The following is a 57671-nucleotide window of genomic DNA, read 5'->3' on the forward strand; positions in this document are numbered from 1 at the left end:
CAGGCGGCGACGATTTGCACTTTGCGCAGCCGTGGTTGCTGACGCTCCAGCGTCGCGCGTTCGGCCGTCGGGTTGCCATCCGCCCACCAGCAGTACAGTTCGGCGTGCGGCAGCGGCAAGGTCTCGACCTGCCGCGACAGCGCCTTCAAGCGCGTGCTGACCATGAACGTCTGCGCCAACTCATCGGCCCCCAGCAATGCGTAACCGCTGGCCTGCTCGCCTTCGGTGTCGATCACTGTGCGAATGATCCGCGCGACTGCGTCCTGATCGCCCGAGGTTTCGACACTCAACGCCTGAGCAATCACGTCGCTGTCCATGCTCAACGTTGCCCCCAGGAACTCGCGCAGGTCCGCGCGCCACTCATCTGCACGGGCGGCAGCGTTGGCCTGGGTCGGCACAAAGCTGTCCACCAGACCGACGAACGCCACACGCTGGCCCTGTTGTTCAAGCAGGTCGCCAACCATCAACGCCAGCGCCCCGCCCAACGACCAGCCCAGCAAATGGTACGGGCCTTGCAGTTGTTTGCGACGGATCGCTTCGACGTAGTCCGCCGCCATTTGCCGCAGCGAAGTGTCGTGCCACTGACGGTCGAGCAGCATGCGGCATTGCACACCGTACACCGTGCGCAGACCTTCCAGTCGACGGGCCAAAGGCTCGTAGTCGAACACCGTGCCGAACCCCGCGTGCAGGCAGAACAGCGCCGGTTGATCGTCCACTGGCTGGTTCAACAGCAGCAGCGGTTCAGGGCTCTGTTTGAGCGGTTGCTCATCGACGCCGGACAACCCGGCGATGGTCGGTTTGGCCATCATGTCGCGCAGTTTGAGCTGGAAGCCCGGCTCATTCAGCGCTCGCACTTTCGAGATCACCTTGAGGGTGCGCAGTGAGTCGCCGCCCAACTCAAAGAAATTGTCGGTGATGCCGACTTTGTCGACGCCCAGCACTTGCTGCCAGATCTCGGCCAGCGCCCACTCCAGCGACGTACGCGGGGCCACGTAATCGCGCCCCTCGAAGGTCGGGTCGGGCAAGGCCTTGCGGTCGAGTTTGCCGTTCGGTGTCAGCGGGAAACGCGGCAACACCACGACCTGCGTCGGAACCATGTAATCCGGCAGGCTTTCACGCAAGGCCGCCTGGCAACGCGGGCCCAGACCGTCGTCCTCGGCAGCGACCACATAACCCACCAGTTGCGGACCCTGGCCACTGTCACGCACCACCACAAGGGCGTCGTTTACTCCGACCTGCTCACGCAGACGAGCTTCGATTTCACCCAGTTCGATGCGGAAGCCGCGCACTTTGACCTGATGGTCGATGCGTCCCACGTAATCGAATACGCCGTCCTCGCGGCGGCGCACCAGGTCGCCGGTGCGGTACAAGCGACCGCCGTCGCGGCTGAACGGGTCGGCGACGAAACGCTCGGCGGTTTGCCACGGGTGACGGTGGTAGCCACGCGCCACGCCACGACCGCCGATGTACAGTTCGCCGACCATGCCCACCGGCAACGGATTGAGGTCCATGTCCAACACATGCAGGCTGCGGGTGCCGACGCGGCAGCCAATCGGCGCATACATCGCCTCGCAGTGGCCGTCGGCAGCGATTTTCCACAGCAGCGGCGTGACCACGGTTTCCGTCGGGCCGTAACCGTTCACCAGGTATTGCGGTTTGAGCGTGTGCTTGACCCGTTCGAACGTGGCGTCCGGCACCGCATCGCCACCGAAGCAATAGATGCGCACCGGCGGTGGATCGCCGCCCTGCAACTCGGCGTGTTCGGCCAGTTGCAGCAAGTACGCCGGCGGGAAGCAGGCGACGGTGATGCGCTGACGGTGCAACACCGCCAGCGTCTGCTCGGCGGTCCACAAGGCGTTGTCGCGCACCACCAGGGTCGAGCCGCTGATCAGTGCGGTGATCCAGCGTTCATGGGCACCGTCGAAGGCGAACGACATGAAATGCAGTTCGCGATTGCCAGGGTCCATTTCATACAGCTCGGCAATCGCCTGCACGTGCATGCTCAACGGCCCGTGAGCCACAGCGACGCTCTTCGGTTTGCCGGTCGAGCCCGAGGTGTAAATCAGGTACGCCAGTTGCTCGGCGTGTACGTTGTTTTGCGGCGCCAACACCTCGACGTCGAGGTTCAAGCGATCCACGGCGACCATCGGCGTGCCCGGATTGAGCTGCGCCGTGTCACGCAAACGCTCCTGGGTCAGCAGCAAACGCATGTCGCTGTCGGCCATCATGTAGCGCAGGCGCTCCTGCGGATATTGCGGGTCCAGCGGCACGTACGCGGCGCCGCACTTCATCACCGCCAGCAGCGACACCACCAGCTCCAGCGAACGCTCCATGAACACGCCGACCACGTCTTCGGCCTGCACGCCCTGCTCCAGCAAGTGGACCGCAAGTGCGTCGGAACGACGATCCAGTTCGGCATAACTCAAGTGTTCGGCATCGCGGTCGGCGTAGCTGAGCATCAGCGCGGTGTGATCCGGTTGCAGACGTGCGCGCTCACGGATCAGCTCGTGCACCGGCCGTTCGTGGTCGTCGGCCAGCGTCGGCAGCTCGCCGTCCAGTTGCCGGCCTTGGTCCAGCGTCAGCAAACCGATCTCGCCCACGGCGCGCCCGGCGTTGTCGCACAGACGCTGCATCAGGCTTTCCATGTGGCTGCGCAGCACTTCGACGGTGGCCAGGTCGAACTGATCAAGCGGGTGCATGTACTCGATGCGCAGCCCTTCATCGAGGCTGACCATCAAGTCCATGGCGAAGCTGGTCAGGCCGAAATCGGAGACGTCTTCGAAACGCAGGGAATCACCGTTCCACTCGCGCAACGTGCGGTCCACCGGCTGGTTTTCGAAAACGATGATGCTGTCGAACAGCGACTGCCCGCCCTGCCCGGCCCAGCGTTGAATGTCGCTGAGCGGGGTTTGCTGGAAGTCGCGGATGTCGAGGTTGTAGGCCTGGATCTCGCGCAGCCAGTCGCCGACGCTCGTCTCGGTCGGCACGCTGTTGACCACCGGCAAGGTGTTGATGAACAGCCCGAGCATGTTCTCCGAACCGTTGAGGGTTTCCGGTCGGCCCGACACCGTGGCGCCGAACGTCACCGTGCGCTGGCCGGTATAACGCTGCAACAACAGCAGCCACGCGGCTTGCACCAGGGTGTTGAGCGTGACTTGCTGTTGCTGGGCAAACGCCTGCAAACGCGCGGTTTGCTGAGCATTCAGGTGCGTATAGATCGCGTGATAACCCGCTTGCGGCGCCTTCACCGGCAATGCGCGGGCCAGGTGCGTGGCGCCTTCGAGGGTCTTGAGCTTGTCTTTCCAGAACGCTTCGCTGGCCTCGACGGCTTGGTGACCGAGCCAGTCGATGTAGTCGCGATACGCGGCCACCGGTTCCTGCGCGTCGCCACTGTAATGACGCAGCACTTCACCGATCAGGCGAGACACACTCCAACCGTCCATGAGGATGTGGTGGTAGGTCCAGATCAGGCGATAACGGTCGTCTTCCAGACGCACCAGCAGCAAGCGCAACAACGGCGCGCGGTTCAGCGAGAAGCCACGTTCACGTTCATCAGCGGCCAATTGGCGCACACGCTCGGGCTGGTTATCCAGACCGCGCCAGTCGAGTTCGGTCAGCAGCGTCGGCGCATTGCGCAACACCACTTGCAGCGGCTCCTTGTCGCCCTCCCACAGGAACGCGGTGCGCAGGATCGCGTGACGCTGCGCGGCGTCGGCCCAGGCTTCGCGGAAGCGCGAACCGTCAACGCCACGCACGCCCACTTCGATCTGGTTGACGTACAGCCCCGAGTCGCCGTCCTGCACCGAGTGGAACAGCATGCCCTGCTGCATCGGCGACAGTGGATAAACGTCGTCCACCTCGTCCGCCGTCAATTGCAGCGCCTGATACTGCGCTTCGCTCAGTTCGATTTTCAGCGCCGGTGCAGAAATAACCGGCGCCGCTTCCACGGCGTCCACTGCCTGGGCAACCGTCGCCAGTTCAGCGATGGTCGGGTGACTGAACACGTGTTTCGGCGAAATGCTCAGGCCGGCCTTGCGCGCACGGCTGACCGCCTGGATCGACACGATGGAGTCGCCGCCCAGTTCGAAGAAGTTGTCCTGAATGCCGACCTGCACTTCAAACAACGCCTGCCACACGTCTTGCAGCGTGGCCTCCACGGCATTGCGCGGTGCGACGTATTCACGCACGTGCTGATCGGGTTGTGGCAAGGCGCGGCGATCGAGTTTGCCGTTCGGCGTCACGGGCAGTTGCTCAAGCGCCAACACATGGCTCGGTTGCATGTGCTCGGGCAGCGCATTGCGCAGGTGCTGCTTCAGCCCGTCGAGTGCCAACGACTGGCCGACCACGTAAGCCACCAGTTGCTTGGATTTACCGACATCCAGCGCGATCACCACCGCCTCGCGCACCTGCGGATGTTCCAGCAGGCAGGCTTCAATCTCACCCAGCTCGATGCGCAAGCCACGGATCTTCACTTGATGATCGAGGCGACCGACGTATTCGATCACGCCGTCCTCGCGATAACGCGCCAGGTCGCCGGTGCGGTACAGGCGCTCGCCCTGCACGCCGAACGGGCTGGCGACAAAACGCTCGGCCGTCAGGTCCGGACGACGGTGGTAACCCCGCGCCAGGCCGACACCGCCCAAGTACAGCTCACCGACGCAACCCGCCACTTGCGGTTGCAGGCTGTCGTCGAGGATGTAGGTCACCAGGTTGGCGATCGGGTAACCGATCGGCACGCTGATCGAGCCGTCATCGACGCACGTCCAGTGGGTCACGTCGATGGCCGCTTCGGTCGGCCCGTACAGGTTGTACAAACCGACGCCGGGCAGCACGCGGAACAGGCTGTTCTGCAAATCCGCCGACAGTGCCTCACCGCTGCACATGATCTGCCGCAGGCTGGCGCAACGCTCAAAGCCCTCGCCCTGAACAAACGCCTGCAACATCGACGGCACGAAATGCAGGGTGCTGACCTGATACTGCTCGATCAAACGCACCAGTTGCGCCGGGTCGCGATGGGCGCCCGGCTCGGCCACCGCAAGGCGTGCACCGACCATCAGCGGCCAGAAAAACTCCCACACCGACACGTCAAAACTGAACGGCGTTTTTTGCAGCACGGTGTCGCGTCCGTCCAGCGGGTACGCGCCCTGCATCCACTCGATGCGGTTGTACAACGCATCGTGACGGTTGGCTGCGCCCTTGGGTTTACCCGTGGAGCCGGAGGTGTAAATCATGTAGGCCAGCGATTGCAGCTCGACCACGCACGGCAGGTTTTCGTCGCTCAAGCCTTCGACTAACCGAGCGCTGTCGTCCAGGCAGATCGCCGCGGTGCCCGCCGGAATCGGCAATTGCGCCAGCAGATGACGCTGGGTCAGCAGCACATGCACGCCGCTGTCCTCGAACATGTGCTCCAGGCGCTCGCGCGGGTAATCCGGGTCCAGCGGCACATAAGCGCCGCCGGCCTTCATGATCGCGAGCAAACCGATCACCAGTTCCAGCGAACGTTCGGCGGCAATGCCGACCAGCACTTCGGCGCCGACACCTTGGGCGCGCAGGTAGTGCGCCAGTCGGTTGGCCTGTTGATTGAGTTGACGATACGTCAGGGTCTGACCGGCAAAAACCAAAGCCTGGGCGTCCGGGGTTTTCAGCACTTGGGCTTCGAAGCACAGGTGGACCGGACGCACATCGGGCCAGGTCACGGCGGTGTCGTTGAAGCCTTGCACTTGCTGTGCGGTCTGCGCAGCGTCGAGCAGGCTCAGGCGACCCAAGGCTAGTTGCGGTTCGCGCACCATGGCATCGAGCAACGCCACCAGACGCTTGCTCAGGCCGTCGATGGCCTCGGCGGTAAACAGCACGGTGTCGTAATTGAAACGCAGGTCCAGGCACTCGCCCAGCTCGGCGGCGATGGCCAGCGGGAAACTGGTCTGATCGTGATGGCTGATACCGGAGAACTTCAGCACGCTCGGATTACCACCCTCCAGTGCCTCGGCGACCGGGTAGTTTTCGAACACTAGCAGCGTGTCGAACAGCGACTCGCCGGAGTGCCCGGCCCAACGCTGTACATCCGCCAGCGGCGTGTATTCGACATCGCGCAATTTGAGATTGAGCGCCTGCACCTCATCCACCCATTGGCTGACCGTGCGCTCGGGGTGCGGCGTGGCGATCACCGGCAAGGTGTTGATGAACAGACCGACTTGCTGCTCAATGCCCTGCAACTCGCTCGGACGCCCCGACACCGTGGCGCCGAACGCCACCGTGCGCTGGCCGGTGTAGCGCTGCAACAGCAGCAGCCACGCCGCTTGCAGCAAGGTGTTCGGCGTCACGCGGGCCTGACGGGCAAACCCGCTCAGGCGTTCGCTGGCCGCCCGGTCCAGGCTCAGGTGAACGGTGCGATGACCGCCGCCCTGCCCTGCGACCGGTCCCGGCATCGCGCCGGCCAAACGGGTCGGCTCGTTGAACGCCTGCAACTGCTCCAGCCAGAACGCTTCGCACGCAGCGCGATCACGCCCGCCCAGCCACGTCATGTAATCACGATAACGACCGCCGCTCGCCACCGGCATCACGCCGGAGTAACGCTGCAACACTTCGCCGAACAGCTGCGAGGTGCTCCAGCCGTCGAGCAGAATGTGGTGGTTGGTGAAGATCAGGTGATGGGTGTCGTTCGCGGTCTGCACCAGGGTCAGGCGCAGCAACGGCGCGGCTGTCAGGTCGAAACCGCGCAGGCGGTCGTCTTCGGCCAGACGGTGCAAAGCCAGTGCCTGATCCGCTTGATTGCGCCAGTCGAGCACGGTCAATGGCAGCGTGGCCTGGGCCAGAATCACTTGCAGCGGTCGCGAACCATTGCTCTCACTGAAGAACGCGGCGCGCAGCACTTCATGGTTTTCCAGCGTCTGTTGCCAGGCGCTGCGGAACGATTCGACGTCTATGCCCTGCACGTCCACGCGCATTTGCGGGATGTAAGCGCCGGCATCCGGGGCGAACAAACTGTGGAACAACATGCCTTCCTGCATCGGCGACAGCGGGAAGATGTTTTCGATTTCACGCATCGCCAGCGGCAGTGCATCGAGCTGCGCCTGATCGACGCTGACCAGCGGCACATCACTCGGCGTCAGGCCACCGGCACCGCTGAGGCAGTGTTCGATCAGCTGTTGCAGCTCGGCAGCATAGGCCTCGGCCAGACGCTGCACGGTGTGCTCGGCAAACACTTCGCGGCTGAAGGTCCAGCTCAGGCGCAGTTGCCCGGCGTAGACCTGACCATTAATGCTCAGGCCACGGTCTAGCGAGGCCGAAGCACCTTGCTCGGCACCACCGCTTTCCCGGGCCGGACGCCACGGTGCCTGCTCATCGAAACTGGCATCGAACTGGCCCATGTAGTTGAAGGTGATTTGCGGCTGCGGCAACGCCTCAAGACCGGCCTGCGCCAGATACCGCAGGATACCGAAACCGATGCCTTTGTCCGGTACGGCGCGCAGCTGTTCCTTGACCGCCTTGATGCTCCCGGCCAGATCACTGACCGGGGTCAACTTGACCGGGAAGATCGAGGTGAACCAGCCCACGGTGCGGGTCAGGTCGATGTCGTCGAACAGGTCTTCACGACCATGACCTTCCAGTTTGACCAGGGTCGAAGGCTGGCCGGTCCAGGCACCCAACACCCGCGCCAACGCCGTCAGCAACAGGTCGTTGACCTGCGTGCGGTACGCCGCTGGCGCGTCTTGCAGCAGTTGGCGAGTGAAGGTGCTGTCGAGCACGGTTTCCACGCTCACGGCATGTTCGCTGGCCAGACTGCCCTGTGGATGATCGGCGGGCAGGTCCACCACCACGTCGTGGTATTGGCGCTGCCAGTAATCGGCCTGACTCGCCAGTTCAGGGCTTTGCGCATGGATTTTCAAACGCGCCGCCCAGGCTTGATAGGCGCTGGATTTGGCCGGCAGGCGCAGGGGTTGCGCCTGACGCGCCTGGTCGTAGACCGTTTGCAAATCTTCGAGCAACAGACGCCAGGACACGCCGTCCACTACCAAATGATGCACCACCAACAGCAAGCGCTGACCGGCCCTGCCCATGTCCACCAGCAAGGCGCGCAACAGCGGGCCGTCGTGCAAATTCAGGCTGGCTTGGGCGGCATTGCAGTGTTCAAGCAGCTCGTCGGCGTTCGAGGCCTGACGCTGCCACAACAGTTCGGCGCTGTTCCAGTGCTCGGCCTGAGCCTGCTGCCACACGCCATCCACCTGACGCAATCGCAGGCGCAACGCGTCGTGATGTTCCAGCAGCGCGGCCAGTGCCTGTTGCAGGCAGGCGCTGTCGAGCGGTTCGCGAAGTTCCAGCAGTACCGACTGGTTCCAGTGATCGCGGGCCTCGATGGTTTGCTCGAAAAACCAGTGTTGGATCGGCGTCAGCAACACATCGCCGCGCACCGGTCCCTGATCGATAACCAGACCGGCACTGCGCTGAGCGACTTTCGCCAGGCTCTGCACGGTCTGGTGTTGAAACAGATCGCGCGGGCTGATGCGGATCCCGGCCTGACGCGCACGGCTGACCACCTGAATCGAGATGATCGAGTCGCCGCCCAGTTCGAAAAAGTTGTCGTCGATCCCCACGCGCTCAAGCTTGAGCACGTCTTGCCAGATCGTCGCCAGCGCGGCTTGCATCTCGTCCGCCGGTGCGGTGTAAACCTGTTGCGCCAACGCGGCATCAGGCTTGGGCAACGCGTTGCGATCGAGTTTGCCGTTACTGGTCAGCGGCCAGTGATCGAGCTTGAGCAAATGCGCCGGCACCATGTAATCCGGCAGGCCCGCTTGCAGGTGTTCGCGCAACGACTGGCGCAGATCGGCGACGTCCTGGATGACGGTGAACCAGGCGACCACTTGCTGGCTGCCATTGATCTCGGGCGCCAGCACCAGCGCTTGTTCGATGGCCGGGTGATTTTGCAAGCGATCCTGAATTTCTCCCAGCTCGATGCGAAAGCCACGAATCTTCACTTGATGGTCGATACGCCCGGCGTACTCGATGCTGCCGTCGGCGCAATAGCGCGCCAGATCGCCGGTGCGATACAGGCGCGCACCCACTTCATCGGCGAACAAGTCCGGGACAAACCGCGTGGCAGTCAGGTCGGCGCGCTGGTGATAACCGCGCGCCAGTCCGGCACCGCCGACGTACAGCTCACCGACGCAGCCCTTGGCCACCGGGTTCAGGCGCGGGTCGAGCACGTACCAGCGCAGGTCGGCAATCGGCTCGCCCAGCGGCGAACTGTTGGCGCCGTCGAGGTCGGCGCGGGACAACGGCCGGTACGTCACGTGCACGGTGGTTTCGGTGATGCCGTACATGTTGATCAACCCTGGCTGTTGCTCGTCGAACGCGTCGTACCACGCACGCAAGCTCGTGACGTCCAGCGCCTCACCGCCAAACACCACATAACGCAAGGCCAGGCCCTGGGCATTGGCGCAGGCGAACGGCATCAACTGGCGGAACGCCGACGGTGTCTGGTTGAGCACCGTGACCTGCTCATCGCACAGCAAGCGGGCGAAATCTTCCGGGGAACGGCTGATGGCGTGCGGCACCACCACCAGTTTGCCGCCGTAGAACAGCGCGCCAAAGATTTCCCACACGGAGAAGTCGAAGGCGTAGGAATGGAACAGGCTCCAGACATCGTCCGCGTTGAAACCGAACCAGTGTTCGGTGGTGCTAAACAGGCGGGTCAGGTTGCTGTGCGGCAGCAGCGTCCCCTTGGGTTTGCCGGTGGAACCGGAGGTGTAGATAACGTACGCCAGGTTTTCCGGGTGGGTCAGGTTCGGCAGATTCTCGGCAGACGCTTCATTCAGCCAGTCACTGGCGTGGTCGAGGCAAATCGCTTCGATGCCTTCGGACAACGGCAGTCGCGGCAGCAGCGCAGAATCGGTCAGCAACAGGCGCGTGCCGCTGTCAGCCAGCATGTAGGCCAGACGGTCCTGCGGGTATTGCGGGTCCAGCGGCACATAGGCGCCGCCGGCCTTGAGGATCGCCAGCACGCTGACGATCATTTCCAGCGACCGTTCCAGCGCGATCCCCACCAACACGTCCGGGCCGACGCCGCGTTCGCGCAGACGCTGGGCGATGCGGTTGGCCTGTTGGTTCAATTGCGCGTAGCTGAGGGTCACGCCGTCGCAAGTCACCGCGATGTTGTGCGGGTACGCGGCGGCCTGGGCTTCGATCAGTTGATGCGCGCACAGCGTATTCGATTCATGGGGCGCGACCGACATGGCGCTGCGGTTCCAGTCCAGCAAAGTCGCGTGTTGCTCACTTGGGGCGAGCATGCACAGGTCCGCCAGCGCGACCGAGCCGTCAGCGCAGATCGCCTGCAAGAGGTTCAGCCAATGTTGCCCCAGACGCTCGATGGTCGAAGCGCTGAACAATTCGGTGGCATAGACGAACGAGGCGTGAATGCCGTCGTCGCTCTCCACGGTGTCGAGCATCAGCTCGAACTTGGTGGTCTTTTCATCCCAGATCAGCGGCTCGACGCTCAGGCCCGGCAAATCCCAGCGCTGTTTGCCGCCAGCATCGCGCTGGTGGTTGAACATCACCTGGAACAACGGCGTGTGGCTCAGGCTGCGCTCGACGTCGAGGCCATCGACCAACTGCTCGAAAGGCAGATCCTGATGCGCCTGTGCGCCCAGTGCCGCGGTTTTGACCTCGGCCAGCAATTGCAGAAATGGCTGATCGGCATAGGGTTGGGTGCGCAGCACCTGGGTGTTGACGAAAAAGCCCAGCAGGTTTTCCACGTCCTGACGGGTACGGTTGGCAATCGGCACGCCAACGCGAATGTCCCGTTCGCCGCTGTAGCGATGCAACAGGGTTTGCAACGCGGCCATCAACACCATGAACAGCGTGCAGCCTTCGCGACGGGCGAGATCTTTCAGAGCAGACGCCAGGGCCGCCGGCACGTTCAGCTCGACACTCGCGCCCTGCTGACTCGGGATCGCCGGGCGACGACGGTCGGTCGGCAGGTTCAGCGGCGGATGCTCGCGACCCAATTGTTCACGCCAGTACTCAAGCTGGCGCTCGGCCTCGCCGGCTTCCAGCCACAGGCGCTGCCAGCGGGCAAAATCGGCGTACTGAATGCCCAGCTCCGGCAGTTGCGGCGATTGTCCGGCACTGAGTTGCGCGTAGAGCTGGGTGAATTCCTGCAACAGAATCGGCAGCGAACCGCCGTCGGTGACGATGTGATGGAACGTCAGCACCAGCACATGCTGCTGCGCGTCGAGGCGGATCAACCGGCAGCGCATCAACGGACCGTGCTGCAAGTCGAATGGCTGCTCGGCGTTGAGGGCGATCTGGCGATGCAGTTCAGCCGCGTCGGCGGCGTCGGCCTCGACCAGCGGCGCGCCCATCTGCGGGTGGATTTTTTGCAGCACCTGCTGCTCATCGAACACGAAGGTGGTGCGCAGCACTTCATGACGCTGCACCAGCGCAGCGAGGGTTTGCGCCAGCGCTGCGCGGTTGAGTTCACCGCTCAGGCGAAAGGCACCGGTCAGGTTGTACGCGGTCGCCTGCGGCTGCATCTGCCACAAAAACCACAAACGCTGCTGCGCATACGATGCCGGCAACGTGTCGACCGCCGGGTCCCTTGGCGGGATCGGCAGCAGCTCCAGGGTCAGGCCCTGGGCGTGCATCTTTTCTTGCAAGGCACGCCTCGCGTCCAGGCTCAAGCCGCAGAAACGCTGGGCCAGGGTCATCATTCTGTCCGGTGCAGCACTCATCGCGTGTGTTCCTCATCCACTTCGTCGAACAACGCTTCCAGCGCGTCTACATCGTTTTCTTTGTGTTCACTGTGCTGACGGAACTGCTCGATTTGCGCCGCCAGGCGTTCCAGGGTGTCGCCTTCGAAGAACAGCTTCAGCGGGATCGCCAGGTTCAGCTCTTCCTGAATTCGCGCGCGAATCCGCGTCGCCAGCAGCGAGTGACCGCCCAGCTCGAAGAAACTGTCGTGCACGCCGACCCGCTCCACGTGCAGCGCTTCGGCCCAGATCGCCGCCAGGACTTTTTCCAGGTCGGTGCGCGGGGCGACGAAGGCACTGCGGCGCACGTCAAGGTCGAGCAAGGCCTGGCGATTGAGTTTGCCGTTGGGCATCAGCGGGAAGCGTTCCAGCACCTGCAAGCGCGCAGGTTGCATGTGCTCGGGCAGCGCTTCGTTGAGGTGACTGCGCAATTCGTTGAGACGGATGTCGGCGGTGTTGGCCGGGGAAATCACGAAGCCCAGCAGTTGCGGGCCGGTCGGCGTTTCACGGGCGATGACCGCGGCGTCTTCGATGCCGGGCGCGCTGCGCATGGCGGATTCGATCTCGCCCAACTCGATGCGGAAACCGCGGATTTTCACTTGATGATCGACCCGGCCCAGGTACTCCAGCACGCCATCGGCGCGGTAGCGTGCGAGGTCGCCGGTGCGGTACAGGCGCTGACCGGCCCGTTTTGCAAACAGGTCGGGAACAAAACGTTCGGCGGTCAGCGTGGCGCGCTTGAGGTAGCCGCGAGCGATGCCGTCACCACCGACATACAGTTCACCTTCGACACCCACGGCCACCGGCATCAGGTCCGGGCCGAGCACGTGAATGCGCATGCCCGCAATCGGCTGGCCGATCGGGACGGTGTCTTCATCCTGACCGAGCGGCAGTTCCCACGCCGAACACCAGACCGTGCCTTCCGTCGGGCCGTATTCGTTGACCAGCGCCACCTGCGGCAAGGCCTCGCGATGTCGTGCGACCAAGGCGTTGCTGCACGCTTCGCCGGCGACGATCACGCACGCCAGGGCATGGTCGCCGAGGTGTTCGAGAATCTGCGCGTGGTAAGACGGCAAGGTCAGGTAGTGGGAAATCTCTTCACGCTGGATCAGCGCCGCCAGCAGCGCCGGGTCCTTGTAGCTGTCTTCGTCCGGCAGGCACAGGGTCGCGCCCTGCCCCAACGCCCAGAAAACCCCGGCCACGGAGCTGTCGAACGAAAACGACGAGAGCATCAGGAACGCGCGCAGCGGCTGACGATAAAACGCGCTGCGTACGAGGGTCGAGGCCACCGCGTTGGCGTGACTGATCATCACGCCCTTGGGTTTGCCGGTGGAGCCCGAGGTGTAAATGACGTAGGCCAGATTCGCGCTATCGCCCAGCGGCGTCGGCTGTTCTTGTGAGGCGGACCAGACCTCGGCATCGGCCATCAACGAAATCACTCGCTCACTGTGCAACGCCTCTGGTAGCGGCTGGCAGGCCAGGACCTGACGCGCAGCGGCGTCCCGCAACATAAACGTCAGACGGTCGATCGGGTAGTTGGGATCGAGCGGCAGGTAAGCGGCGCCGGCCTTGAGCGTGCCGAGCAATGCAATGACGATTTCCAGCGAACGCTGACCGTAGACCGCGACGATTTCGTCCGCCGCCACGCCTTGGGCGCGCAGGGTATTGGCGACTTGGTTGGAGCGTGCATCCAGTTCGGCGTAGCTCAGGCGTTGGCCATTGACGCTGACGGCGATGCGCTGCGGATACAGGCGTGCCTGTTCGCTGAACAGGTCTTGCAGGTAGCGATGCGGCAGTGCCTGCTCGGCGGCCAGCGGGTTGAAGTCTTCGATCAAACGGGTCAGTTGTACCGCGTTGACCTGAGTCGCCTGGCCCAACGTCAGCTCAGGCGAAGTCAGCAACTGGCGGCTGAATTCGACAAACTGCTCCAGCCAGGCCGCCAGCATCGACTCGGGCACTGCGCCGGCCAGGCACGACAGCTGCAAGTGCTCACCCTGAACCCGCAGGCGCAGGACTTCCGGGTTGGCGTCGTCCACTTCGATGTTCGTGTCGGCATCGGCCTGAAACACCAGGCCATAACGCAGCGGCGTAGCGACTTCGGCGCTCAGTTCAAACTCGTTGAGGCAGTCGAGCCAGGACAGCGATTGCTCGACGCTGCCAGCAAACGAGGCCAGCGCTTGCGCCAGGGTCTCGTTGCTGCGGTTGTCGAAGGCCACCGGCAAACGCCGGGCGAAACGCCCCAGTGTCGCGTCGGTCTGCTCGTTGCGCCCGGCCACTTCCCAGCCCATCAGCAACTTTTCCTGATTGCCGATGCGCGCCACAAACGCACTCCACAGCAACAACGCCACACGCTGCGCTTCGACACCTTGAGCGTCGGCCACCCGTTGCACTTCGGCCAGCCATGCCGCGTCGTCGTGCGTCGCTTGATGGCGAGCCAGCGTCACCTCAACCGCTTTTTCGAAAGGCAGACGATGGGCCTGCGCGAACTGCTGTTGCAGGTTGCGCCAGAACGCCGCGCCTTGATGGCCGATGTCTTCCTCGCGCAGTTCTTCCTGCCACGCGGTGTAATCCAGGTACTGCAAATCGTCCTGATTGTCGGCCAGCGTTTCGCCGCGCAGCAGGCTCGCCAGCTCCATCGACAGCACCCGCAGCGACACTTCATCGAGGCTGCTGGCCGGCGCCAGCAGCGTGACGAAATGCTGACCTTCTGCGGTTTGCACGGGCGTCACCACCAACACTCGAGCCGGATCGGCAGCCAGGGTTTCACGGCTGCGGCTCAGGGCTTCAGCCACCGAAGACACGTTATCCAGCAGCGTCATCGGCAGCTCATCACACAAGCTCTGTACCGGCCACTTCATGCCCGGCAAACGGCGATAGACCGTGCGCAGGGTTTCATGGCGCTGACCCAATTCATCCAGGGCAAGGCGCAAGGCCTGCGCCTCCACAACTTTGGCGACCGGCACGGTCAGGGCAGCGAACAAGCTCTGCCCGCCCAGCTCCTGAGCACGCAAATAGAAGGCTTGCTGGGCCGAAGTCTGGAAAACGTCTACCGAAGGTTCGAGGGCGGTGGTGTTCATGTCGAGAGTCCTTATTCCTGATCCAGGTCGGCGCTTTTCTGCGCGATGGCCATGGCCGTGAGGATTTTTCTGTAGCCAGTGAATTCGTTGCGCGCATGCACGCTGAGGATGTTGTCCAGCAGGACCACGTCGCCCTTCTCCCAGGCGAACTCGACCATCACGTCGCGATAGATGCCTTGCAGGTGGCGGATGACGTCATCCGGAATGACCGAACCGTCGCCGAAGAAGGTGTTTTGTGGCAGGTCCAGCGGGCCGAATTCACGCAGCAGGTTGTCGCGGATGCTGTCCGGCAGGGTCAGCGCGTTGAAGAAGGTGCCGTGGTTGAACCAGATGCGCTCGCCGGTCAGCGGATGGCGCACGATCGCCGGGCCGTTTTGCCGGGTGCGCAGGCGATTGCCCGGCTTCCACTCGACCTGAATGCCGATCTTGGCGCAGTAGGCTTCGACTTCGCCGCGATCTTCGCTCTGGAACACGGTCTGCCATGGCAGCCCCATGCCGTCGCCGTAGTTGCGCACGTACATGATGCGTTTACGCTGAAACGCCTCGCGCACCGCCGGATCGATGCGCGCGAGGATTTCGCGGGTGTCGCCGAACGGGGTTTCGCCGCCGGTGGTCGAGGGCGTATCGCAGTAGAAATACAAGTGACGCGGGAACACCGGCGAATAGGAATGCTCGTTGTGCGGGAAGATTTTCTCCGCTGCCGGGTAGTCGGTGGAGCTGTAGATCTTGAACTGACCGCTGATCTGGGTTCGTGGCGAAGCGCGGAACAGGTATTCCAGGGCGCCGTCGGAAATCGCCGCCACGCAGCGGTTGAACTCGGCAATGTCGGCCACCTGGAAGCCACGGAACAGAATCACTGCGTGCTCTAGCAGCTTGCTTTCGATCAGCGCGCGATTCTCCGTCGCCCACTCCACCAGGCTCACGCCGGGCACCGCCGGGCGGCACACCAGGGGCATGCTGACGCCGTCGAACATCGGCGCAAAACTCACCAGCCGGGTCGGGTCGGTGGACAGGCTCTTGCGCGCACCGCGGCCGATTTTGGGAATGGACTTGGTGGTTGAAACAGTCATAAACCCCTCCAGAAAATGATGACGGCGACGCCCGGTTGACGCCGCCGCAATAAATCAGTCCGCCGCGGTCTGCGCTGCCGGCGTGCCACGCATCGCCGAGCGGCGCTTGATCGCCATGGGCCCGCCCAGCAACGCCTTGCGTTGTTCGTTCAGGCGCGCATCGGCGCGGCGCTGCACATCGGTGGCCAGGTCCAGCAATTGGCTGACCGTCAGCTCGTCAGCGCGCAACAACGCTTGCAGTACCGCCTCGATTTGTTCGAACAGGCTTTGCAGCGTGCTCGGCAAGTACTGCCCGGCGGGTGTTTCGACACTCAGGTGAATGTGTTCGGCCTCGTTGTAGAACGCAGCGACCATGCCGATCTCGGCGGCTTGACGGCCCGACGGGAAGTCCTCGACCAGCAGGCCGTCCATGGACGGCAAGCGACCGACGCCTTCCTGGTAGATCAACTTGATGTCGAACAACGGCGAACGCCCGGCCCGGCGTGGCAAACGCAACGCTTCCACCAATCGATCGAACGGCAGGTCCTGATGGTCCGAAGCCTCCAGAACCGCACGGCGACAGGCTTGCAACAGTTGCCCGGCAGCCTGGTCGGCATCGACCTCCACTTGCAGCACTAACTGGTTAACGAAGAAGCCGACCATTTGTTCAAGCTCAACTTGATTTCGGTTGGCGATATCGGTGCCGATGCGCACGCGACTGACCTCGGTGCGCTGACGCAACACCAGGGTGAAGCCGGCCAATAGCACCATGAACAACGACAATCCACGCTGTTGGGCGAAGTCGCGCAATTGCTGACTCAAGGTCGAATTCAAGGTGAAATGCTGGCTGGCGCCTTCCTGCGACTGACGCTGATCGCCGTCGCCCGGCAGCTCCAGCACGGCTTGCGGTTGCCCGAGGCGCGCGGTCCAGTAATCGAGCTGACGTTGCAGCTCGCCGCCCTGCTCCAGCCACTGACGCTGCCATGTGGCGAAGTCGGCGTATTGCACGACCTGCTCCGGCAACTGCGCGACACCACCCCGGTTGAGGGTCGGGTACAGCGTGACGAATTCATTGATCAGTATCCGGAACGACCAGTCATCCGCCGCGATGTGGTGCACCGTCAGCAGCAGCACATGCTCCTGATCCGCGACCTGCAACACCCGCACCCGCAACAACGGCCCATTGCGCAAATCGAACGGCCGGGCGACTTCTTCACGGGCCAGTTGCGCGGCTTCGACGTCCGGCGCCGGCAAATGCCGCAGGTCGCTGGCGACGAAGTTCAACGGCAGTTCGGCGTGTACCCGTTGCCAGGCCTGACCGTCTTCATCAACGAATGTGGTACGCAACACCGCATGGCGTTGCACCAAGATCTCGAAGGTCTGCTGCAGTGCAGAGAGGTTCAGATCCCCACGCAAACGCAAGGCGCCGGGCATGTTGTACATCGAGCTGTCCGGTTCCAGGTTCCACAGGAACCACAACCGCTGCTGGGCGAAGGACAACGGCTGGCGTTCGCCGGAGTGGTTCGCCACCAGCGCCGGGCGTTCGCAGACATTGGCGTCGTGCCGCAGCCCTTGTACCTGAGCGGCGAAATCCTGCAGGCGCGGGTATTCGAACAGGCTGCGCAAACTCACCGACAGGCCCAGGCGTTGACGAATCTGCGAGACGATCTGCGTGGCCAGCAACGAATGACCGCCCAACTCGAAGAAGCTGTTTTCGCGATCGACACGGGTGACGTGCAACACCTGCTGCCAGATCTGCGCCAGCTCGATTTCCAGCTCGCCTTGCGGCGCGCTGCCGGCTACGGCTTCCCAGACCTCTGGCGCCGGTAACGCGGCGCGGTCGAGTTTGCCGTTGCGGTTAAGCGGCAATGCGCTCATCACCACCAGTTGCGCCGGCAGCATGTACTCCGGCAGGCGCTCGCCCAAGGCGTGGCGCACGGTTTCGGTGAGTGGCCGCGCATCGACGTTGGATTGCGTCGGCACGACATAGCCGATCAGTTGCTTGCCGCCGACGCCTTCGTGCACCAGCACTGCCGCTTCGCTGATCATCGGCAAGCCTTGCAGGTGCGCTTCCAGTTCACCGAGCTCGACGCGGAAACCACGGATTTTCACTTGGTGATCGATGCGCCCCAGGTACTCCAGCGCACCGTCTCCGCGATACCGCGCCAGGTCGCCGCTGCGATACAAGCGCGCCCCCGGGGTGGTGGAAAACGGATCGGCGATGAAGCGTTCGGCACTCAGCCCCGGACGCTGGTGATAGTGCTGGGCAATGCCGGCGTCACCGCCGATGCACAACTCACCCACGCAACCGGTTGGCAGCAGATGGCCCTCGGTGTCGAGCACGTACAGCGCTCGACCGGGCAAGGCGCGGCCAATCGGCACGCCGATCAGGTTTTGCGTGTCGGCCAGGGTGCACAGGTGAGTGCTGGAGACCACGGTGGCTTCGGTCGGCCCGTAGGTGTTGAGCAGGCGTACGTCGCCGAGACCGGCGGCATGCCAGAGTTTCAGGCCTTCCAGCGACATGGCTTCGCCGCCGACGTGGACCTGACGCAGCCGACCTTTGTCGCGCTGAGGTTGCGCGGCCCATTCCTGGGCCAGCAAGTACCAATAGGCCGCCGGCAAGTCCGCCAGGGTCACGCCCTGTTCAATGATCTGCCGGTACAAGGTGTCGGTGTCCCACAGTTCATCGCCGCGCAACACCAGCGCCGCCCCCACGCACAGCGGCGGGTAGCACTGCTCGACAAAGCCGTCGAAGCTGAACGTGGCGAATTGCAGCACGCGGTCGTCGGCGCTGAGTTGCGAATAGTCCGCCGCAATCACGCAAAACTCGCGCAGCGCGGCGTGGGCCAGGCACACGCCTTTCGGCCGGCCGGTGGAGCCCGAGGTGTAAATCAGGTAGGCGAGGTCTTCGGCACAGGCGAGGTTGACCGGGTTGGCCGTTGAATAGCCGGCCAGCGACGCCGCCGTCAGCGCCAGACGCGGCAAGCCATCGGGCAACGCGACATCAGCCAGCAGTTCCGGTTGCGCCAGCAGCAGATCCATCCCGCTGTCTTCGATCATGTAGGCCAGGCGTTCGGCCGGGTAGTCCGGGTCCAGCGGCACATAACCGGCGCCGGACTTGAGGATGGCCACGAGGCTGACGATCATCTGCGCATTGCGCCGCACCGACAGGCCAACCCGTTGCCCCGGCGCCACACCGTGCTCGCGCAGGCGATGGGCGAGCTGGTTGGCCTGGGCGTTGAGCTGTGCATAAGTCAGGCGTTCGTCGCCGACGATCACGGCCAACGCATCGGGCGTGCGGGCCGTTTGCTGCTCGAAACGTTGATGCGCCAGCAACGGACTGTCCAGCAGCGGCGCGGCGGGACGCGAGCCGAGCAACACCTGGGCTTTTTGCTGCGCGTCCAAGAGGCCGACGGCGCCCAGCACCTGTTGCGGCTGCGCGACGAATTGCTCCAGTACATGCAGCAGGTTCGCGCCCAGCCGCTCGATCTGCGCGGCGCCGAACAAGGCCTGATCGAAACTGAATTCCAGACGCAGGCTGGCGCCGACTTCGATGCCGAGGGTCAGCGGGTAGCTGGTGATTTCGTGATTGCGCAGTGCACCGAAGGCCAGGCCCGCCGGCGCGCCTTGCTTGAGGGCTTCGGCCACCGGGAAGTTTTCAAACACCAGCAAACTGTCGAACAGCGCGTTGCCCTGCTGCCCGGCCCAGCCCTGAATGTCGTAAAGCGGTACATGCTCGAACTCGCGCAGGCTCAGGTTCAAGGCTTGCAGCTCGTCGAGCCATTGGCTGACCGGCTGCACGGAGTGTGGCGTGGCGATGATCGGCAAGGTGTTGATGAACAGGCCCAACTGTTGCTCGATGCCCGGCAACGGTGCGGATCGCCCCGCAATCGTCGCACCGAACGCCACGCACGATTGACCGGTGTAGCGCTGCAACAACAGACCCCACGCGCCCTGCAACAGGGTGTTGAGGGTGATTTTCTGCTGCCGGGCGAACTCGGCCAGGCGCTGCATCGCAGTGCTTTCCAGCGTCAGGTGATGCTCGCCCATGCCGCGCCCCTCGACCGGTGTCGGCAAGGCTTGCGCCAGCAGTGTCGGCGTTTCGAGGGCGGTGAGCGCCTGCTTCCAGAACTGTTCGCCCGCCGCCAGTGGCTGCTGCTGAATCCAGCCCAGGTAGTCGCGGTATTGCCCCAGAGGTTTGGCCAGTGTCTGCCCGGCGTAATGCTGAATCACTTCGCCGAGCAACTGCGCGTTGCTCCAGCCATCCATGAGGATGTGATGACTGGTGTAGATCAGGTGCCAGGCGTCGCCGTCTTGACGTACCAGCATCAGGCGGAACAGCGGCGCGGCACTGAGTTCGAAACCACGGCTGCGCTCTTCGGCGGCCAGCGCATCGAGGTCGATATCGGCCGCTTCGATCACCTGCAATTGCAGGTCGATCTGGCGATGAATCACCTGATGCGCGCACTCCAGACCTGACCAGTGGAAGCTGCTGCGCAGAATGTCGTGACGGTTGATCGCCGCCTGCCACGCCCGACCGAAGGCCGCCAGTTCAAGCCCCCGGATATCCAGGCGCAGTTGGTTGATGTAGGCCTCGGCCTGTGGCTCATACAAGGTGTGGAACAGCATGCCCTGCTGCATCGGCGTCAGCGGATAAATGTCCTCGATGGCCGGTGCCGCGACGGGCAGTGCGTCCAGTTGCGCCTGGTTGATCCGTGCCAGCGGGAAGTCCGACGGCGTGACCTGGCCGGCCGGTGTGGCGCAGCAGTGTTCGATCAGCGCGGTGAGTTCTTCGGTGTAGGCATCGGCCAGTTGCTGCACGGTGCTGTCGGCGAACATGTCGCGACTGAAACCCCATTGCAAAGAGAGTTGACCGCCATAGACCTGGCTTTCCAGCGTCAGCCAGTTGGCCAGCGGCGCATCGTCACCCTGGGCCTGACCGCCACTTTCCAGCGCCGGTACAAACAGCGCATCGTCATCGAACTGGCGGTCGAACTGACCGAGGTAATTGAAGGTGATCCGTGGTGCCGGCAACCGTTGCAAGGTCTCCCGCTGGGCCGGCTCGCCGAGGTAGCGCAGCAAGCCATGACCCAGCCCTTTTTCGGGGATGGCGCGCAGTTGTTCCTTGATCGCCTTGATCGCATTCGCCGTGTCGGCCTGAGGTCGCAGGCGCACCGGGAACAGGCTGGTGAACCAGCCCACGGTACGCGTCAGGTCGAGGTCGTCGAACAGGTCTTCACGGCCATGGCCTTCAAGCTGGATCAGCGTCGAGTGATGCCCGGTCCAGCGGCAGATCACCCGCGCCAGCGCCGTCAGCAGCAAGTCATTGACCTGAGTGCGATAGGCCGCCGGCGCCGTTTGCAGTAATTGCCGCGTCAACCCGGTGTCGAGCTTCGACTCGATCTTGTGGCCGTGGCGATGCTGCAGGCTGCCCAGCGGGTTTTCGCACGGCAGGTCGCGGGCATCGGCGTGTTGCGCCTGCCAATACGGCAATTGCTCGCTCAGCGTGCGGGCATGTTCTTGCAGATGACTGGCCCAGCTTTGGTAGGCGCTGGTTTTGTCAGGTAACGTCGCGGCGCCGCCACTCGCCAACTGCGCATAAGCCTGCTGGAGGTCTTCGAGCAGTACTCGCCAGGACACGCCGTCCACCGCCAAATGGTGCACCGCCAGCAACAGGCGTTGCGTGCCGTCGTCGAGACTGACCAGCAAAGCGCGCAGCAACGGCCCGTCGGCCAGATCAAGGCTGCGTTGCGCTTCGTCGCAAAGGGCCGACAACACCTCGGTCGACGACGCCCGCCGCTGCCACAACCCCGCCGTTTCGACCGGAGATCCATGGCGCTGCTGCCAGCCATCGACTCCTTGGGTGAAACGCAGACGCAAGGCATCGTGATGGTTGATCACCGCGACCAATGCAGCTTCAAGTGCTTCAGGGTTCAGCGCCCCGCGTGGCGTCAACAACAAGGATTGGTTCCAGTGTTGCGGCTGCGCGATGGCTTGTTCGAAGAAGTAATGTTGCGCCGGGGTCAGTACCGCCTCGCCGCTGACCGGCCCTTGGTCGATGGAACTGCGGTTGTCGAACGCCGCCACCAGCGCGAGGCTGCGCACGGTCTGGTACTGAAACAGGTCGCGTGGGCTGAGACGGATGCCGGCCTGACGGGCGCGGCTGACCACTTGAATGGAGATGATCGAGTCGCCGCCCAGCTCGAAGAAGTTGTCTTCGAGGCCCACGCGCTCCAGGCCCAACACGTCCTGCCAGATCTGCGCCAGCGCCGTTTGCATGGCGTCTTGCGGCGCGACGAACACTTGTTGCGGCGCCGCATCCGGTTGCGGCAGGGCCTTGCGGTCCAGTTTTCCGTTGGCGGTCACCGGCAAGGCATCCAATGGCATCAGGTAGGTCGGCACCATGTATTCCGGCAAGCTGCTCAGCAGCCAGGCCTTGAGGGTTTCCGGCCACTGCGCCTCGGCGTTTTCCAGCACCAGGTACGCAACCAGATGCTTGCCGCCCTGCACCAGCACCACGGCTTCGCGCACCTGCGGATGCTGCATCAGGCGGGTTTCGATTTCCCCCAACTCGATACGCAGCCCGCGCAGTTTCACTTGATGGTCGAGACGGCCGAGGTATTCGATCACCCCATCGGCACGCTGGCGTACGCGGTCGCCGGTGCGGTACAGACGCGCACCGTCATGGAACGGGCACGGCACAAACCGCTCGGCGGTCAGCCCCGGACGGCGGTGATAACTGCGCGCCAGACCGGCGCCACCCAGGTACAACTCTCCCGCCACGCCTGCCGGCACCGGCAGCAACTGCGCATCCAGAACATGGGTGCGCAGGTTGGCAATCGGCCGGCCGATGGGCACGCTGTCGGCGCCTTCGTCGACGCAGGTCCAGTGCGTCACGTCGATGGCCGCTTCGGTCGGCCCGTACAAGTTGTACAACCCGGCGCCCGGCAGCTTGGCGAACACTTGAAGCTGGGCGTCCAGCGGCAGGGCTTCACCGCTGCAGGCGATGCGTTTGAGGCTGGTGCAGGCTTCAACGCCCGGTTCGTGGATAAACGCCTGAAGCATCGACGGCACAAAGTGCAAGGTGCTGATGCCGAACTCGCCGATGAGGCGGATCAACCGCGCCGGCTCGCGATGCGCGCCCGGCGGCGCCACCACCAGACGGGCGCCGGTCATCAACGGCCAGAAGAATTCCCAGACCGACACATCAAAACTGAACGGGGTTTTCTGCAACACCGAGTCGCTGCCGTCCAGCCCATACGCCTGTTGCATCCAGCACAAACGGTTGACCAGCGCCGCATGGCTGTTGCCGGCGCCCTTGGGTTTGCCGGTGGAGCCGGAGGTGTAAATCACGTAGGCCAGATTCAGCGGATTCACCGACACCTGCGGGCAGGTTTCGCTGTAAGCGTCCAGCCAGCCCTCGTCCTGATCCAGCGCGATGACCTTGATGCCTTCGGTCGGCAGCGTGCCAACCAAAGCGCTTTGGGTCAGCAATACACCGATCGCGCTGTCTTCGATCATGTAGGCCAGGCGCTCCGCCGGACACTCCGGGTCGAGCGGCACATAGGCGCCGCCGGCCTTGAGAATCGCCAACAGGCCAATGACCATTTCCAGCGAACGCTCGACGGCGATACCCACCAGCACATCGGGGACGACACCCTGCTCGCGCAGGTAATGAGCCAATTGACTGGTGCGCGCATCGAGCTGTGCATAAGTCAGCTGACGGTCGCCAAACACCAGCGCCGGCGCTTCGGGTGTGAGCAAGGCCCTGGCGTGAATCAATTCATGAACGCATTGTTCGACGGGATAAGTTTCGGCGGTGCGGTTCCAGTCGTGCACCAGCACCTGCTGCTCATCCGCCGCCAGCATCGGCAGCTCGCCGACCCGCTGATTCGAATCGACCACCATCGCCTGCAGCAGGCGCGTCCAGTGCTGCGCCATACGCGCGATGGTCGGCGCGTCGAACAGGTCGCTGGCGTAGGTCAGCGCGGCGTGCAGCTTGCCGCCCTTTTCATAGGTGTCGAGGGTCAGGTCGAACTGCGTGGTGCGCCCTTCCCACTCGATCGCACCCAATACCAGGCCGGAAGCGGTGCTGATGCTGGACATGTCCGCGACTTGCGGCTGGTGGTTGTACATCACCTGGAACAGCGGCGTGTGGCTGAGGCTGCGTTCCAGTTTCAGCGCTTCGACCAGACGCTCGAACGGCAGGTCCTGATGGGCCTGGGCACCGAGGGCGGTTTCCTTGATGGCGCGCAGCAAATCCTCGACGCGGGTGTGGCCATCGAGCTGGGTACGCAGCACTTGGGTGTTGACGAAGAAGCCGATCAGGCCTTCGATTTCCGCACGGTTGCGGTTGGCAATCGGCACGCCGACGCGGATGTCGGTCTGCCCGGTGTAGCGATGCAGCAGCGCGTTGAACGCACCGAGCAACAGCATGAACAGGGTGATGTTGTGTTTTTGCGCGGTAGCGCGCAGTTGCTCGGCCAGTTGGGGGTCGACGGCAAATTCGTAGCGGGTGCCGCGATAGCTCGGGATCGCCGGGCGCGAGTGGTCGGTGGGCAGTTCCAGCACCGGGTGTTCGTCACCGAGTTGCGCTTGCCAGTACTCCAGTTGACGCGCCTGTTCACCCGCTTCCAGCCAGCGGCGTTGCCACAACGCGTAGTCGCTGTACTGGATCGGCAATGGAGCAAGTTGCGGTTGTGCACCGGCCTCGAAGGCGTCGTAGCAGCGGATGAATTCATCGATCAGCACGTTCATCGACCAACCATCGGAAACGATGTGGTGCAGGGTCAGCAGCAGGACGTGTTCCTGTTCGGCGAGCTTGAGCAACGTCACGCGCAGCAACGGGCCGACAGATAAATCGAAGGGCAGTACCGATTGTTCCTCGGCCGTTTGGGCGACAGCCCGTTCGCGCTCCGTGGCCGGCAACGCGCTGAAGTCCACATGATTGATCATCAGCGGTGCGCTGGCCGGCACTTGTCGCAGGTTGCCATCGGCCTGACGCTGGAACACCGTGCGCAGGGTTTCGTGACGATCCACCAGGCCGACAAAAGCCTGCTCCAGCGCAGGCCGGTTCAACTGCCCGGTCAGACGCACCGCGCCCGGCAGGTTGTAGGCGCCACTGTGCGCGTCCAGTTGCCAGAGAAACCACATGCGTTGCTGAGCGTACGACAACGCCTGGCGATCCTCGGCCTCGACGCCGGCAGGAATCGGGAACCGGGCGAAATCAATACCTTCCTTTTGCAAGGCCGCAAGGAACATCTGGCGCTTTTCCAGGGGCAACCCGATAAACCGGCGAGCAAGTTTCAAGGAGTCTTCAGCATTCATTTCTAAGCATCCGGATCAGTGGCGGGAAGCACAAAGGCACGTCGTCCCTATAAAACGAATGCAGACCGGAAAAATTAGCGAATGAGAATAAGTGTCAGCGGGGAGGCGAACCGTGGGATCTAAGGTTGCTGCAAATAAAATGTGGGAGCGGGCTTGCTCGCGAAGGCGGTACATCAGTCAACATTAATGTCGACTGATGTACCGCCTTCGCGAGCAAGCCCGCTCCCACATTCGATATAGGTGATCTTGAGATTGTATTAGGCAGTGACGGCCATCACATGCCGGCGATGGTGAACATCGAGCTGGTCCTTGATCACCCGCAACACCTTGGCTTCGTGTTCATGGATGAAGAAGTGACCGCCGGCCAGCATGTCCACTGAGAAGCTGCCGTGAGTTTCCTTGCTCCAGCCGATCAGTTGCTCGGTGGTCGCGCGATCAGCCTTGCCGCCAAGCACGTGCACCGGGCATGTCAAAAGCGGACGCTGGATCGGTTCGAAGCGGCCGCACAGCAGGAAGTCTGCGCGCAGGATCGGCAGCGTCAGGCTCATCAACTCTTCATTGGCCAGCACTTCTTCGCGGGTGCCATTGAGGGTGCGCAGTTGCTCGATCAGCTCGGCATCGGTTTTCGGGTCGGCAAAACCCTGGTCGTAATCTGCCCGCATCGTCGGCGCAGCGGTGCCTGAAGCGAACAGCGCCACCGGCTCCGGGCAACCCAGCGAGCGAAAGGCATGAGCCATCTCGCAGGCCAGCAAAGCGCCGAGACTGTGGCCGAACAGCGCATACGGCGCCTTGAGCGTGGCTCTCTGTTCGTGCGCGAGTTGCAACGCCAGGCGCCGCATGTCGGTGTGCAATGGCTCACCGAACCGCGCGCCGCGCCCCGGCAGTTCCACTGGCTGCAACGTGAGCCACTCCGGCAGTTTGCGCCGCCAGCGGCTGTAGACCATGGCGCTCGCGCCTGAATAGGGCAGGCACAGCAATGTCAGCTGGGTCACCGGGCTTACCTCGAAAAGTTGTCTGTAAAGAGAACGGATGAGCGCCGAGGGGAATTAGTACAGAGCCCCCTGTAGGAGCCGGCTTGCTGGCGATAGCGGCGTATCAATCGACATTGACGTGACTGATACATCGCTGTCGCCAGCAAGCCGGCTCCTACAGGTAAAGCATTATTTCAGATGGCGATAAGTGGGGATTGCAGACCCGAGCACGACGGCGCCGGCGGCGATGGCCACCCAGAACCCGCTGCGCGCGCCAAACATATCCACCAGCCAACCCGAACTCGCCGCGCCAATCGCCACGCCAATGCTCAACCCGGTGACCAACCAGGTCAGGCCTTCGGTGAGCTTGGCCGGCGGCACAATCCGTTCCACCAGCGCCATCGCAACAATCAGCGTCGGCGCAAAAAACAGCCCGGCGACGAACACCGCCAGTGACAGCCCGATAATGTTGCTCGCCAGCAGCAACGGTAACGTAGTCACCGCCGTCGCCAACCCGCCGTACAGAAACAGTCGCGGCAACGGCACTTTCGAACGCAACGCCCCGAACGCCAGCCCGGCCAGACATGAGCCGATGGCATATACCGACAACACAATACTCGCCGCCGCCGGTTGGCCCTGTTGCTGCGCAAACGCCACGCTGACCACATCCACCACGCCCACTATGGTGCCCATGGCGACCATCAACAGCATCAGCAACTGAATCTCGCCGGAACGAATGATCGAGCCCTGATGGTGTTCTTCATGGGGATGAATCGCCGGCTCGGTGTCCCGTTGCAGGACAAACGCCGTGACCCCGATCGCCAGCATCAGCAAGGCCGCCAACGGCCCCGCCTCGGGGAACGCCACCACGCACAAGCCCACCGACAGCGGTGGGCCGACAATAAAGCAGACTTCGTCGAGCACCGATTCCAGGGCATACGCGGTTTGCAGTTGCGGCTGGCCGCGATAGACCTCGGTCCAGCGCGCCCGCACCATCGCCGACATGCTCGGCATGCAACCGGCCAGCGCGGCAAACACGAACAGCGTCCATTGCGGCGCCTGCAAGCGCGTGCACAGCAACACCAGCAACAACGCCCCGCCGCCGATCAACGCCGACACCGGCAAGATCCGGCGCTGCCCGAAACGGTCCACCAAGCGTGAAACCTGTGGCGCGCAGAACGCGGTGGCTAAAGCAAACGTCGCCGCCACCGCGCCCGCGAGTCCGTAACCACCTTGCAGCTGGGAGAGCATGGTGATCAGGCCGATGCCGGTCATGGAAATCGGCATGCGCGCGATCATCCCGGCCAGCACAAAGGCTCGGCTGCCCGGGGCTTTGAACAGTTCGCGGTAGGGGTTGGCCATGGTTCGGCTCTCGATAAGGGCCTGCAAGTTGCCATAAGGCTGCTTAAGGGGAAAGGGTCGAATTGTTGGTTGAATGTGAAGGCCCCATCGCCAGCAAGCCGGCTCCTACAGTTAATCGCGTTTCTTCTACTGTAGGAGCCGGCTTGCTAGCGATGGGGTCATTTCCTTTCGCCAAATGAACTCTGCGCCGCCCAAACCAGTCACCTGATCAGGCCCTCACCGCAAGGCGCTCACTTACATGCAGATTTCCCTCGCCCAACAAGTCGCCCTCACCATCGGTGCCTCCGACTACATCGACAGCTGCAAGAGCCTCTATCCGGAGTTTCGCGCTAATGACTGATCATCATCCCGAACGACAAAGCGCCATCGACGCCCACGGCATCATTGGCGACATGCGCAGCGCGGCACTGGTCAACGACAAAGGCAGCGTGGATTTTTTCTGCTGGCCGGAATTCGACAGCCCGTCGATCTTCTGCTCGCTGCTGGACACGCCCGAGGCCGGCATTTTCCAACTGACGCCGGACCTGCCCGACGCCCGCCGCGAACAGATCTATCTGCCCGACACCAACGTGCTGCAAACCCGCTGGCTCAGCGACAGCGCGGTGGTCGAGGTCACCGACCTGCTGCCGATCGGCGACAGCGACGATGATCTGCCGGTGCTGATGCGTCGAGTGCGGGTGGTCAGCGGCCAAGCGACATTTCACATGCGCTGCGCCGTGAGGCATGACTACGCTCGTGCCAGAACCCGTGCGCGGCTGGACGAAAAGGACGTGGTATTCGAGGCAACCGATCAGCCGTCCATGCGCCTGTCTTCGGATCAGGTGCTGCATGTCAAAGGGGACGCGGCGGTGGCTGACTTCACCCTGGAACAGGGTCAGGGCGCGCAGTTCCTGCTGGGCGGCTTCGGCGATCCCCGCTTCAAGGCAGGGGCTGCAGACTTGTGCATGGAGCGCACGTTGAAGTTCTGGCGCGACTGGACCGGCCAGTCCAACTACCGCGGTCGGTGGCGGGAAATGGTCAACCGCTCGGCCCTTGCGCTGAAGCTACTGACCTCACGCAAACATGGCGCGATTGTGGCCGCAGCCACGTTTGGCCTGCCCGAAACACCGGGTGGTGAACGCAACTGGGATTATCGCTACACCTGGATCCGCGACGCCTCGTTCACCGTCTATGCCTTCATGCGCCTGGGGTTTGTCCAGGAAGCCAACGATTACATGCGCTGGCTGCGCGGGCGGGTCAGCGACTGTCACGGCAAACCGATGAAGCTCAACATTCTCTACGCCATCGATGGCCGCCAGGAACTGCCGGAAACCGAACTCTCGCACCTGTCCGGCCATGGCGGCGCCACGCCGGTACGCATCGGTAACGGTGCGTACGATCAGGTCCAGCTCGATATCTTTGGCGAATTGATGGATGCGGTGTATCTGGTCAACAAATACGGCGACGCCATCTCCCATGAAGGCTGGAATCACGCGGTGGAAGTGGTCGATCAGGTCTGCGAAACCTGGCAGCAAAAAGACGTCGGCATCTGGGAAATGCGTGGCGAGCAGCACCATTTCCTGCATTCTCGGTTGATGTGCTGGGTGGCGCTGGACCGGGTGATCCGCCTCGCCTCCAAACGCTCCCTGCCCGCCCCGTTTGCCCGTTGGGACCAGACCCGCCAGGCGATCTACGTCGACATCTGGGAAAACTTCTGGAATGAAGAACGCGGGCATTTCGTCCAGCACATCGGCGGTACCGCACTGGATGGTTCGATGTTGCTGATGCCGCTGGTGCGCTTCGTCAGCGCCAAGGATCCGCGCTGGCTATCGACCCTCGAAGCCATTCAGAAAACCCTGGTACGCGACGGCATGGTCTACCGCTATCGCAACGAAGACAGCCAGATCGACGGCCTCACCGGCACTGAAGGCGCCTTCGCCGCGTGTTCGTTCTGGTACGTCGAATGCCTGGCCAGGGCCGGCCAGGTGGAAAAGGCGCACCTGGAATTTGAACAACTGCTGCGGTACGCCAATCCGCTGGGGTTGTATGCCGAAGAGTTCGACAGCCATGCGCGGCATCTGGGCAACACACCGCAAGCGCTCACGCACCTGGCGCTGATCAGCGCGGCAAGTTTTCTGGACCGAAAATTGAGTGGGGAGAAGAATTACTGGCAACCGTGAGACCGCGTCGCACCCTTCGCGAGCAAGCCCGCTCCCACATTCGACCGGGTTCTTTCAGAAAGTATGCGATCGAATGTGGGAGCGGGCTTGCTCGCGAAGAGGCCATCAGCCAAATACAAGGCTCACAGGATCAGCCAAAGGACTGAAAACCTGGTGCCCTGTGCAATCCAGGCGCCTATAACTACTAAACAAAACCCGATAACCAACGCACAGAAAGTCATTAGCCCCTCTGGAAATCCTTTGTTGCCACTCACCACATCCCCACCTAACATCCCTCGTCAACGGGCACAGCGGAGCTGTCCAACACCCCCGAATTCAAGGAACCCGAATGACTCAGCGCATCCACCGCAGCATCGACACCCCACTCCGTACAGGCCTGAACCGCGATGAACTGTGGGAAGGCCCCGACAAAGGCCTGATCAAATGCTGGGAAATCGGCCGCCAGCGCGCCGCCCGCTTCCCCGAACTCGCCCAACAATGCCGCGCCGGCGAATTGCCGGTGCTGGGCTGGAAAGGTGGCGTCAGCCGTAGCCTGAAAAAACTCGAAAAGTACGGATCGCTCAAATACCTTGCTCAGTGGCAGGGTTTGCGCGGGGAAGATCTGGAGGTTGATTTGGACGAAGAACGGGTATTGACCTGCTCCCGGACCAGAATGGTGGTGACGTTTACGCCGGATCGCTCCAAATACTTTAATCAGATGGCGGAAACCGAAGTTCAGGAATGACCCCGGCAACCTGTCTGGAGAGTTAGATGAACAATGACGCACTGATCAACCATGTATTGACTCCGCATCTGAAACTCGCCTACGAACAACACGGCCCCACCACGGGCGACCCCGTCATCCTGCTTCACGGCTTCCCCTACTCGCCCCGTGCCTACGACGACATCGCGCCAGTCCTTGGCGGAAAAGGCTATCGGGTTATCGTCCCGTATCTGCGCGGCTATGGCCCGACCCGATTCAACAGCACCGATACCCTGCGTTCTGGTCAGCAAGCCGCCCTCGCTCAGGATTTGCTGGACCTGATGGACGCACTCAATATCAGACAATCCGCCCTCTGTGGTTACGACTGGGGCGGGCGGGCGGCGTGCATTGTCGCGGCGCTGTGGCCGGAGCGGGTTCGTTGCCTGGTGACCGGTGACGGTTACAACCTTCAGGACATTCCCCGTTCGACCCGGCCACTGGACCCGGAAACCGAGCATCGGCTCTGGTATCAGTACTACTTCCACACCCCGCGCGGCGTTGAAGGCCTGACCGAAAATCGCCGCGCCCTGTGCCAGTTGCTGTGGAAATTGTGGTCACCAACCTGGGCCGAAGGCCCCGAACGATACCCGCTCAGCGCATCGGCATTCGATAACCCGGATTTCGTCGCCGTCGTGATTCACTCCTATCGCCATCGCTTCATGTATGTCGCGGGTGATCCGGCGCTGGAATCGATTGAAGAGGCACTGACCCGGCAACCGCCAATCAACGTTCCGACGATCTCCCTCTGCGGTGCCGACGATGGTGTGGGCCCGGCGTCGGAAGTCGACGAAGACATCGCCCATTTCACAGGTTTCTATGAACGGCGCGTGCTGGCAGGCGTCGGGCATAACATCCCCGAAGAAGCGCCTGAGGCAACGATCAGGGCATTACTGGATCTGCTGGAGCGCTGACCGAAAACCGCTCGCGATAGGCTTGCGGTGTCACGCCCATGGCGCGCAGAAAACTGCGGCGCAGCGTCTCTTCGCTGCCGAACCCGCACTGGACCGCGACCCGTTTGATCGGCACGCCGGTGTCGCTGAGCAGGCGTCGCGCTGTTTCGACTCGAATCAGTTCGATAGCCCGCGCGGGCGTCTGGCCGGTGTCGGCGCGGTAGTGGCGGACGAAGCTGCGTTCGCTCATGCCGGCCTGTAGCGCCAGGGTGGGAATACCCAGATCCATGGTGAGGTGTTCGCTGATCCAGGCATGAAGGTCATCGAATCGGCTACCTTCCTTTTGCAATGACAGGGTCACGCTGAACTGCGACTGGCCGCCCGGACGTTTGAGAAAAACCACCAACTGCTGCGCCACTTCCAGCGCCATGTTGCGCCCCAGGTCTTCTTCGACCATGGCCAGCGCGAGGTCAATGCCGGCAGTCACCCCCGCCGAGGTCCACACCGGGCCGTCGTTGATGAAAATCGGATTGGGCTCGACCTGAAGCCGTGGGTGCCTCTGCGCCAACTGCTCGCAACGAGTCCAGTGCGTGACCACCCGACGGCCATCGAGCCAGCCACTGGCCGCCAGCAAAAACGCGCCGGTGCACACCGATGACACCCGGCGACATCCCGCCCCATGCTCACGCACCCACGCCACCAGTGCCGCATCCTCCGCCGCCGCGTAAACGCCCCAGCCGCCGGCAATGATCAAGGTGTCGCTGCCTTGCCCGGGCAACGGTTCGGCCAACAACGCCAACCCCGCCGACGACATCACCGCCCCGCCGCCGCAGGCGATCACCGTCGGAGCGTAAGGCGGCGGCAAACCTTTATGGCGGGCTATGTCGTTGGCCGAGGCGAACACTTGCAAGGGCCCGGTGACGTCGAGCAGTTGCACATTGGCGAACGCGAGCACATGAATGGTCTTGGGCATGTTTGGCGTAATTCGTGGGGTAATTGGCGTATGCGCCAAATCCTACGAGCCTAGAGTGAAGCCGTCCACCCACTTCGCGAGAAAAACACCATGACGTTGCAGATCGGTTTTCTGTTGTTCCCGCAGGTTCAGCAACTGGACCTGACCGGCCCTTATGACGTGCTGGCCTCGCTCCCGGATGTGAAGGTGCATCTGATCTGGAAAGACCTGGTGCCCGTCACCGCGAGCACCGGCCTGGTGCTGAAGCCCACCGTTACCTTCGACGATTGCCCGGCACTGGATGTGATCTGCATTCCCGGCGGCAGCGGTGTCGGACCGTTGATGGAGGATGACGAGACGCTGGCGTTCATCAAGGCTCAGGCGGCCCATGCGCGCTATGTCACTTCGGTGTGCACGGGAGCGCTGGTGCTGGGCGCCGCGGGCCTGCTCAAGGGCAAACACGCGACCACTCACTGGGCGTACCACGAATTGCTCGCGCCATTGGGTGCGATCCCGGTGAAGGATCGGGTGGTGCGTGATGGCAATCTGCTGACCGGTGGCGGAATCACCGCTGGCATCGATTTCGCGCTGACATTGGCCGCTGAATTGTTCGATAAGGACACCGCTCAGTTAGTGCAGTTGCAGCTGGAATATGCTCCGGCGCCACCGTTTGCTTCGGGCTGCCCTGAGACCGCGCCGGCCAGCGTGCTGGAGGACGCGCGGAAACGGGCTGCCGGGTCGTTGAAATTACGCTCGGAAATCACCGAGCGTGTTGCGGCGAAGCTCGATCAGGCATCAGTACGCTGATCCATTCCTCGGTGCAGCCAGTGTCCGGCTTCACCGAGGACTTTCCATCGCCCACAAAAAAACCCGCCTAAGCGGGTTTCTCAAGACCATTGCGACATCCTGTCAGCAGCCATCCAGGCCTATGGTCGATCATCCGTGATCCTGAGTGCATCCTGCGACTCAGTTGATGGATCCAGAGTAACTGCGTTGTTGAAGCGTAAACAGACGACATACACGCGCTCTGGTGTAAGCCATTGACCATCAGCATGCCGACAGTGTGGGAGCGAACCTGTGTGGCATTCCGATAAATCCCCTCGCCACAAAGTCTCACTCCCAAAAAAATAGAGAGCTTTTCAGCAGACGAAAAAAAACCCGCCGAAGCGGGTTTTCCCAAGACCATGTCGACTCCCTGTCGATAGCGTTCCGTGCTGATGGCCGATCATCCTTGATCCCGAAGCACTTCCTGTGCTCCGGTTGATGAAGCTAGATTACGCATCGGATCCAATCCGCAACAGGCGACATAGTTACCATCGCGTGTAGGACATTCGCTATACCACCCCTTCCGAAAACCCTTAGACGCATCAGGTGTCGAGCCTGGAAGCTACGAGTTTCGGGGCCTGCAGTCGCCTTTCAACTTGCAGCCATTACTCGCCCTGCTGCAAGCGGGCCTTGGTATTGATCTTCAGAAATTCTTCGATGTTGTTCATCTGCTCATCCCAGCCCCGGCTGTCCATGCGGAAGGCCTTGAGCCGCCGCGTCTGGGGAATGTGATCGAAACCGGACTCGGTGACCTTGAGCAAGGTGCCGTTATCCATGTCTTCAAGCTCGAACAGCACCAGCGTGGTGGGTTCCTGGGAGTAATCGACTTCCGGCTCGACGGCATACGGGTGCCAGCGAAATGAAAACACGCGTTCCGGCTCGACTCGCTCTACCAGGACGTTCCACAGCAAATGCTCATAACCGGGGTAGGTAATCTGCCCCTGAGTCCATTCGCCGGCGACAAAACGCTTGCCTTCCAGTGCCACGCCAAACCACTGCCCGAACGCTTCGGCGTTGGCCAGCACACGCCAGACCTGCGAGCGCGGCGCTTTAAGCAGGATCTTCCTTTCGATGCGATCTGATGCTGGGTTCATAAGTCACCTCCTGTATTGAACAGTAGGCCTGTAAGACCACAAGACCAACCTTAAAGTTGTATCAATCGGGCTGCTCAATCAACCCTGTCTGAAATATTCGGCCGCACATCCGCACCAAAGTTCGCGGTTGAGAGCGAGAGTCAACCGATGGGAGCTGCTACCGTTTGCAGGGACGACATTGACCGGACAAGGAAGATTCATGCAGCCCTCACTCACGGAACGTTATCGCGGCGCCCTGCTGGGCCTGGCCTGCGGTGATGCCGTCGGCACCACTGTCGAATTCCAGCCACGCGGCTCGTTCAGACCCTTGACCGACATGGTGGGCGGCGGCCCTTTCAATCTGAAGCCCGGGCAATGGACCGATGACACCTCGATGGCGTTATGCCTGGCCGAAAGCCTGCTGAGCAAAAACGGCTTCGATGCCGCCGACCAGATGGGTCGCTACCTCAATTGGTGGCAATGGGGTTACCTGAGTTCGACCGGGGAATGCTTCGACATTGGCATGACCGTCAGTGATGCCTTGACCCGGTATCAGCAAACCGGCGAGCCCTTCGCAGGTTCAACCGATCCCTACACCGCAGGGAATGGTTCGTTGATGCGGCTGGTGCCGGTGGTTCTGTATTACTTCCCCGACCGTAACCGGATCAGCGAGTTCTCCGCTCACAGTTCCCGCACGACACACGCCGCGCCTGAAGCCGTTGAGTGCTGCCAATTGTTCGCCGAGCTGATAGGTCACGCGTTACAGGGCGCGGCCAAAGCGGATTTACTCCGTTTGCCGGCCACGACCCTCCTGGAGCCAAAAGTCACCGCCATCGCACGCGGCGATTACTTCGACAAACCCGAAAGCGCTATCCGTGGCAGCGGTTATTGCGTTGCCTCGCTGGAAGCGGCGCTGTGGTGTTTTAATCACACCGACAGCTTTGAAGCCGCCATCCTGACGGCCTCCAACCTGGGCGATGACGCCGATACCACCGCCGCCATCGTCGGTCAGTTGGCCGGGGCTTTTTACGGCGTGCAGGCCATTCCCGACCGTTGGCTGCAAAAGTTGCACAGGCGCGAGGATATCGAAGCTTATGCAGTTCGATTACTCCAGGCTTCAAATACTCCGGCCGCAACGGGATAAGGCTTCGCTACACTGCACCTCTTCTTTTCCTGTCACAGCGAGAACCCCATGCCTCCACGCTTTCTCCTGGCGCTGACGCCGTTGCTGTTCAGCACCGTTGCCCAGGCCGTCGATTGCGACAACGCCACCGACCAGGCCACGATGAATCAATGTGCGGCGCAGCAGAACAAAGCGGCGGACAAGGAATTGAATACGCTTTACCAGCAGATCACCGAACGCCTGAAGGACAGTCCCGACAGCAAGAAGCTGTTGGTCGGCGCGCAGCGGGCGTGGATCGGGTTTCGGGATGCCGAGTGCAAGTTCTCCGCGTCCGGGGTTGAGGGCGGGAGTGTTTATCCGTTGATTTACAGTAATTGCATCACGGATCTGACCAAAGCGCGGGTTGAGGCTTTCAAGATCTACTTGAAGTGTCAGGAGGGGGATTTGAGTTGTCCGGTGCCGGGACAGTAATGTCTCGGTTGTTGTTGAAGACGCCATCGCCAGCAAGCCGACTCCTACAAGGGATCACGCCGAATCTGTAGGAGCCGGCTTGCTGGCGATGGCGTCAGAGCAGGCGCCGGCCGTTACCGGACAAATATCTGCGCCGTGGTAATCGCCATATCCCCACCCGGCAATTTGATGCTACCCACCTGTTTCAAGCTGTCGGCATCAAAAATCGCCACATCGTTAAACGTCCCGGCCAGGTAAATCTTGCTGCCCTCCTTGTTGAAGGAAATGCAGTAGTAGGAATGATCCAGCGTCGCCGCCTGCAGCATTTTCTTTTCCTTGATGTCGTACTTCGCCAGGCGATTGAGCACGCCGAACATCAGGTTCGGATCCTTCGGCGAGCGCATGCCGCTGAAGTAGATCTCCGTCAGAGGACCGAAGTCGGTGGTTTCGGTCTTGCCGGTTTTCAGGTCGATGCTGAACAACCCGTAAAGGTACTCGGCGGTGGCGGGATCCTGCTTCTTGTCCTTGAATTTCGCCGCGGTGTAGAGCAACGAGAAGTCATGGCGATAGGTCTGCTGGTTCCACACGTAGAGCACATCCGGCGCACTGTAGTTGGCCCGTTTCCAGTGACGGCTGGGAATCAGCACGTCGAACTTGCCGGTTTTCACATCAACCTTGTAGATGTCCGCCCCGGCCACGTACAGCGTACCGTCGTCGCCGCTTTGCATGATGGTCAGCTGCCGTGGCGCCGGAAAACTGCGCACCGGTTTGGCGTCCATGCCGGCGTCGGTGGCGTAGACATCCAGCCGAGGCTGCTGCACCTCGTAGCGGTCGTTGAGCATCAATGTCGGGTTGGCAATGGTGAACAGCTCCTTGCCGTCATGACTGAGGGTGAAGGCGAACATCGACTTCGCTTTCTCTCCCGGCTTCTGGGTGATGCTGGCGTGGAACACCTGTTTGCAACTATCCAGTTCGACGCCGTAGACATCCGCGTAGTGATTGTTCAGCACATAAGCGGTCTTGCGATCCGGCGATAACTGCACAGTGCCCGGACCGAAGGCGTCCGGCATCTTGCAGGTCTTGAACAGGATGTCCGTGGCCAGGTCGATCACGTGCAGGTTGTTCGGGTAATTGGTGGTCAACATGTACTCGTGACCGTCTTGCAGAGCGGTGTTTTCATCCGCCAGAACGTTGAACGAACAGACGCTCAGGACGGCAAACGCGGCCAGGCCGCAGGCTTTGATGCTGTGCATGCTGGAATCCTTCTTCTCTGTCCGATCACTTGTCTTTCGGGAAGACAGTGCCAAGGTTGCGCCAGTTGTCGTTGGACGCCTGGGCATCCTTGTTCCAGTCCGGGTAGGTGCTCATCATGTCCGGCACCTGGGCCGGCCACCAGCAAGGGTCCGAGCAGCCATAAAGATCGGCTTCCATCGGCTGGCACAACGACGACACACCGCCAAACGCATCGATTTCCCAACCCGGGTCGGTGGTCGAGGCACAGCCCGCAACAGAGCTCATCGCCACCACTTCTTCGATACGGTTTTCGGCCGCGGCCTCATCGAGTTTCAACGCTTTATTATTGATTGCCTTGAGATGTTTCATATCAGTGAGCCTTGCGCGGAGTGATGTAGCTGCTGATAAACGCAGGGTTGTGGGCCATGATCCGGGTGTAGACCTCGATGCCGAAGTCGACCCAGTCACGCATCAGTTCGCAGTAGTGATAGGTCGGGTGGGTCGGGTCGCCGTAACGGGCGTAGCTCTCGTGGTAGCAGCCGCCGGAGCAGAGATTGCGGATCTGGCAGTCTTCGCACCCGGTGTTAGTACGGTCGAGGCGCTGGGACAGGAAGTCGTTCAGCTCAACCTGTTTCACACCGCTGTGCACGTTGCCGAAGGTCGGCAGCGATGAGCCGGTAAAACGGTGGCACAGGTTCAGCTCCCCTTTGTGATCCACCGCCAGCATCTTCAGGCCCGCGCCGCATGGCAGGGCTTTTTTGTGGCCTTCGTGGATGTCGGTGATCAGCTGGTGCAGGTTGGAGAACCCGATGTTGCGGTGCTCCAGCGCCGCTTCCAGGTAACGCCGGCCTAGCCTCTTCATGCTGGCGAAGACTTCGATCAGCTCGTCGCTGGTCAGGTTGAAGGTGCTGATGTCGCCGGAGGTCACCGGGGCAAACCCGACTTCGGCAAAGCCCAGTTCATTGAACAGGTGATCCCAGATGGTTTCGACGTCGGTAACGCCGGTGGTCAGGGTCACCCGCGCGCCCACCGGACGACTGTTGTAACGCGACAGCAGCATCTCGGCCTTGCGCCGCACCACGTCATAGGTGCCCTGCCCGCCCACGGTGATGCGGTTGCGGTCGTGCACGGTTTTCGGTCCGTCGATACTGACCGAAAGCCCGAAGCGATGGGTATTCAGGTAGTCCACGGTCTCTTCGGTGAGCAGCGTGGCGTTGGTGGTCATGACGAACTCGACGAACTTGCCCGCCTCGCGGAAACGCTTCTCGCAATAGTCGACCATGTACTCGATCAGCTTGCGATTGCTCAGCGGTTCGCCGCCAAAAAACACCACGGTAAAGCGCTCTTCATCCGGCGATTCACGCAGTAGCATTTCTACCGACGCGACCGCCGTTTCGACGTCCATTTTCTTGCCGGCCGACGGCTTGTCGAGGTCTTCCTTGTAGCAGTACGTGCAACTCAGGTTGCAGCCAGTGTTGACGTTGAGCACCACGGTGTTGATCGCGGTGCGCTCGACCCGTTTGGTGCCGATGTCCGGGGTCAGCGGCGAACCGTCGCTGACCAGTTCCAGGGACATCAACTCACGCAAGGTCTCGGTGATTTCTTCGCCGTTGAAGCGTGAAGACAAACGCTGGATCAAGTCGTCCGACGAACAGCCGGGACCGCGCAACGTATCGATGATGGTGCCGGTCAGCTCATCGCTGGCGAACAGCGAACTGCTGGGAATGTGAAACAGCATGCGGTCGGCATCGACGTGCACTTCGTGCAGATTCCGCTCAACCAGATTCAAAATAGCGCCCATTGCAACCTCCTGTGCAAACCCCGCTTGGCGGGGCCTGCGGTCATTCCGAAAAAGTGTCTGAAGCCTTTGGTTTCAGCCAACTCACGGAATGGGTGGATTGTTCCAGCGTTGCACGGTGACGATCATGTGGCCTTCGCCGGTCAGGGATTTCCCTGCGTCGTCGACGGCGGCGATCACCTTCAGGTTGCCGGCATTGTTGGTGGACATTTTGCGTTGCGGGTTCGGTCCGGCATCGCCCGGTGTGAATACGCCGCTGTCAGCCTGCATGGTGCCGGCGAACTTGACGTCTTCGTCCTCCTTGGCGCGGTCGTCGAAGGCTTCGACCGACCACTGCGCCGGGAACACGCCGATGCGATACGGCTTGCCGTCGGCGCCCTTGCCCCAGGCTTCCGCGTCGAAACGCCCCTGGACTTTCGGCGTCGAACCACCGCCCTCGCCGATCCGCGCCACCGAGAACTCGGGCACGACTTTGACTTCGGCAATTTTACTGTAGACCGACAGGGTCGGGCCTTTCAGCGTACCGACGGTGACGTGGCGCAGGCCCGGCTGGGCATTGGCGGCGGCCTTGAGTTTGACCTTGATGCGATCCGCGTTTTGCTCCACAACCTCGACCACTTCCACGCCTTTGCCGAAGTTCGGTTTGCCGGTGAGACCGCTGCCGATCAGGGTCACTTCCGTCTCGACGCCGGCCTTCAGATAACCAGGCTGCACCGCCAACAAACGACTGCTGCCCTGCTTGGCGGCGACGAAGTCCAGCCCACGCTCATCGTGCTCGGCTTCGAACATCCGCCCTTGCATCGCATTGCCTTGGGCGGCGAACACCTGACGCATGGTCACACCGTCGATGGTCACGTTGCCGCGCCATTCGTAACCGGTGTAGAGAATCGCGCTGCCGTCACCGTTGAACGGCGTGCCGTCGGCGTATTGGCCTTTGACGCTGACCTTGAACGTGTCGTCGCCATCGGCGCTTACGCTCATCACCCCGGCCAGTTCGCCTTTACCCGGCAAGTGGCCGCTGAAGCTCCAGTCGCCCACCAGCGCCTCGGCTTTCGGCGCGGTGCCCAGCCATTTTTTCCAGGCCGGGTTGTCCAGCGGATAACGCTTGGCCAACAGCGGCACCATTTCTTTGCGCGCCAGATCGAACCAGTCGCGGTCGCGGGACAGGGCCTGGTATTCGAGTGACGGCCACTGACCCAGGTGGAAGTTCACCAGACGCTCCCATTCCTGGGCCGGACGCCGTTGCAGGGCGACCCGCGCACCGGAGTGGCAGCGGCCGCACATCTGGCTGGTCTGGTCGTCGAATTTCTCGACGGTATTGAGTCGGCGTTCCAGCGCATACCGCACGCCGTCGGTCTCGCTCGGCGCCAGGCCCTGGGTGTCGGCCAGGTATTTGACCAGGGTGCGGCGGTCGTCATCGCTGATCTGCAAACCGTGCATGGTCTGCATCCGGGCGATGCTCATCAGCCAGCCTTCCGGTGTTTTGCGCTGGTGACTGATGCGGCTCAGGGCGTTATCGGCTTCGGGGGTATGACAGCCCTGACAGGTTTCCTTGAGGATGGTCTGGGCGTCGCGGGCTGCCAGGCTGTCAGGCGAATGCAACGCCACACAAGCGGCCACGGCCAACAGACTGGCGCTCAGGCCTGATCGGAGTTTTCTCTTCATCAACGTCGAACCTCGCACGGTGCTTTCTTATTTTTGTGGCTTATCGTTTTTATGGTTTCTGCCGCCGGCGGCGCACCGCAGACGGAGGCAAGAGAAACGTCTGCGATGAGCAATACACGGAGCGTGCCAGCTTGCCGATTACCTTTTTTATCAAACGGTTGCGTGAAGTTGCCTGCGGTTGACCCTGCCTGATCGAGAGCGCCTGCGTCTAATATCGCGACAGTTGTTGCAGTCTGAGACAAGCATAGATGCCATGGCCGGAACAGCTCATCGCCCGACGATTGACGACAGCCCCCCGCGGGGGCGAAATAAGTGTTCACCCATTGCCAGTCAGGGAGTCACACCATGGCAAGCATCACTATCCTCGCGGGGGACTTTCTGCAGGGTGACGGAGAGTACGCAGACGGCGTTTTCACCCTGAGAACGTCGCTTCACCCGTGGCCCGGCATCACCCTGCCACTCTCCTCGTTCAAAAGCGTGGAAGTCGCCAACGAGGACTCGATCAACAACATCAAGGACGCCATCGGCTTCGGGGTCGCCGGCGCCATGCTACTAGGCCCCATCGGCGCGATTGCCGGGTTCATGCTGGCCGGGAAAGAAACCGAAGTCACCTTTCTGGCAACGCTCAAGGACGATAGAAAGCTGCTGGTTGCCGTGGATGGCAACACATTCGAGGAGATTTCCCGAAAAATCGCCGCCTGATGGCCCAACGCGAGCCGCACCGGTTACACGGTGCGGCTTGACGCTGATTCAGATCGAATAGGTGGGATGAATGCTTTTGTGCGCCTCGATTTCCTGGCGCATGTCGGCCACCAGCGTGGCGATGGCGTGGGGACTGTCCAGTGTCCACACCGGAACGTGGGTGGCGATCAGGTCCACTTTGCCAGTCATGCAGTCACAGACCCGGATCGTCAGGGACTGGTCCGCTTCCAGGTTGCAGGTGCAGACGGCGGGCAGAAAACTGTGTTCGATGATGTTTTGGATTTCCAGGGTTGAAAGAAACATCGCAACCTCCCTTACACCAGATGTGTGCCGGGCAAATGCTCCGTCATTTCACCCACCGAGCCTGAAAATTCTATTCCCCGAAAGTGGGGGACTCAAGGGCGCAACCCGGTTGCTCGTCGTCTCGACGGCTGGCTCCAGCATTCAAGCTTTCCCTCTTAGCGTCGATAACCTGCTTACACCAAACGTTCAGGGAAGACGACATGGCAATTTCTTTAAACGCTGCCTTTATCCAGCCATCAGCCGCTCAGCTCAGCCAGTCCAGCCAACCATTGACAGCCAAAACGCTGAGTGAAGACCTGCAGAAGACGGCGATCAACATCAATCCGGCGGCGATTTACCATCCAAGCGATGAAACGCCAGCAACCAGTCTGACCATAGAATCGATCGAGACCTGGATCGGCCGATCCCAGTCGCCTGATTTCCCACAGGTTGCCGAGCGTCACAAAAACGCCCATCAATCACTGAAATTCTCTTTCGAAGAGTTCCAGTCTGCATTGGCCCACGCCTACCCGGATCTCGCCGACAAAAAATTCGGCTTCACCCTCCAAGCGGATGGAAGCCTCAAGGCCCTCAACAGTTCAGGCCAGCTCAGTTCCTCCGACATGAATCGGCTGAACAATCTGCTGAATGCCTCCAGTTCGCTGAAAGCAGCAGCGAGCAGTTACCGCGACGCCTCCATCGATTTAGTGGCTGCCGACTCCGTATGGGGTGGCAGCTACGTGGGCGGGTACAACCTGAACAAGGACAATTTCGCCAGCACCATCGATCTGGGCGCCCTGTTCCTCAAGAAAGGTTCGGTGCCAAACGCTGAAACCCTGAACGGATTTTTCTCTTCTCAGTTGTGGAGCAAAGGCGAGCGAATGACCCAGGCGACGGAAGCGCAGATGCTGTCCGAGCGCAATAAGGTCGACGTGACGGCCTGATTCCGACAACAGGCGCAGATTGCCCGAACAAGCCCGGACCTCAACATCGATCCGGGCTGAAACAACCGTCTCTTGAATCTCAGGCATCGTCGCGATTTGCGACAAAGCGTCAGGTCCTGTCGACCACGACTCTCCTCCAGCGCCCGCCGCCCAAGGGCTATTCGGCCCTTGCGGGCAGTTGGCACAGCCATTGCGAAAGCCTCGTTCTCACGAACAACAAGAGGCCTCGCCATGACGCTCCCTTACCTGCTTCCCGCCACCTCGGCGTTCATCCAGCGCGCCCCGCGCATGCTTATCGGCGGTGACTGGGTCGAGGCCGCCGACGGCCAGACCATGCCCCTGCACAACCCGGCCACCGGCGAGGTGCTGTGCGTGGTGCCGCGGGCCACGCCGGAAGACGTTGACCGCGCGGTCCTCGCCGCCCGCCACGCATTCGATGATTCCACCTGGACTCGCACCCGCCCTCGGGAACGGCAGAATCTGTTGTGGAAACTCGCCGAACTGATGGAGCGCGACGCCGAACTGCTCGCGCAGCTGGAATGCCTGAACAACGGTAAAAGCGCCGCCGTGGCCCAGGTGATGGACGTGCAGTTGTCCATCGACTTCCTGCGCTACATGGCCGGTTGGGCGACCAAGATCGAAGGTTCCAGCGTGGAAGTGTCGTTGCCGTTGATGCCCAACGATCAGTTCCACAGTTTCATTCGTCGCGAAGCGGTGGGTGTGGTTGGCGCCATCGTCGCCTGGAACTTTCCGTTGCTGCTGGCCTGCTGGAAACTCGGTCCGGCCCTGGCCACAGGCTGCACCGTGGTGCTCAAGCCTGCCGACGAAACCCCGCTGACCGCGCTGAAACTCGCCGAACTGGTGCTGGAAGCCGGTTACCCCGAAGGCGTGTTCAACGTGGTCACCGGCACCGGCATCACCGCCGGTTCGGCCCTGACCCATAACCCGCTGGTGGACAAGCTGACCTTCACCGGCTCCACCGCTGTCGGCAAGCAAATCGGCAAGATCGCCATGGATTCCATGACCCGCGTCACGCTGGAACTGGGCGGTAAATCGCCGACCATCGTCATGGCCGACGCCGACCTGAAGACCGCCGCCGCAGGCGCTGCCAGTGCGATTTTCTTCAATCAGGGCCAGGTGTGCTGCGCCGGTTCGCGCCTGTATGTGCAGCGCAAGCATTTCGACAATGTGGTGGCGGACATCGCCGACATCGCCAACGCCATGAAGCTCGGCAACGGGCTGGACCCAAGCGTGGAGATGGGGCCGCTTATTTCCGCGCGGCAGCAGGAACGGGTTTACGGCTACATCGAAAAGGGCCGGGAAAGTGGCGCGACCATCGCCTGTGGCGGTGAGCAATTCGGGCCGGGATTCTTCGTCAAACCGACGGTGATCGTCGATGTCGATCAGAAGCATTCACTGGTGCAGGAAGAGATCTTCGGCCCGGTGCTGGTCGCGATTCCGTTTGATGACGAGGCCGATGCGTTGCGCATGGCCAATGACAGTCCGTACGGACTGGGGGCGAGTATCTGGTCGAATGATCTGGCGGCGGTGCACCGGATGATCCCGCGGATCAAGTCCGGTTCGGTGTGGGTCAATTGCCACAGCGCCCTGGACCCGGCATTGCCGTTTGGCGGGTACAAGATGTCGGGAGTCGGGCGGGAGATGGGGTATGCGGCGATCGAGCATTACACCGAATTGAAATCGGTGTTGATCAAGCTTTGATCTTCATCGTTCTTTAGGCCGCCTTCGCGGGCAAGCCCGCTCCCACCGTGATTTGTGTGTGCCGCAGATTGCGGATTCACCCCAAAAACCTGTGGGAGCGGGTTGCCCGCGAAGAGGCCGGGCCAGGCAACCGAGATTTCAGGGTTTGAACCCTTGCCCCAACAACCAACTGCGAACCATCCTGCCCTGCTCCATCGTCAACCCGGCTAAAGCTCGTTCCGCCGGTTCAGTGCGCAACCGCCGCACCAAAGGCGCCAGTTCAACACCCTGAACATGCCAGATCCCCAACGGCTGATCCACTGTGATCACCACCTCAGCCTCATCCACAAACCCCTCTTTCAACACCGGCGCTCGCTCGATTTTCAACGAAGAAAAGTCCGCCTCGGCATGCGCCACCTCCGCATCCGGCCACTGCCGCCGCGCCTGCCAGAATGGCTGATCCGGCCAACGCCGCTCATCGGCATAAAAATCCCGCCCGATCCGCGCAAACCGCAAAAACAACTGTTCCACCCGTTGCTGATGAAACCGCCGGGCCAACGCCGTCCGGTCAGGTTTTCGCAACAGCGTATTGATCACCGTCGGCGCCTGTAACGCCGAGGACAAGGACTGAAAGATGCCATTGCCCGACAGCGGATCCACCGCCATCGCCGCATCGCCGACCCGAATCCAGTGTTCGCCACACACCTGCGGGCTCAGAATCGCGGTGCTGCTGCGGGCATGCAACTGAAGGTCGATCTCAGGTTTTACACCAAAGAACTCACGCGCCAATGCGGAACCCTGGCGCCGCTGGCGGCAGTAATCGAGCAACTGCGCCTTGCCCGGCAAGTGCACGCTGGCCACGTCCACCGTCCATTGCCAATAGCACTGGCCGTCCGCTCGCCGCGCCATCCACGCCCAGCCGTCCTCAAGGCTTTCCACGGCGCTGGCGGTGTCGCCCGGCACACCTTGCCAGCGATTGAGCAGGCTGACCGTCTCCGGGCCACGCAGGCCTTTGCCGAGCGCCGGTGCCTGGCGTCCGCGGGCCTCCACCAGAAAATCGGCGACCAGCGCTTCGCCCCCTTCAATCTCGACCCGATGTCCGCCAGCTGAGGTCTGAACGCTCAGCACCCGACCTTCGATTAACTCAACGCCCGCCAGGCGCAAGTCTTCACGAAGGCCTCGATCGAAGTTCGGGCGGTCCAGCAAAAATTCGATGTTTTGCGCATGCTGCTGACCGTTCCACGACACCTGCCGCTGAGACGGCAACGCCGCATCCGCCAACGCTTGATGCAGACCGGCACCGCGCAAGGCCTCCAGCACCCGGATGGAAACGCCTTCCAGCGCTGCAAACCGTCGCCACTCGCTGACCAGCGTGACGGCGTAACCGAGCCGGCGCAAACCCAGGGCCACCGCCGCGCCCGCCGGCCCTGCGCCAAGAATCAGAATCATGGGCCGAAACGCCGTTCAGGCCCGCGATAACGGGCGTTTTCCCGCAGCCAGTCAATGACCTGCTCGTTGCTCGCCTCGGGCTGTGCAACCAGGAACCCCGCAATGTGCCCACTCAACGCCGCGCAGCCCAGACTGGCGCCGGATTGCCCCGGATACGTCCCGTGCACGCACGCGGCGAAATCCGCCTGGGCACTGTTGAGCCACGACCATTCCTGTTCGGCGCAGCGCGCATCGCCGGTCACGCGCAGCACCTGTGGATAATTCGCCGGGAACACGCCCTCGCCCTGGGCCGGACTGGACGCACACAGCAAAATGCCCCGCGCCACCGCCGCTGCGCATGCCTCGCGCAAGAGGCTGCGATCCTGTCGCAACCCGAGGCTCAGATTGATCAGCCGCACGTCCTGCGCCACCAGCCAGTCGATGGCCGTGGCAATCTGCAAGGCGCTGGTGACGCCACGCTGATCGAACACCTGAGCCATGCAGAACACCGCCGAAGGAGCCCGCCGACCGATGGCCTCGATCACCGCGCTGCCGTGGCCCAGCGGATCATCGCGCAAAGCGCTTTCGGCCAGCCCATCCTCCAGCAACGAGAAGCGTCGCCCCGCGATCACCTGCACCCGCTGCGCCGCCGAATGACCGCTGTCTACCACCCCGATTCGCACTTCAGACTTCATGCTGCACCGTTTTCGAAGTGAGCACGCCATCGAGCAATTCGAAGCGCAGATCGGCGTCGGCCAGGGTTGAAGGGCGATGACTGATGAGGATGCGCGTGCGCCCGGCAAACAGGCGGTCGATGGCCTCGATCACTTCGCGCTCGGTGGCTTCATCCACCGCCGAGGTCGCTTCGTCCAGCACCAGAATCAGCGGGTCCTGCAACAGCGCACGGGCGATGGCGATGCGCTGTTTCTGCCCGCCGGACAACTGCTGACCGCGCTCGCCCAAGGGACTGTCGAGGCCTTCGGGCAATGAGGCGATCAGGCTGTCGAGTTGCGCCAGCCGCGCCACTTCGGCAATCGCTTCGCGGCTGGCGTCGGGCACGGCGTAGGCCAGGTTGTCGGCGAGGCTGCCGCGAAACAAAACAATGTCCTGACTGACCACGGCAATCCGCCGGCGCAACTGGAACAAGTCCAGTTCCCGCAGGTCGACCTCGCCCAGCAGTACCCTGCCGGACTGCGGATCATGGTGCCGTTGCAACAGGTCGATCAGCGTCGATTTTCCGACCCCGGAGCCGCCGCTCAGAGCGACTTTCAAACCATAGGGAATTCGCGCATCGATGCCGCTCAGGGTGCTCGGCCGACCGGGATGGCTGAAGTGCACATCGTCGAAACGCAGTTCGCCGGAAGTCGGCATCGGCTTGGGTTCAACGGGGGTCAGCACCGTCGGTTCTTCACCACGCAATTCCATCACGCGCCCGAGGCTGACGGTCATCCGCTGAATCGCGACATAGAGCCCGAGCAAACTCTGAACCGGCCCGACCGCCATCCCCAGATACGTGGAAAACGCGATGAGCGCGCCCAATTGCCACGTCCCTTGCACCACCCAGTAACCGCCAATCAAAAACGCACAGGCCCGGGACAGCGAGGTCAACGTGCCCGGCACCGCCTGGGTGAAAAACTCGGTGACTTGCAGGCGCAGCAACTGACTCATGTAGCCCTGCCCCAACGCCTCCAGTCGTCGCGACTCTCGTTGTTGCTGACCGGCCGACTGAATGAATTTCATCACCGGCAGCGTCTCGACCATGAACGACGACATGTCCGCCGAACGCTCACGCAACTGACGCACATCGCGCTCGACCTTGCGTCGCATCCAGCGCAGCCAGAGCACATCGAGCGGAATCAGCACCAGCGCCAGCAGCGAGAGTTTCCACGACAAGGTCAGCAGCATCGCCACCGCGACCACCAGGCCGATCACACTCGACACCGCCGAAAACAACGAGTCCACGGCGAAGCGCTGGATCTCGGCAACATCGCCATCGAGGCGCGACATCAAATCACCGATGCGCCGTTGCCCGTAGAAACTCGGTGACAGGGTTTGCAAATGCCGATAAAGGTCGTCGCGCAGCGAGAACAGAATCCGCCCGGACAACCGCGTGTGCAGGTAACGATTGATCCCCGACAATGCCGTGCCGAGCAGCCCGGCGACGATCATCAGCCCGGCGATCAGCACCAGCATGGGAAAGTTGCGCGCCAGCAAGCCATCGTCGATCAACAGCTTGGTCAGCCAGGGTTGCACCAGCACCAACAACGAGGCGCAGACCGACAAGCCGAGTAGCCCGGCAATCGCCAGACGATGCGGCCGCACAAAGCTGTAGAGCCAGCGCAATGCCGCTTGGAGGGCTTCGGGGTTCTGGCTGTCGATCAGCCGAACGATCAGGCGCAGCATCACGAGCGCAACTGTTTGAGCTTGCGATACAGGGTCGCGCGGCTGATGCCCAGGGCGTCGGCGGCGGCCGAGACGTTGCCCTGATGGCTGTCCAGAGACTGGCGAATCAGCTCCAGTTCGTTTTCGCGAATACTGCCCGACTGGGGGCGTTCGCTGGCGTTCAGTTCGTCGAGCATGCTGTCGGGCAAGTGGTCGACGGTGAGCACTGTATCCCCCGGCTCGCGCATGGCCAGCGCGGTGCGCAGCACCATTTCCAGTTGGCGGATGTTGCCCGGCCAGTGATAGCCCGCGAGCAGGCGGTTCAGATCGTCATGCAAAACCATGGTCGGTGCGTCGAGTTTTGCCAGCAGTCGAATGACCAGCCCGCTGAAATCGTCGCGCTCGCGCAGGGCCGGCAACATCACGCTGATGCCGTTGACCCGGTAGAAAAGATCTTCACGGAAGTGTTTTTCTTCCACCAGGCGTTTGAGGTCGCGGTGGGTGGCGCAGATCAGGGCGACGTCGATGTCCTGTTCTTCGCCAGCGCCCAGTGGGGCGACTTTGCGGTCCTGCAAGACGCGCAGCAGACGCGCCTGCAAGGCCAGCGGCATGTCGCCGATTTCGTCGAGGAACAGCGTGCCGCCATGGGCCTGTTGCAGACGCCCGACCATGCCGCCTCGACGGGAACCGGTGAACGCGCCTTCGCGGTAGCCGAACAGTTCCGACTCGATCAGGCCTTCGGGAATCGCCGCGCAGTTCACCGCGACGAAGGGTTTGTCGCAACGACTGCCGGCCATGTGCAACGCGCGGGCAATGACTTCCTTGCCGGTGCCTGTTTCGCCGAGCAGCAGCACCGGCAATTCGTTAGCCAGCCCTTGGCGTGCCATACGCAAGGCCCGGGCATAGCGGACATTGCTGCCGGCCAGGGCGTCGAGATCGGGTTGCGGTTTAGCGGTTTTGGCGGTGCTGCGCGGCGGTGTGCTGACGTTGATCGAGCGCTGCGGCGCGCGCAGGGTTTTGTAGAAGAACTCACCTTTGGCGGTCTGCAGACTGCCGACGCCGCCCTGATGCAAACGCGACAGCAGTTGCAAGCCATCGACGCCGAGAAACTCTTCGCAACGGCGGCCGACCAGCGCCGAGCGTTCGGCGTGGAGCAACTGACAGGCCTGGGCGCTGACCGCCAGAATCTGCCCGCCGAGGCTCACCGCCAGCAGGCCCTGCCAAGGGGATTCGAGGTATTGCCGACGGCTGTGGAAGGCCAGGACGATCTGGTCGGGGAAACTGGCGTTGAACACCCGGCTTTCGATCTGGCTGACGGCCATGGCCAACAGCGCGGTGCTGTCGTGAACGCGGCCGAGCGGGCCTTCTCGGGTCAGGTCGAGGACACCGAGGATGTCGCCTTGCGGGCAATAAATCGGCACAGAGGAGCAGGAGAAATCGGTCAGGCGATCGAGGTAATGCTCGCCGCAATCGATCATCGTCGGCCGGGCTTCCACCAGTGCGGTGCCCAGCGCGTTGGTGCCGCGAGCGGCTTCGCTCCAGCAGGCGCCGAGGGTGATGTCTTGCAGGCCACTGCCCTTGAGGCGATCGGCACGGCCTTCGACGGCGAGGATGGTGGCGTCGGAGTTGGCGAGGATGACCAGCCCTTCCTTGCCCTGGCGCTCGGCCAGGTAATCGATGGCCGGCAACGCCGCGTCAATCAGCAGGCGATTGCTCGACAACAGCACATCGAGGCTCGCGCTCGATTCCAGCGTCAGTTCATGTTTGCTGTTGAAATGCACGCCATGGCTGAGGCTGCGCCGCCACGACGCATCGATTTCTGCCCGCAACACGCCATCGGGGACTTCGCCCTCGAGATGGAGTTTTTCCCGGGCCAGCCGGGCTTCGCGGTGCAGCTTGGGGGAAGTTGTTTTTATCAGCGTCATCAAGCGCTCCGGATCGGTCCGCCCTGCGCTCTTTTAAGTTCAGCGCCCTGCCGCAATCTTTACGTTAACGTCAGGGCGATGGCAAGTGCCTTACGGCGTTTGGGATTCATCCGCTGCACCGAGTTATCGTTCTTCGCGAGCAAGCCCGCTCCCACACCCGATTGGGTATGAACCACAGACTTGTGTTCAACCCCGACCCAATGTGGGAGCGGGCTTGCTCACGAAAGCGGTCTCCCAGGCAACTCAAGGCTCAGATCCGCCACACCTCGGGCCCGACAAAAAACGCCCGCGCATTATCCTCAAGACTCTCCAGGTGATACCCCCCTTCCTGCACAATCAGACACGGCAACCCAAGGCTGCGGATCCGCTCACCCAGCCGCTTGAACCCTTCGCGCGTCACCGCCACTTTGCTTTGCGGGTCCAGCTCGAAAATATCGAAGCCCAACGACAGCACCAGCACTTGCGCAGCAAAATCCTTCACCACTGCCAGCGCCACGTCCAGTTGTGCAAGAAAATCCGCCTCACTTGAACCATGCGCCATCGGCAAGTTGAGGTTGAACCCTTCACCCACCCCGACACCGCGCTCCTCCCCGAACCCGGCAACCCCCGGATAGAAGTTGGTCGGATCGCCATGCACCGAGACATACAGCACATCGTCGCGGTCGTAGAAAATCTCTTGAATCCCTTGTCCGTGGTGCATATCGGTATCGAGCACTGCGACTCGATCAAACCCGCCGCGCAACACCTGTGCCGCCACCGCCGCGTTGTTCACATAACAGAAACCACCCGCCGCCTCCGCTCGAGCGTGATGCCCCGGTGGACGGCACAAGGCGTAGGCCGCCGGCTCGCCATCGAGCAACGCCCGGGCCCCGGCCACTGCACTTTGCGCCGACCAATAAGCCGAACGCCAGGTCTGTTCGCCTACCGGGCAACTGCCGTCCGCGAGATACCGGGCCGCCTGAGCCAGAATCCCGCGCAGGGCGTTGGGCTCGCGGACGAAGATGTTCGACATCACCTCATCGCCCCAATCTTCAGGGATTTCCTTCCAGCGCTGATGCGCTTCCTGCAGAAACGCCAGGTAAGGCGCACCGTGCACCGCCAACAGCGGATCAAGTCCGGCATCGACCGGTTGCTCGACTTTAAAGCCCAATGAGTGAGATGCCTGCACCAGTCGTTGCGCACGCTCCGGCACTTCCTGCGGCGTACGCATCTGCCCACGCGAGTAGTAGCTGCGTGGATGATGAAGCAATTGTTCGGGATGAAAAAAACTGCGCATGGGTTGATACCTGTCAGTTAACGTAAATCCTGAATCCGGACGCGTTCTAATGTGGGAGCGGGCTTGCTCGCGAATGCGGAGTGTCAGCCGATATCAATGCTGAATGACGCACCGCCTTCGCGAGCAAGCCTGCTCCCACAGGGAATTGTGTTTATTCCACTTTTTCAGCGCGGCTCAACACGGCGTTCAGCAACACATCCGTACCCTGCCGCACATCTTCAGGCAACACATCTTCCGCTTCGTTATGACTCAACCCCCCAACGCACGGAATGAACACCATCGCCGTCGGGCAGAACCGCGCCAGGTGAATCGCGTCATGCCCGGCGCCGCTGACAATCGATTGTTGAGCGTAGCCCAGCGCATCCACCGCTTGTTGCACCGCCGCCACGCAATCGGCATCGAACGGCGTTGCCGCGCTGATCCAGTGTGGGGTAATCGTCAGCTTCAGACCGCGCTCATCGGCAATCGCCTGAAGCCGCGCGCGTACCTGCTGCTCCATCGCCTCGATGGCTTCGTCGCGGTGATGTCGCAGATCGACGGTGAAATTCACCAGCCCCGGAATGGTATTGCGCGACGACTTGTTGATGCTCAGCTCGCCGACGGTGGTCAGGCCTTCCGGCGCGAAATCGGCCGCCAGCCCCTCAATCGTCTGAATCATCCGCGCTACGCCGTACAAGGCGTCCTTGCGCAGCGGCATCGGCGTGGTGCCCGCGTGGGCGGCCATGCCTTCGACCTGCACGTCGAGCCAGCGAATCGCCTGGCCGCCGCTGACCACGCCGATGCTTTTGGCGTTGTCCTCAAGGATCGGGCCTTGTTCGATGTGCGCTTCAAAATACGCATCCACCGCGCCGCCCAACGGACGCTCACCGGCGTAACCGGTGCGCTGCAACTCATCGGCGACGCTGATGCCATCGATGTCTTGCACCGCCAGCGCCGCGTCCAGTTGCATGATGCCGGTGAACACCGCCGAGCCGAACATCGCCGGGGTGAAGCGCGCGCCTTCTTCGTTGGTCCACACCGCCACGTCCAGCGGCTTGCGGGTCTGGATGCCGAGGTCGTTGAGGCAACGCACCACTTCCAGGCCGGCGAGTACGCCGTACACGCCGTCGAAGCGTCCGCCCTCAGGCTGGGTGTCGAGATGGCTGCCCATCATCACCGGCGCTGCCTCCGGATCAGTGCCGGCGCGGCGGGCGAACAGGTTGCCGATAGCGTCCACGCTCAAGGTCATGCCGGCTTCGCGGCACCAGTGGGCAAACAGTTCGCGACCGGCCTTGTCTTCATCGCTCAGGGCCAGACGACAACTGCCGCCGCGTGCGGTGGCGCCGATTTCGGCCATGGCCATCAGACTCGCCCACAGGCGTTCGCCATTAATCTTCAACATAAATCACTCCAGCTGAAAAACGGTGATTTGTAGTAGCCGGCTTGCTGGCGATGCCGTCGGAACAGTCGTCATCAATGTTGCCTGACAAACCGCTATCGCCAGCAAGCCGGCTCCTACAGGTTCGGTTGTGCGTAATCGCCTAGACACGCAACACCTTCGCCACCGGTTCACCAGCACGTAACCGCTCGAGCAAGCGCCGTTCGGCGTGATCGGACGCCAGCGTCTGTTCGATCACGCTGGCGGCCGTTGATCTAATGGGCGAGTTTGCAAGTTCAATAACCCAATAATCGGTCGGCGCAATTCAACAACGGTTCATCGGCATTCAAGCGCCGAAAGTTCTCCGCTACTTGCTCGGCAATACAGTCGTGGGAAGCTGCCGAAGCCATGTGCGGGGTTATCGTGACGCCGGGCATTGTCCAGAGACGGTGATCGGCCGGTAGTGGTTCCTGTTCGAACACATCCAGTAGCGCGCCGCGCAGTTTTCCTCGTTTGAGGGCTTGTTCGAGGTCGTCGATATCGAGATGGCCGCCTCGTCCGCAATTGACGAGTGCGGCGCCGTTGGCAAGCTGCTCGAACGTTGACTGACCGAGGATGCCGCGCGTTTCCCGAGTCAGCGGCAACAGGTTGATCAGCACCTCCACGCCATCGAGAAACGGGTTCAGGTTTTGCGCACCGGCAAACGTCTGGACACCGGTTAACGCCTTGCTGCCGCGAGCCCAGCCACGAACGTCATAACCGGAAGCGGCCAGATCCTGGGAAATGGCGCTACCCAACGATCCCAGCCCCATCACCCCGACCTTGAACTGCCCCGCCGCCCGTTGCAGCGGCCGCTCCCAGTGTTGTTGCCGTTGTTGTTCCAGCACCTGATCAAAGCCACGGTGATAGTGAATCACTGCCCAACGCACGTACTCGGTCATGCCCTGACGGTGGCCGGGGTCGACCACCCGGCACACCGGAAGATCCGGGCACGAGGGGTCGTTTTCCAGATGATCGATACCGGCGGCGACCGAGTGAATCACTTGCAGATTCGGCAATGCCGCAAGGCTGCCCGGCAACGGAAACCAGCACGCTGCGATCTGCGCATTCCTGGCCAGCGGATCATCCGCCAGCACGGTCGTGAGTTGCGGCGCGCTGCGGGCAAACGCGGCTTGCAGCTGCTTGAGCAGCAGGGTGTCGCGGGACAGCAAAACCACGGTGTTCATGACAGATAGGACTCGCGCTGGGATTCGATCAGGGTCAGTGCAGCCTCCCAGGCCAGGTCGATGATGTTGTCCTGCTCATCGCGGTCAAACTGTTCTGCCGTGTGCGCGCAGACTTCCGGGGACGGGTAATGCAATTCGCAACCGCCGGCCAGCGCGGCGACCTGCGCCTGACAGGCACGCTCAAGAAAGTGAATCTCCTGAAACGCCTGAGCCACGCCCGACCCACCGACCAGCAAGCCGTGGTTACGCAGGATCATCGCCCGGTGTGGCCCCAGGTCGTCGATCAAACGCCCGCGCTCATCCAGCGACAGCGCGATGCCTTCATAGGTGTGATACGCCAACTTGCCGTAGAACTTCAGCGCGTGCTGACTGATTGGCAGCAAACCTTGCTTCTGCGCGGCGACAGCCATGCCGGCGGCGGTGTGAGTGTGAATCACGCAGTTGAGATCCGGGCGGGCCATGTGGATCGCCGAATGAATGACGAAGCCGGCGGCGTTGACCCGATGACCTTCGTAAGCCGGATCGACGATGCGCCCGTCCTGATCGATACGCACCAGATCCGAGGCTCGCATGCGGTCGAAAATCACCCCGTAGCAATTGATCAGAAAGTGATGCTCAGGCCCCGGAATCCGCAGGGTAATGTGGGTGTCGATCAAGTCGGTCATGCGAAAGTGCGCGACCAGCCGATACAGCGCAGCCAGTTCGCAACGAGCCTTCCACTCAACCGGGCCGATGTGTTCAGGTTTACTCACGAATACATCTCTTTAGCAGCGTGGGTGACGACCGGGTTGGCGCGCAGGCGGGCCAGCCCGCAAACACCGATCAGGGACAGGGCCGAGAGCAAGGTGAAGAACACCGCCAGCGGCAGCCACTCTCCGGAAAACTTGCTCGCCAGCAGCGTGCCGATCAGCGGCGTGGTGCCGCCGGCCAGCGCACAACTCAACTGGTAAGCGATGGAAATGCCCGAGTAGCGCAGATGCACTGGAAACGCCTGAGTCATGTAGCCGGCGATCACCGCGTACAACGCCGACAGAATCACCACCGCCAGGGCGATGCCGAGCGTCATCAACAGAATGTTTTGCGTACCCACCAGCAGAAACATCGGGTACGGCGTGACCATGCACAGCAGTGCGACGAGCTTGAGGAAGCGCCCCTCGCCGATGCGCTCGGCGAGCAGTGCGCAGAGCGGTTGCGAAAGCAGTTGAATGATGGTCACCAAAAACAGGCAATCGAGAATCGTCGAGCGCGCGATGCCTTGGTATTGGGTGACGTACGTGATCATGAACGTGTTGGTGAAGAAGAACCCGGCGGAGCCGATGGTCACCGCCGCAGCGGCGAACAGGATCTGCCGCCAGCAGGTGCGGATGACGTCTTTCACCGGGTATTGGGCGGTTTCGTTGTTATCTCGGGCCTTGGCGAATTCCGGCGATTCGTGCACACCGGAACGGATCATCAGGCCGACCATCATCAGCACACCACTGGCGAGAAACGGCAGACGCCAGCCCCAGGACAAGAAGTCCTCGGGCTCAAGGGACGTCACCAGGCGAAAGGCGATCAGGGCCAGCAACAAACCCGCAGGACTGCCGAGCTGGGCGAACGAAGCGTAGAACGTTTTGCGCTTGGCCGGCGCATGCTCGCTGGCCATCAGCACTGCCCCGCCCCACTCGCCACCTACCGAAATGCCCTGAATCAGGCGCAATACGATGAGACCGATCGGCGCCCAGATCCCGACACTGGCGTAGCTGGGCAGCAGGCCGATGCCGGCAGTCGCCAGGCCCATCAGCGCCATGGTCACCAGCAGCATTTTCTTGCGGCCCAGACGATCACCCAAGTGACCGAACACCATGCCGGCCATTGGGCGCGCAATGAAGCCAACGGCGAAACTGCCGAAAGCAGCCAGGGTGCTCATTACGGGGTCGCTGCTGGGAAAGAACACTTGCCCAAGCACCAGCGCCGCCGCGGTGGCGTAAATGTAGAAGTCGTAGAACTCGATGGTCGTGCCAATGAAGGCGGCGGCCGCAGCTCGTCGCGGTTGTGCGGTGGTGTGCATGCAAGGACCCTGTGTATTTATAGTTTTGGGCAGGTACTGAAGGCTGTTGATGGTTGCACTCTGTGGTGCTTGTGGGCTTTATCGCTTCCGTGCCAGGATTAGTCAATTTTCATATTCTTATCTTTACTATTAGCGCAGCTACTACTTGGAGTTGGCATGACCTCCACGAACCCTTGGGTGGGCCGACGTTTTCTCAACGATCGCCTCGACTGGAACTTGTTGCGCACCTACTTGGTGATCGGCCAGGAAGGCAGCATGAGCCGTGCTGCGGCGCGGCTGCACATAACGCAGTCGGCGGTCAGCCAGGCGCTTAAACGGCTGGAAGAACAATTGGAATGTGTGTTGATTGCCCGCAGCGGACGACGGTTCGATCTGACAGAAACCGGGGAGGAAGTCCTGCGCATTGCGGCGGATATCTATGGCGATATTTCGCGATTGGGCACGGTGGTGGAGAGCCGCCACGACGACGTGGTGGGCAAGATTCGCATCCTCACCGTCAGCGGCGTGCAGGCGCGCCACTACGATGACTTCCTCGCCGACTTCCATGAAACCCATCCGAAAATCGAGCTGGAAGTCGAGGTGATGGGTAGCTCGAACATCATCAGTTCGTTGCTGCAGAAGACCGCGACCATTGGTGTCGGGCTGTGCCGCTTGCCGCAGCCGCGGCTGGAGCAACGAGTACTGTTTCGCGAGCGATATGCGTACTTTTGTGGCCAGCGTCATCGACTGTTCGGGCAAGAAAACCTGACACTGGAACAGCTCGCGGCGGAGAACTTCGTCAGCTTCACCAGCGACCAGCTCGGCGGCAACCTTTCGCCGCTGACACTGTTCCGCGACGAGCAAGGCTTTACCGGCAAAATCGTCGCTTCATCGACGAGTTTCGAAGAAATTTACCGCTTGATTTGCGCAGGCTACGGGATTGGCTGTTTGCCGACACACCTGGTGCGAAGGGATGTCGAGCAAGGTTTGCTCTGGCGTTTACCGCCGGAAGATGGGGTGGTGGATTTCGATATCCAGCTGCTGTGGAATCGCGAGCAGAAGATGAGTCAGGCCGAAACCGTGTTCCTCGAAAGCTTCCAGCACATGCTCAGTATTCGTGAGCCTGTGCTGTGAAGCCTTGAACGGTCAAACGTGAGGATCGCCAGGCGCTTTACTCGGCGTGGCGTATTGCGGCTTCAGATGACCGTCCTGATCGAGTAACCAGGCGTCCATGATCTGCCGCACCACCGGGCCGGCGACACGCCCCCCGGCCTCACCGTTCTCGATCATCACCGAGATCACAATCTTCGGATGCTCGGCCGGAGCGAAACCGACAAACAAGGCGTTGTCGCGGTTACGCTCCAGGGTTTTCGCCCGGTTGTAGCGCTCGCCCTGTTTGATCGCGACCACTTGCGCCGTACCACTCTTGCCGGCGATCCGGTACTGAGCCCCCTGCGCCGCCGCTCGCGCAATCCCGCGTGCGTCGTGCATCACCATTTGCATGCCGTGGTTGACCTGCTCCCAGTCACGCGGGTCCTTCAACAGGATGTTGGGCATCGGATGCTCATCCACTGGCGCAACACCGTCCACGGTCTTGGCCAGGTGAGGTCGGTTCCACACACCTTTGTTGGCGATCAGCGCAGTGGCTTGGGCCAGCTGCAACGGCGTAACCTGCATGTAGCCCTGGCCGATGCCGAGGATCACGGTCTCACCGGGGAACCATGCCTGGCGGCGCGTGGCACGCTTCCAGGCCTGCGACGGCATCAGGCCGGCAGACTCTTCGAACATGTCCAGCGAGACCTTCTCACCGAGGCCGAACATCGCCATGTAGTCGTGCAGGCGATCAATGCCCAGCTTGTGCGCCAGATCGTAGAAGTAGGTGTCGTTGGAGCGCATGATCGCCGCGTCCATGTCCACCCAGCCATCGCCGCTGTGGTTCCAGTTGCGGTATTTGTGATCAAAGTCGGGAAGTTGGTAGT

The 57671-nt window shown here is 62.1% G+C and carries 33 protein-coding genes (2 of these 33 cut by a window edge); 10 read left to right on the top strand and 23 right to left on the bottom strand.

Going from position 1 to position 57671, the window contains the following annotated elements:
• The 6 genes from PMI01S_RS16475 to PMI01S_RS16500 form a co-directional block, all read right to left on the bottom strand.
• A protein-coding gene (locus PMI01S_RS16475) for a non-ribosomal peptide synthetase (RefSeq protein WP_084321046.1) crosses the window boundary here: on the bottom strand, positions 1-11726 show its 5' portion. 82 nt of this gene lie to the left of the window's left edge; only the first 11726 of its 11808 coding nucleotides appear in the window; its start codon is at positions 11724-11726; the stop codon falls past the left edge of the window.
• Positions 11723-14821 carry a non-ribosomal peptide synthetase gene (locus PMI01S_RS16480; protein WP_084321047.1) on the bottom strand — a complete coding sequence of 1033 codons (3099 nt, stop codon included), beginning with the start codon at positions 14819-14821 and terminating at the stop codon, positions 11723-11725. The genes PMI01S_RS16475 and PMI01S_RS16480 overlap by 4 nt, the downstream gene beginning before the upstream one ends.
• A gap of 11 nt (positions 14822-14832) precedes the next feature.
• Positions 14833-15891 (bottom strand): TauD/TfdA family dioxygenase, encoded by a 1059-nt coding sequence (locus PMI01S_RS16485; protein WP_084321048.1) that lies wholly within the window; start codon positions 15889-15891, stop codon positions 14833-14835.
• A 54-nt stretch (positions 15892-15945) separates the two neighbouring features.
• A complete protein-coding gene (locus PMI01S_RS16490; RefSeq protein WP_084321049.1) occupies positions 15946-25197 on the bottom strand; it encodes a non-ribosomal peptide synthetase in 9252 nt (3083 codons plus the stop codon).
• 257 nt (positions 25198-25454) lie between these two features.
• The gene (locus PMI01S_RS16495; RefSeq protein WP_084321050.1) at positions 25455-26189 is read right to left on the bottom strand and encodes a thioesterase II family protein; all 735 of its coding nucleotides are present in this window, start codon (positions 26187-26189) and stop codon (positions 25455-25457) included.
• Between the two features lie 168 nt (positions 26190-26357).
• A complete protein-coding gene (locus PMI01S_RS16500) occupies positions 26358-27530 on the bottom strand; it encodes an MFS transporter (RefSeq protein WP_084321051.1) in 1173 nt (390 codons plus the stop codon).
• A gap of 332 nt (positions 27531-27862) precedes the next feature.
• On the opposite strand from PMI01S_RS16500, the gene PMI01S_RS16505 reads away from it, so the two are divergent.
• The 3 genes from PMI01S_RS16505 to PMI01S_RS16515 all read left to right on the top strand — a co-directional run bounded on the left by PMI01S_RS16505 (position 27863) and on the right by PMI01S_RS16515 (position 31342).
• Entirely contained in the window at positions 27863-29689 is a 1827-nt protein-coding gene (locus tag PMI01S_RS16505; RefSeq protein WP_084321052.1) for a glycoside hydrolase family 15 protein, read from the top strand.
• A 328-nt stretch (positions 29690-30017) separates the two neighbouring features.
• Complete coding sequence (locus PMI01S_RS16510) at positions 30018-30413, top strand: hypothetical protein (RefSeq protein ID WP_084321053.1); 396 nt, start codon at positions 30018-30020, stop codon at positions 30411-30413.
• 26 nt (positions 30414-30439) lie between these two features.
• Positions 30440-31342 (top strand): alpha/beta fold hydrolase, encoded by a 903-nt coding sequence (locus PMI01S_RS16515; protein ID WP_084321054.1) that lies wholly within the window; start codon positions 30440-30442, stop codon positions 31340-31342.
• On the opposite strand, the gene PMI01S_RS16520 is transcribed toward PMI01S_RS16515, so the two are convergent.
• Complete coding sequence (locus tag PMI01S_RS16520; protein ID WP_084321055.1) at positions 31311-32294, bottom strand: GlxA family transcriptional regulator; 984 nt, start codon at positions 32292-32294, stop codon at positions 31311-31313. The two genes, PMI01S_RS16515 and PMI01S_RS16520, sit on opposite strands and share 32 nt — an antisense overlap.
• Positions 32295-32384: 90 nt before the next feature.
• Here PMI01S_RS16520 and inhA point away from each other — a divergent pair, with 90 nt between their 5' ends.
• Positions 32385-33080 (top strand): isonitrile hydratase, encoded by a 696-nt coding sequence (inhA, locus tag PMI01S_RS16525; protein WP_084321056.1) that lies wholly within the window; start codon positions 32385-32387, stop codon positions 33078-33080.
• A 623-nt stretch (positions 33081-33703) separates the two neighbouring features.
• On the opposite strand, the gene PMI01S_RS16530 is transcribed toward inhA, so the two are convergent.
• Positions 33704-34192 carry an SRPBCC family protein gene (locus PMI01S_RS16530; protein ID WP_084321057.1) on the bottom strand — a complete coding sequence of 163 codons (489 nt, stop codon included), beginning with the start codon at positions 34190-34192 and terminating at the stop codon, positions 33704-33706.
• Between the two features lie 199 nt (positions 34193-34391).
• Here PMI01S_RS16530 and PMI01S_RS16535 point away from each other — a divergent pair, with 199 nt between their 5' ends.
• Both PMI01S_RS16535 and PMI01S_RS16540 read left to right on the top strand, forming a co-directional pair.
• Entirely contained in the window at positions 34392-35315 is a 924-nt protein-coding gene (locus PMI01S_RS16535; protein WP_084321058.1) for an ADP-ribosylglycohydrolase family protein, read from the top strand.
• A 48-nt stretch (positions 35316-35363) separates the two neighbouring features.
• Entirely contained in the window at positions 35364-35765 is a 402-nt protein-coding gene (locus PMI01S_RS16540) for a lysozyme inhibitor LprI family protein (protein ID WP_084321059.1), read from the top strand.
• Positions 35766-35878: 113 nt separating this feature from the next.
• Here PMI01S_RS16540 and peaD read toward each other — a convergent pair whose 3' ends face one another.
• The 4 genes from peaD to peaA all read right to left on the bottom strand — a co-directional run bounded on the left by peaD (position 35879) and on the right by peaA (position 40440).
• Positions 35879-36997 carry a quinohemoprotein amine dehydrogenase subunit beta gene (gene peaD / locus PMI01S_RS16545; RefSeq protein ID WP_084321060.1) on the bottom strand — a complete coding sequence of 373 codons (1119 nt, stop codon included), beginning with the start codon at positions 36995-36997 and terminating at the stop codon, positions 35879-35881.
• Positions 36998-37022: 25 nt separating this feature from the next.
• Positions 37023-37346: a quinohemoprotein amine dehydrogenase subunit gamma gene (gene qhpC / locus PMI01S_RS16550; protein ID WP_008027961.1), complete on the bottom strand. Its 324-nt coding sequence runs from the start codon at positions 37344-37346 to the stop codon at positions 37023-37025.
• 1 nt (position 37347) lies between these two features.
• The gene (peaB, locus tag PMI01S_RS16555; RefSeq protein ID WP_084321061.1) at positions 37348-38778 is read right to left on the bottom strand and encodes a quinohemoprotein amine dehydrogenase maturation protein; all 1431 of its coding nucleotides are present in this window, start codon (positions 38776-38778) and stop codon (positions 37348-37350) included.
• 81 nt (positions 38779-38859) lie between these two features.
• Positions 38860-40440 carry a quinohemoprotein amine dehydrogenase subunit alpha gene (gene peaA / locus PMI01S_RS16560; RefSeq protein WP_084321062.1) on the bottom strand — a complete coding sequence of 527 codons (1581 nt, stop codon included), beginning with the start codon at positions 40438-40440 and terminating at the stop codon, positions 38860-38862.
• Positions 40441-40785: 345 nt separating this feature from the next.
• On the opposite strand from peaA, the gene PMI01S_RS16565 reads away from it, so the two are divergent.
• A complete protein-coding gene (locus PMI01S_RS16565) occupies positions 40786-41142 on the top strand; it encodes a hypothetical protein (protein ID WP_084321063.1) in 357 nt (118 codons plus the stop codon).
• A gap of 48 nt (positions 41143-41190) precedes the next feature.
• On the opposite strand, the gene PMI01S_RS16570 is transcribed toward PMI01S_RS16565, so the two are convergent.
• Positions 41191-41445 (bottom strand): DUF1652 domain-containing protein, encoded by a 255-nt coding sequence (locus PMI01S_RS16570; protein ID WP_084321064.1) that lies wholly within the window; start codon positions 41443-41445, stop codon positions 41191-41193.
• Between the two features lie 200 nt (positions 41446-41645).
• On the opposite strand from PMI01S_RS16570, the gene PMI01S_RS16575 reads away from it, so the two are divergent.
• Positions 41646-42368, top strand: coding sequence for a hypothetical protein (locus tag PMI01S_RS16575; protein ID WP_084321065.1), 723 nt, complete (start codon positions 41646-41648; stop codon positions 42366-42368).
• 231 nt (positions 42369-42599) lie between these two features.
• Positions 42600-44090, top strand: coding sequence for an aldehyde dehydrogenase family protein (locus tag PMI01S_RS16580; RefSeq protein WP_084321066.1), 1491 nt, complete (start codon positions 42600-42602; stop codon positions 44088-44090).
• A gap of 138 nt (positions 44091-44228) precedes the next feature.
• Here PMI01S_RS16580 and qhpG read toward each other — a convergent pair whose 3' ends face one another.
• The 9 genes from qhpG to PMI01S_RS16630 form a co-directional block, all read right to left on the bottom strand.
• Complete coding sequence (gene qhpG, locus PMI01S_RS16585; RefSeq protein WP_084321067.1) at positions 44229-45518, bottom strand: flavin-dependent monooxygenase QhpG; 1290 nt, start codon at positions 45516-45518, stop codon at positions 44229-44231.
• Positions 45515-46192: a subtilisin-like serine protease QhpE gene (qhpE, locus tag PMI01S_RS16590; protein ID WP_084321068.1), complete on the bottom strand. Its 678-nt coding sequence runs from the start codon at positions 46190-46192 to the stop codon at positions 45515-45517. The genes qhpG and qhpE overlap by 4 nt, the downstream gene beginning before the upstream one ends.
• Positions 46182-47900 (bottom strand): ABC transporter ATP-binding protein, encoded by a 1719-nt coding sequence (locus tag PMI01S_RS16595; RefSeq protein ID WP_084321069.1) that lies wholly within the window; start codon positions 47898-47900, stop codon positions 46182-46184. Before PMI01S_RS16595 ends, qhpE begins: the two co-directional genes overlap by 11 nt.
• A complete protein-coding gene (locus tag PMI01S_RS16600) occupies positions 47900-49804 on the bottom strand; it encodes a sigma-54-dependent Fis family transcriptional regulator (RefSeq protein ID WP_084321070.1) in 1905 nt (634 codons plus the stop codon). Before PMI01S_RS16600 ends, PMI01S_RS16595 begins: the two co-directional genes overlap by 1 nt.
• 250 nt (positions 49805-50054) lie before the next feature.
• On the bottom strand, positions 50055-51080 hold the full coding sequence (locus PMI01S_RS16605; RefSeq protein WP_084321071.1) for a histone deacetylase family protein: 1026 nt from the start codon (positions 51078-51080) through the stop codon (positions 50055-50057).
• 151 nt (positions 51081-51231) lie between these two features.
• Entirely contained in the window at positions 51232-52461 is a 1230-nt protein-coding gene (locus PMI01S_RS16610; protein WP_084321072.1) for a Zn-dependent hydrolase, read from the bottom strand.
• A gap of 272 nt (positions 52462-52733) precedes the next feature.
• Positions 52734-53663 (bottom strand): 2-hydroxyacid dehydrogenase, encoded by a 930-nt coding sequence (locus tag PMI01S_RS16620; RefSeq protein ID WP_084321073.1) that lies wholly within the window; start codon positions 53661-53663, stop codon positions 52734-52736.
• Entirely contained in the window at positions 53660-54415 is a 756-nt protein-coding gene (locus PMI01S_RS16625) for a class II aldolase/adducin family protein (RefSeq protein WP_084321074.1), read from the bottom strand. The genes PMI01S_RS16620 and PMI01S_RS16625 overlap by 4 nt, the downstream gene beginning before the upstream one ends.
• Positions 54412-55713, bottom strand: a complete 1302-nt coding sequence (locus PMI01S_RS16630; RefSeq protein ID WP_084321075.1) for an MFS transporter — start codon at positions 55711-55713, stop codon at positions 54412-54414. Before PMI01S_RS16630 ends, PMI01S_RS16625 begins: the two co-directional genes overlap by 4 nt.
• A gap of 156 nt (positions 55714-55869) precedes the next feature.
• Between PMI01S_RS16630 and PMI01S_RS16635 the strand changes: the two genes are divergently transcribed.
• Positions 55870-56826: a LysR family transcriptional regulator gene (locus tag PMI01S_RS16635; protein WP_084321076.1), complete on the top strand. Its 957-nt coding sequence runs from the start codon at positions 55870-55872 to the stop codon at positions 56824-56826.
• 12 nt (positions 56827-56838) lie between these two features.
• Here the strand turns inward: PMI01S_RS16635 and mrdA are convergent, their stop codons facing one another.
• On the bottom strand, positions 56839-57671 hold the final stretch of the coding sequence (gene mrdA, locus PMI01S_RS16640) for a penicillin-binding protein 2 (RefSeq protein ID WP_084321077.1). 1060 nt of this gene lie beyond the right edge of the window; only the last 833 of its 1893 coding nucleotides appear in the window; its start codon lies beyond the right edge, outside the window; its stop codon occupies positions 56839-56841.

Source organism: Pseudomonas migulae NBRC 103157 (genome assembly GCF_002091715.1).
GTDB classification, from domain to species: Bacteria; Pseudomonadota; Gammaproteobacteria; order Pseudomonadales; family Pseudomonadaceae; genus Aquipseudomonas; species Aquipseudomonas migulae_A.

Bases quoted from the DNA above. Each gene is read 5' to 3' on its own strand.
- PMI01S_RS16505 (WP_084321052.1), top strand. From the start codon at position 27,863: ATGACTGATCATCATCCCGAACGACAAAGCGCCATCGACGCCCACGGC.
- qhpG (WP_084321067.1), bottom strand. From the start codon at position 45,518: ATGATTCTGATTCTTGGCGCAGGGCCGGCGGGCGCGGCGGTGGCCCTG.
- PMI01S_RS16605 (WP_084321071.1), bottom strand. From the start codon at position 51,080: ATGCGCAGTTTTTTTCATCCCGAACAATTGCTTCATCATCCACGCAGC.
- PMI01S_RS16540 (WP_084321059.1), top strand. From the start codon at position 35,364: ATGCCTCCACGCTTTCTCCTGGCGCTGACGCCGTTGCTGTTCAGCACC.
- PMI01S_RS16620 (WP_084321073.1), bottom strand. From the start codon at position 53,663: ATGAACACCGTGGTTTTGCTGTCCCGCGACACCCTGCTGCTCAAGCAG.
- PMI01S_RS16635 (WP_084321076.1), top strand. From the start codon at position 55,870: ATGACCTCCACGAACCCTTGGGTGGGCCGACGTTTTCTCAACGATCGC.
- PMI01S_RS16490 (WP_084321049.1), bottom strand. From the start codon at position 25,197: ATGAATGCTGAAGACTCCTTGAAACTTGCTCGCCGGTTTATCGGGTTG.
- PMI01S_RS16530 (WP_084321057.1), bottom strand. From the start codon at position 34,192: ATGAACCCAGCATCAGATCGCATCGAAAGGAAGATCCTGCTTAAAGCG.
- PMI01S_RS16515 (WP_084321054.1), top strand. From the start codon at position 30,440: ATGAACAATGACGCACTGATCAACCATGTATTGACTCCGCATCTGAAA.
- inhA (WP_084321056.1), top strand. From the start codon at position 32,385: ATGACGTTGCAGATCGGTTTTCTGTTGTTCCCGCAGGTTCAGCAACTG.
- PMI01S_RS16565 (WP_084321063.1), top strand. From the start codon at position 40,786: ATGGCAAGCATCACTATCCTCGCGGGGGACTTTCTGCAGGGTGACGGA.
- PMI01S_RS16500 (WP_084321051.1), bottom strand. From the start codon at position 27,530: ATGGCCAACCCCTACCGCGAACTGTTCAAAGCCCCGGGCAGCCGAGCC.
- PMI01S_RS16610 (WP_084321072.1), bottom strand. From the start codon at position 52,461: ATGTTGAAGATTAATGGCGAACGCCTGTGGGCGAGTCTGATGGCCATG.
- peaD (WP_084321060.1), bottom strand. From the start codon at position 36,997: ATGCACAGCATCAAAGCCTGCGGCCTGGCCGCGTTTGCCGTCCTGAGC.
- qhpC (WP_008027961.1), bottom strand. From the start codon at position 37,346: ATGAAACATCTCAAGGCAATCAATAATAAAGCGTTGAAACTCGATGAG.
- PMI01S_RS16595 (WP_084321069.1), bottom strand. From the start codon at position 47,900: ATGCTGCGCCTGATCGTTCGGCTGATCGACAGCCAGAACCCCGAAGCC.
- PMI01S_RS16630 (WP_084321075.1), bottom strand. From the start codon at position 55,713: ATGCACACCACCGCACAACCGCGACGAGCTGCGGCCGCCGCCTTCATT.
- qhpE (WP_084321068.1), bottom strand. From the start codon at position 46,192: ATGAAGTCTGAAGTGCGAATCGGGGTGGTAGACAGCGGTCATTCGGCG.
- PMI01S_RS16485 (WP_084321048.1), bottom strand. From the start codon at position 15,891: ATGACTGTTTCAACCACCAAGTCCATTCCCAAAATCGGCCGCGGTGCG.
- peaB (WP_084321061.1), bottom strand. From the start codon at position 38,778: ATGGGCGCTATTTTGAATCTGGTTGAGCGGAATCTGCACGAAGTGCAC.
- PMI01S_RS16600 (WP_084321070.1), bottom strand. From the start codon at position 49,804: ATGACGCTGATAAAAACAACTTCCCCCAAGCTGCACCGCGAAGCCCGG.
- peaA (WP_084321062.1), bottom strand. From the start codon at position 40,440: ATGAAGAGAAAACTCCGATCAGGCCTGAGCGCCAGTCTGTTGGCCGTG.
- PMI01S_RS16580 (WP_084321066.1), top strand. From the start codon at position 42,600: ATGACGCTCCCTTACCTGCTTCCCGCCACCTCGGCGTTCATCCAGCGC.
- PMI01S_RS16575 (WP_084321065.1), top strand. From the start codon at position 41,646: ATGGCAATTTCTTTAAACGCTGCCTTTATCCAGCCATCAGCCGCTCAG.
- PMI01S_RS16570 (WP_084321064.1), bottom strand. From the start codon at position 41,445: ATGTTTCTTTCAACCCTGGAAATCCAAAACATCATCGAACACAGTTTT.
- PMI01S_RS16520 (WP_084321055.1), bottom strand. From the start codon at position 32,294: ATGCCCAAGACCATTCATGTGCTCGCGTTCGCCAATGTGCAACTGCTC.
- PMI01S_RS16535 (WP_084321058.1), top strand. From the start codon at position 34,392: ATGCAGCCCTCACTCACGGAACGTTATCGCGGCGCCCTGCTGGGCCTG.
- PMI01S_RS16510 (WP_084321053.1), top strand. From the start codon at position 30,018: ATGACTCAGCGCATCCACCGCAGCATCGACACCCCACTCCGTACAGGC.
- PMI01S_RS16480 (WP_084321047.1), bottom strand. From the start codon at position 14,821: ATGAACACCACCGCCCTCGAACCTTCGGTAGACGTTTTCCAGACTTCG.